This window comes from Pseudomonas palleroniana (genome assembly GCF_003031675.1).
GTDB lineage: Bacteria > Pseudomonadota > Gammaproteobacteria > Pseudomonadales > Pseudomonadaceae > Aquipseudomonas > Aquipseudomonas palleroniana.
The window spans coordinates 110,076-167,095 of sequence record NZ_PYWX01000061.1 but is presented as its reverse complement, the minus strand read 5'-3'; the positions used below and the strand labels follow the sequence as shown (position 1 = coordinate 167,095).

Below are 57,020 nucleotides of genomic sequence, written 5' to 3'. Positions count from 1 at the left end.
CTGGCCAATCCGTGTGCACGCAAGTGCTCGACCAGGCGCGCCTGTACCTGTTGCAGGTGCGGCAGGGCCAATTGATGGCGGGCAGCGGCTTCGCAGGCGTAGCCCAGCAGGTAGCTGATTTCGGTACGGCTGCGGTTGGCCACATCCTGATACATGGACGAGTAGTTGGCGGCGGTGGCCTGGATCACCCGTTCCACTTCACTGTGCAAATGCTCGGCAGCGGCCGGCTGGCCGCTGCATTCGAGTAACTCGGTCAGCTCGGCGCACAGGGTCGCCACTTCACATTGATGGTTTTGCAGGCCGCCGTTGCGGCACTGGTACAGCACGGTCAAAGGGTTGATCGCACAGTTGAGGGCCAGCTTGCGCCAGAGGCGCGTGAGAATCGCGGTGCTCCATTCGTGGGGGATGCCCGCGGCGTGCAGGTCATCCAGCCACAGCGGTGGCGTGGGGTGGGCGGCATCGCCCAGCCACGTGTAGCCATGGCCGGCAAATACCACGCGCCAGTCGCCGTCGCGGAATGCGCCTTCGGTACTGGAGGCAAAGATGCAGCGGGCCTGGGGCAGTTGGGCTGCGACGGCGTCCTGGCTGCCGAGGCCGTTTTGCAGCAGGACCAGTTCGGCGTCCGGTACCAATCGATGTTGCAACTGGGCTACTGCGCTTTGCGCGTCGTAGGCTTTGCACGCCACCAGCAGGCGATGAATCGGTTCCGGGCTGTCAGGCGTTTCGCCGGTTACCGGATAGGTGTGCGCTATGCCTTGTTCGACCAGCGTCAACCCCGGGCCCGCCCGATAGCTGGCCAGGCGTGCATCATCACGCAGGATCAGCCGTACGGGCAGGCCAGCGCGTGCCAGGCGCGCAGCCCAGAGGGTGCCCAGGCTGCCGGCGCCGAGAATGTGCCAGGTGGTCGACATCAGTTTTTACTCCGTAGGGCTGCTCGCAGTGAACGCGGCGAAAGAACCGCTATAATGCCCCGGCATTTTAGCTCGGGCGCGCTCCATCTCTACTGAGCCCGCCCCTTATATTGGAGAAATGACATGCCTTCGTTCGACGTGGTATCCGAACTGGACAAACACGAAGTCACCAACGCCGTCGAGAACGCCGTCAAGGAGCTGGACCGTCGCTATGACTTGAAAGGCAAGGGCAGCTTCGAATTCAAGGAAAAGGAACTGACCGTCAACCTGACCGCTGAAGCCGATTTCCAGCTGGAAGCGATGATCGAGATCCTCAAGCTGTCCCTGGTTAAACGCAAGATCGACGCGCAATGCCTTGAAATCAAGGATGCCTACGCTTCGGGCAAGCTGATGAAGCAGGAAGCCGTCCTCAAGGAAGGCATCGACAAAGAGCTGGCCAAGAAAATCGTCGCCCACATCAAGGATGCCAAGCTCAAAGTGCAGGCTGCCATCCAGGGTGAGCAGGTGCGGGTCACGGGCAAGAAACGTGATGACCTGCAAGAAGCGATCGCAGCGCTGCGCGCCAAGTCCTTCGACATGCCGCTGCAGTTCAATAACTTCCGCGACTGATGGCTTTGCGGGGAACCCGTCGGCGTTTTTGACGTCCCACGCCCCGGAACCTGCGCCTGCCATTGAGCCCCAAGGGGCTCATTTGCGTTTTCAGGCAGTTGATAAAGCCGCACACCGCCCAACAGGAGAAGCTACATGGATTTAAACGCAGAAGTGGATCAGTTGATCAAGACCTCGCAGTCGTGGGTCCCGATGATCATGGAATACGGCAGCCGGTTTTTACTGGCGGTGGTCACCCTGGCCATCGGCTGGTGGCTGATCAACGTCTTGACCCATCGGGTCGGGCGTTTGCTGGCGCTGCGCAATGCGGACCTGGCGCTACAGCATTTCATCACCAGCCTTGCGAACATCGCGCTCAAGGTCATGCTGGTGGTCAACGTGGCCTCGATGATCGGCGTGGCAACCACCTCGTTCGTGGCGGCGATTGGTGCCGCGACCCTGGCCATTGGCTTGGCATTGCAAGGCAGCCTGGCGAACTTTGCCGGTGGCGTGCTGATTCTGTTGTTCCGCCCGTTCCGCATTGGTGACTGGATCGAAGCCCAGGGCACCTCGGGTACCGTCGACAGTATCCAGATCTTCCACACCGTGTTGCGCACCGGCGACAACAAGACGGTGATCATCCCGAATGGCAGCCTGTCCAACGGCATCATCACCAACACCAACCGTCAGCCAACCCGCAAGGTGGTGTTTGATGTGGGTGTGGACTATGACGCTGATCTGCAGAAAGCCCGTGAAGTGCTGCTGGAACTGGCCAAGGACCCTCGCGTATTGGCCGACCCAGCGGCTGTAGCCGTGGTGTCGACCTTGGGCGACAGTTCTATCACCGTTTCGCTGCGCTGCTGGACCAAGACGGCGGATTATTGGGATGTGATGTTCATGCTCAATGAACTGGCGCGTGATCGTTTGAAAGCGGCAGGTATTGATATTCCGTTTCCGCAGCGGGTTATTCGTGTAATGCAGGAAAGTGCTACGAAGTAACTAAGTGTGATGCTGCAAAACTTGGCTGAACGGTCAGGTCAGGTGTGCGGTTTTTTATCTGGTTAGTTAGCTTGCTATTTTTCCAGTGAAATATAACTGCAATAAAAAAGCCGCTCCCTTGTGAACAGGGGAGCGGCTTTTTAGTTAAGGCGGATGCCTTAGGTCATCATTGTAATCAAGCGGCTAATTACAAGATGTTCAGCGGGTATTGCGCGATCAGACGCAGTTCGTCGATGGACGCCGAACCGTAGTACACGCCGTCAGACGAACGATAGGTCGCTTGACGTACGCGCAGGCTCAGGTCTTTGGCCGGGCCGCTCTGGATCACGTATTTGGCTTCGATGTCGCGTTCCCACTCTTTACCGTTCGACGTGGTGCCGGTGTTGGCGCCGCTACCGCTGACGTAACGAGTCATGAAGCTCAGGCCTGGCACGCCGAAGGTGGCCATGTTCAGGTCATAGCGAGCTTGCCAGGATTTCTCGTCTTCAGCGTTGAAGTCGGAGCGGGCGACGGAGTTGGCCAGGAAAATCGTGCCGCCACCGTCTACGCCATAGCCGTAGTCACCGTCACCGCTGACCTTCTGGTAGGCCAAGGTGAATGTGTGAGCCTGGTAGGTATACGCGCCTTGCAAGCTGTAGGCACGGTTATCCAGCTTGGTGGTGCCGTCTTTTTCTGCGCGTTGCAGGCCGGCACCGTCGCTTTTGGTGCTGTAGATGTTGAAGTCAACGGCTACCGACTGATCTTTGTCGAGCGCGTGAGTCCAGTTCACGTTGGCGTAGAGCTTCTTCCAGTAGTCTTCTACTTTCGAGTAGTAGAGGCTGGTGGTGAACTCAGGCGTCCAGGAGTACACGCCGCCGACGAAGTTGGCATCGCGCAGGCCGGTACCGGTGCCTGGCTCGGAGCTGGCGATACTGTCCTTGTAGGTGTGGTCCTGGGCAACGATCGAGGTGAAGTGACCGGCTTCCAGTTTCAGGCCCTTGATCTCGTTGCTGGTGATCGAGATACCTTGCGGCAGCTCTGGCAGCAGGCGGCTGTCGTCGGATGCGAATACCGGAGCGGTGGTGTATTGGTCGCCCACTTTCAGGACCGTATCGGAAATACGGAACTTGATGGCGGCGCCACCCTTGGAATAGTCGTCCTGCGCACGGCCGTCGGAGCCGTTAGGGAACAGGCCGGTACCGGCGCGGCCCTTGCCGCTGTCGAGTTTGAGGCCCAGCAAGCCGATGGCATCGAAACCGACCCCGATGGTGCCTTGGGTGTAGCCCGAGCTGAACAGTCCGTGGAAGCCAAGACCCGTTTCTTCACGGCGGCTCTGTGTGCCTGGCGCGTTGTTACGGAAGTCACGGCTGAAGTACAGAGTACGAGTCAGAATGCTGGCTGTACTGTCCTCGATAAAGCCCTTGGAATCGTCCTGGGCGGACGCCATTGCGAACTGCGAGGTGCCTGCTGAAACAGCCAGGGCGATCATGCTCCACTTCATCACGCGCATCGTGATTTGCTCCTTTGGTTTTAGGAAGAGTACTGCCGTCCCACCTGTATTTTTATCTGGGCGGCTCTTTCTTTTTTGTGTCGGCGCAAAGTTATATCACGCAGACGTTATTGACGATACTTACCCATCTATCCTTTCAGCTTCTTTACGAGGCTGTCGTAAATCGCTAGCTCCATGTCGCAAATTCACAGCCCGAGTGTAACTGGGCTGACAACTTCAATACTCTTTCAAACTACCCTTCGAAGTTTGAACTCATCCTTGGCGTGCATTGAAACGCTGCTGTTTTTTATCGCGAAACACCGGCTTCCAGGCGAGTGTCGTTGCCGACGATGTGGGTGTGAATGCAACAAGCGTGCACAAAGGGGTAACCGAATGTCATTTTTTCGTGAAAAACATTACGGCCCTGTAAAAACCGCATAAGCACGGGCTTTTTACGCCGTTTGGTTTGGGCTTGACGCACGTGCCGTTTACCCCTTTGGTGGTCCATGAATCCTGTGCCAGAGCAAAACGTTACCGGTTCACACTCCTTGGTGGGTAATCGGCGGATCTCTTTGAGGCACAAGTGGGTCATTTTGGTGCAACTGCTGGCGACCAGGATCAGCGTAGCTCAACTATTGGCCTGCATCGAAACAGGGCATGAATTTTCGTCGGTTGACTCAAGGCCCTGCGCATTCGCCGTGAAGCCGCCTGCAATCGAAGGTATGCTGGGCGCCTGAAATCGACCCGCGCAACGGAGTACTCACGTGTTCGCCTTGGATCAACGCCTGCAACAAGACACGAAGGTCATAGGGGATTTCCCGCTTTGCCGCCTGCTGCTGTCCAACGATGCCCATTACCCCTGGTTCATCCTGGTTCCGCGTATTGAAGGTATCAGTGAAGTGTTTCAACTGGATGTTGCCGATCAGCAAACCCTGTGGCAGGAAACCACCGCCCTGGCGCAGTTGCTCAATGAAGGGCTGGCGGCCGATAAGATGAACATTGGTGCATTGGGCAATGTGGTCAGCCAGTTGCACGTGCATGTGATCGTGCGTAAACACGGTGACGCCGCCTGGCCTGCACCGGTCTGGGGCAAGCATCCGGCGCAGCCTTACACTGAAGAGCAAGTGGCGGCTATCCGTAGTCGATTGCGCGAGCTATTGCCTGCCAGCTTCATTTTTACCCAGGATTGAACCATGGACCTGCAAGACCGCGTCACTGACCTGGAAAGCCGCCTGGCCTTCCAGGACGACACCATCGAAACCCTCAATGACATTCTGGTTACCCAGCAGCGGGCCGTCGAGCGCCTGCAACTGCAGATGACCGCGCTGCTCAAGCGCCAGGAAGAAATGGGTGGCCAGTTCGAGACGACCGAAGAAGAAGCGCCGCCGCCGCACTATTGATCAATCGACGCGAATAAAAAAACCGCGATCCAGCTTGGCTGGGTCGCGGTTTTTTTTGCTGCGCCGGCTGGGGTCAGCGACGCGGCAGTGCAGCGATGACATCTTCGGCTTGCAGGCCTTTGTCACGGTTCATGACAGAGAACTCCACGCGCTGGCCTTCGACCAGGACGCGATGGCCTTCGCCACGGATAGCCCGGAAGTGGACGAAAATATCGTCGCCCGAATCGCGGGAAATAAAGCCGAAGCCTTTGGACGTGTTGAACCACTTGACGGTACCGGTATCCCGGTTGGTCATGTCGTAGTTTTGCGACGCGGCCGCAGGGGACGAGCGGTAGAAGCTGATGGCCAGGTGAAGAACGATGGCGACCACAGCGATCACCAGGCTGAGCAGGATGGCCGGATGGCCGCCCACTTCAGGCATCGGTGCCAGGAGGGTGAGGGTTTGAACGACAACGGTCAGTACCAGCAGCGCGCTGACCAGGTTTTGCAGTTGATGACGCGTGCCTTTGTTCCAGTAAGGAATTACCGGTGCGAGCGCCAGGTTGAGAAGGCCGAACAAGGCCAGGTACAGGGCATCGTGTTGTTCCAGATAGGGCAGGCTTTCAGGCTGCAGGCTCGGGATAAACGACAGCAGCAACGCTGCAACGCCCGTTAGCAGGTGGACGATTTTCAACATTTTGATTAACTCACGTTAAGACGGAACACTAAGGAAGAGCTGACCGGCACGGTTCGCTTCTGAACAATGGGAGGCGTTGAGCACGTGCGCGGGTATCAGCCTATGGGATGTGCCGCAGAAATGAACGGCCGCCCCACGTCACCTATTTAACAGCAAAGGCTGTGCCTACTCAAATCAAGCATTTCGGGGTGTTGCGGCTGCTTGGGCATTTCTGCGTCAAACACTTGTCCTAGACAGGTGCGGGTTTTTTGAGCGGCATTTTCGGCATTTTCCTACTCCCTGAAGGCTTGCCGGTCGCGGGCCGACAAGCCGCACAGGGACGATTTGCCGCACTCCACCTCGGGAGGGCGGGCTGCACGCCGCCGGCACTCTTGCTAGAGTGGTCCTGCACCTGATCAATGAATGCTCGTCAATTGAAGGGGAAAAACATGGCAATCGATATTGGTATCAGTGAAGACGATCGTAAATCCATCGTCGACGGACTTTCACGGCTGCTGTCCGATACCTATGTGTTGTATCTGAAAACCCACAATTTCCATTGGAACGTCACCGGCCCCATGTTCCGTACGCTGCACTTGATGTTTGAAGAGCAGTACAACGAACTGGCGCTGGCGGTGGACTCCATTGCCGAGCGCATCCGTGCCCTGGGGTTCCCGGCACCGGGTGCTTATTCGATATACGCCCGTCTTTCTTCCATCAAGGAGGAGGAGGGTGTGCCGAGCGCCGAAGAGATGATCAAGCAACTGGTCGCCGGCCAGGAAGCGGTAACGCGCACCGCGCGGGGCATCTTCCCATTGCTCGACAAGGTCAGCGACGAGCCGACGGCGGACTTGTTGACCCAGCGCATGCAGGTCCACGAGAAAACCGCATGGATGTTGCGCTCCCTGCTTGAAAACCAGTAAGGGTTAATTCCCGGGTGGCGCCTTCCTGGCGCTGCCCGCTTGTTTCCGTGCACTTCCTGGCGTTGTCCTACGATTATCAACGCCGTGTCTTCTGGCTGCTCCTCGCGTCCTGCTGTTTTATAGGCCCACTGCCCAATGGGACAAGCCCATGGGCTGCTGTTTGGCAATGGAGTGTCAGGTGTATGTCACGCGGAATGGGTAAGGGAGTGATGGAGACCTGCGGTTTTCACAAGATAAAGGTCGACCCCTTCGCCAAGGGGTTCGACATGGGGCTGGCCAAGCCGCTGTCGCGGTCGGTGAGGCTCAATGGGTTTTCCACCTGCCTGCGGCTTGAACAGATCTATTGGAATATCCTCACGGAAATAGCCAGGATCAATGCCTGCTCGGTCAGTGCATTGTTGTCCTATGTCGATCGGGAAGTGCACTTGCGGTATGGGGGGGTGAAAAACTTCAGCGGGCTGGTCAGGGTGGTATGCGTGGTTCACCTGTTGAAAGGCCGCGTTGCCCTCATGCCCCCCGATTAGCCTGGCGGTAGCGAAGCCGGCCCACTGTCAAGGCGGGCCGGGCTTCGGGCAGAAAGGCGGCTGCGCTGTGCCGATTTACCAGATATAATCCCGCGCTTTGCCGCGCATGCCGGCTTTCTTCGTGCTCCATGGAGCAGTGAGCAGGCGTGGCGCCGTAACGATCTGATCGCCGAGACATCTCCATGCCCATGTACGACTATCAATGTGCTTCCTGTGGTCATCAGTTGGAAGCCATTCAAAAGATCAGCGCAGCACCGCTGGTCGATTGCCCTGCCTGCCAGGCGCCTGAGCTGAAGAAGATGTTGTCGATGCCGGGCTTTCGCCTGAGTGGCAGCGGCTGGTACGAAACCGACTTCAAGACCGGTTCGAAGAAGAACCTGGCGGGCGGCGACAAAGCAGACTGAGTTGAACTCTACGCGCAGGCTCCTGCATTATCCGTCCCCTGCTTTAATGTACGGTGACGAGGCGGGCCTCCACCGAATTTCGAATTACGAGAAGTGAAACCACTACCATGATGCGCAGCCACTATTGCGGCCAACTGAACGAGACCCTGGAAGGTCAGGAAATCACCCTTTGCGGATGGGTTCACCGTCGTCGCGACCACGGCGGGGTGATCTTCCTCGATATCCGTGATCGTGATGGTCTGGCCCAGGTGGTGTTCGACCCGGACCGCGCCGAGAGCTTCGCCGCCGCCGACCGTGTGCGCAGCGAATACGTTGTGAAGATCACCGGCAAGGTGCGCCTGCGTCCGGCTGGTGCCGTGAACAAGAACATGGCGTCCGGCGGTATTGAAGTGCTGGGCTATGAGCTGGAAGTGTTGAACGAGGCGGAAACCCCGCCGTTCCCACTCAACGAATACTCCGACGTGGGCGAAGAAACCCGCCTGCGCTACCGCTTCCTGGACCTGCGTCGCCCGGAAATGGCCGAGAAGCTGCGCCTGCGTTCGCGCATGACCACCAGCATCCGTCGCTTCCTCGACGAGAACGGCTTCCTCGACGTTGAAACACCGATCCTGACCCGTGCCACGCCGGAAGGCGCACGTGACTACCTGGTGCCTAGCCGTACCCACGCGGGCTCGTTCTTCGCCCTGCCGCAATCGCCGCAGTTGTTCAAGCAACTGCTGATGGTGGCCGGCTTCGACCGTTACTACCAGATCGCCAAATGCTTCCGCGACGAAGACCTGCGCGCCGACCGTCAGCCGGAATTCACCCAGATCGACATCGAGACCAGCTTCCTCGATGAAAAAGAGATCATGGGCCTGACCGAACAAATGATCCGCAACCTGTTCAAGGAAGTGCTGGGTCTGGAGTTCGGCGAGTTCCCGCACATGACCTTCGAAGAAGCCATGCGCCGCTACGGTTCCGACAAGCCAGACCTGCGTAACCCGCTGGAACTGGTGGACGTGGCCGATCAACTCAAAGAAGTTGATTTCAAGGTGTTCAGTGGCCCGGCCAACGATCCAAAATGCCGTATTGCCGCCCTGCGCGTGCCTGGCGGCGCGAGCATGCCGCGCAAGCAGATCGACGACTACACCAAGTTCGTCGGCATCTACGGTGCCAAGGGCCTTGCTTACATCAAGGTCAACGAGCGCGCCAACGGTGTTGATGGCCTGCAATCGCCGATCGTGAAAAACATTCCGCTGGAGAACCTGAACGCGATCCTCGATCGCGTCGGTGCCGTCGACGGCGACATCGTGTTCTTCGGGGCCGACAAGGCCAAGATCGTCAGCGAAGCCTTGGGCGCACTGCGTATCAAGCTCGGTCATGACCTGAACCTGCTGACCTGTGAGTGGGCCCCGATGTGGGTCGTTGACTTCCCGATGTTCGAAGAAAACGACGACGGCAGCTTCAGCGCCTTGCACCACCCGTTCACCGCGCCGAAGTGCTCGCCGGCCGAGCTGGAAGCCAACCCGGCGGGCGCTCTGTCCCGTGCCTACGACATGGTGCTCAACGGCACGGAGTTGGGCGGCGGTTCGATCCGTATCCACCGTAAAGAGATGCAGCAAGCGGTGTTCCGCCTGTTGGGCATCAACGAAGCGGAACAGGAAGAGAAGTTCGGCTTCCTGCTCGACGCCCTGAAGTACGGCGCGCCGCCCCATGGTGGCCTGGCGTTCGGTCTGGACCGTCTGGTGATGCTGATGACCGGCGCCCAGTCGATCCGTGAAGTGATTGCCTTCCCGAAAACCCAGAGTGCTGCGGACGTCATGACCCAGGCGCCGGGTGTGGTGGATGCCAAGGCACTGCGCGAGCTGCACATTCGCCTGCGTGAGACGCCGAAGGCTGAGTAAGGCCGCTGCGTGAAAGCGCACTGAGGTTTACGCAGTCTAAAAAGGCGCATCTTCGGATGCGCCTTTGCGTTACAAGGGCTGCACTTTAAAAAGAAAAGTCCGCCCTGGGGCGGGGTTGATAAGGTTTCTACAGAATTTCGGAGTTGTGTTATGGCTGGCCATTCCAAGTGGGCGAACATCAAGCACCGCAAAGAGCGTCAGGATGCCAAGAAGGGCAAGATCTTTACCAAGTGGATTCGTGAACTGACCGTCGCGGCCCGTCAGGGCGGTGGTGATCCGGGTTCCAACCCGCGCTTGCGCCTGGCGCTCGACAAGGCCCTCGGCGCGAACATGAGCCGTGACATCATTGACCGCGCCGTGGCCCGTGGCGCCGGCGCCGCCGACACCGATGACATGGTCGAGCTGAGCTACGAAGGCTACGGCCCAGGCGGTGTGGCGGTAATGGTCGAGTGCATGACCGACAACCGCAACCGCACCGCCGCGGCCGTGCGCCACGCATTCAGCAAGTGCGGCGGCAACCTCGGTACCGACGGTTCGGTGGCTTACCTGTTCGAGCGCAAGGGGCAGATCAGCTTCGCACCGGGAACGGATGAAGATGCGCTGATGGAGGCCGCGATGGAGGCGGACGCCGACGATGTGGTGACCAACGAAGATGGCTCCATCGACGTGTTCACCTCGTTCGCCAGTTTCTACGCCGTGCGTAACGCCCTGGACGCCGCTGGTTTCAAAGGCACCGACGCGGAAATCGTGATGCTGCCGACCACCAGCGCCGAGCTGGACCTGGACGGCGCGCAGAAAGTGCTGAAGATGCTGGATATGCTTGAAGACCTGGATGATGTACAGAACGTGTATTCCAACGCGGACATCCCGGAATCCGTCGCCGAACAGCTAGGCTGAAGGGCGATGTAGATCCATGTGGGAGGGGGCTTGCTCCCGATAGCGGTGGTTCAGTCGACTTATGGATAACTGACACCCCGCTATCGAGAGCAAGCCCCCTCCCGCATTGGCACGTTGATGTATCAACATTTGTTTTATTCAACCCGCAGGCGTTATGACTTTAATCCTAGGTATCGACCCCGGTTCACGCATCACCGGTTTTGGCGTGGTGCAGCAGACCCCGCGTGGCTGCGTGTATGTGGCCTCGGGTTGTATCCGCACCGGTGCGGGCGAGTTGGCCGAGCGCCTGCAGATCGTTTATCGCGGCGTGCGTGAGGTCATCCAGACCTATGGCCCGGTGACGATGGGCATCGAAAAAGTGTTCATGGCAAAAAATGCCGACTCAGCCCTGAAGCTCGGCCAGGCCCGTGGCGCCGCCATCGTCGCCGGTGCCGAGGAGGGTATGGAGATCGCCGAATACACCGCGACCCAGGTCAAGCAGGCCGTGGTCGGCACCGGCGCGGCCAATAAAGAGCAAGTACAGATGATGGTCATGCACATGCTCAAGCTCACCGCCAAACCGCAAATCGACGCCTCCGACGCCCTGGCCATTGCCATTTGCCATGCGCACACCCGTTCCAGTCTGCTGCCCCATGGCCTCGGCACCGCACGCAGTCGTGGCGGGCGGCTGCGTCTCTGATAGCATCAGCGCAATCGTTATTTCCGGTCAGGCTTTGATCTGACCCCAAGCTTTAAGGATCTGAACCGTGATTGGACGCTTGCGCGGCACCCTGGCTGAAAAACAGCCGCCGCACCTGATTCTGGACGTCAATGGGCTGGGGTATGAGCTGGAAGTGCCCATGACCACCCTCTATCGCCTGCCGTCGGTCGGCGAGCCGATTACGTTGCACACTCACCTGGTGGTTCGTGAGGACGCGCAATTACTCTATGGTTTCATCGGCAAGCGCGACCGCGACTTCTTCCGCGAGCTGATCCGCCTGAATGGCGTGGGGCCCAAACTTGCCTTGGCCTTGATGTCCAGCCTGGAGGTGGACGAGTTGGTACGTGCGGTTTCGGCCCAGGACACCTCGGCCTTGACCAAGGTGCCGGGTGTCGGTAAGAAAACTGCGGAACGCCTGCTGGTGGAACTCAAGGATCGTTTCAAAGCCTGGGAGGTCGTACCGAGCATGTTCGCGCTGGTGCCGAACCAGCCGGATATGCCGGCGGCCCAGATCGCCAGTGCAGAAAGCGATGCCGTCAATGCGCTGATTTCCCTGGGCTACAAGCCCCAGGAAGCGAGCAAGGCGGTGTCGGCCATCAAGGACAAGAACCTGAGCGCCGAAGACATGATCCGCCGAGCCCTGAAGGGAATGATTTAAGTGATTGAAGCTGATCGTCTGATCGCGGCCACCGGCCCGCGTGACCGTGAAGAAGTCCAGGACCGGGCTATTCGCCCCCTGAGCCTGGCCGAATACATCGGCCAGCCGACCGTGCGCGAGCAAATGGAGCTGTTCATCCAGGCTGCACGCGGGCGCACTGAGTCCCTGGACCACACGCTGATCTTCGGGCCACCGGGGCTGGGTAAAACCACGTTGGCCAATATCATCGCCCAGGAAATGGGCGTGTCGATCAAGTCGACCTCGGGGCCCGTGCTGGAGCGTCCGGGTGACTTGGCGGCCTTGCTGACCAATCTTGAACCCCACGACGTGCTGTTTATCGACGAAATCCATCGGTTGTCGCCGATTGTCGAGGAAGTGCTGTACCCGGCCATGGAAGATTTCCAGCTGGATATCATGATCGGCGAAGGCCCGGCCGCACGTTCGATCAAGCTCGACCTGCCGCCCTTTACCCTCGTGGGGGCGACCACGCGCGCCGGCATGCTGACCAACCCGTTGCGAGACCGTTTCGGCATTGTTCAACGTCTGGAGTTCTATAGCACTGCCGATCTGGCGACCATTGTCAGCCGTTCGGCGAGCATTCTCGGCTTGCCGCTGGACCCGGACGGTGCGTTTGAAATTGCCCGTCGGGCCCGGGGCACGCCACGGATTGCCAACCGCTTGCTGCGCCGGGTTCGCGACTTTGCCGAGGTGCGGGCCAAGGGGCATATCACCAAGGCCGTCGCGGACCTGGCCTTGAACCTGCTGGATGTGGATGAACATGGCTTCGATCACCAGGATCGGCGTCTACTCTTGACCCTGATCGAGAAGTTCGACGGTGGCCCGGTCGGTGTGGACAGCCTGGCGGCTGCGATCAGTGAAGAGCGTCATACCATCGAGGACGTACTCGAGCCGTACCTGATCCAACAGGGTTACATCATGCGTACGCCAAGAGGGCGAGTGGTGACGCGGCATGCCTATTTGCACTTTGGGCTAAACATTCCGTCACGATTGGGCGAGATGCCTGTAGTAGACGAATTTCTCGATGCAGTGGACGATTAAAAGCTTCACGCCAGACGATTTATCCGAGGTTTGTGCTGTCCTAGTGGCTGGTGTCGTCATTCAGTCAGTAGAAATGTTTCAGACAACGAAAAAACAGTTGCCCAGCCGGATTGGCAACCTGAGGAGTAAGCACTAGAGTATGCGCGCGCAAAACGGGGATCAGTCGTTCGTACATCGCTGTCGCGTTTATTACGAAGACACCGATGCCGGCGGCATCGTGTATTACGTCAATTACCTCAAGTTCATGGAGCGGGCCCGCACCGAGCGGCTACGAGAGCTGGGCTTTGCCCAATCCGAGCTGGCGGGAGAGGACCTGTTGTTTGTCGTGCATTCCAGCGAGGCGCGCTATCACGCGCCGGCGCGGTTGGACGATGAGCTGCTGGTAAGCGCTGAAGTAATCGAATTGAACCGTGTCAGCCTGCGTTTCAAGCAGCAGGTCAGGCGGGCTACGGATGCAACGCTGCTCTGTGAGGGGCAGTTCCTGGTGGCCTGTGTGCGCACCAATAGTTTGAAACCCCGGGCCATTCCCGAAGCTCTACGTGCGGCCTTTGCCGGCGTAAGCGGCGCGGGTAAACAATCAAAGCAGGAGATTTAGCGTGGAACCTACCGTCGTCGACCATTCCTCCATGTGGAGCCTGGTCAGCAATGCCAGTGTCGTGGTTCAACTGGTCATGCTGACCCTGGTAGCCGCATCGGTTACCTCTTGGGTCATGATTTTTCAGCGCAGCAACCTGCTGCGTGCCGGTCGACGTGCCCTGGAGAGCTTTGAAGAGCGCTTCTGGTCGGGTATCGACCTGTCCAAACTGTACCGCCAGGCCGGCAGCAACCCGGACCCGGACTCCGGCGTCGAGCAGATCTTCCGCGCCGGTTTCAAGGAGTTCTCCCGTCTGCGCCAGCAGCCAGGTGTTGACCCGGAAGCGGTGATGGAAGGCGTGGCCCGTGCCATGCGCGTCGCTATCTCCCGCGAAGAAGAGAAGCTGGAGCAAAGCCTGCCGTTCCTCGCCACCGTAGGTTCCGTCAGCCCGTACATCGGCCTGTTCGGTACCGTATGGGGGATCATGAACTCCTTCCGTGGCCTGGCCCAGGCGCAGCAAGCGACCCTGGCGACCGTGGCCCCGGGTATCGCCGAAGCCCTGGTCGCCACCGCGATCGGCCTGTTCGCTGCCATCCCCGCAGTAATCGCCTACAACCGTTTTGCCGCTCGCGGCGAAAACCTGATTGGCCGTTACTACACCTTCGCCGACGAGTTCCAGGCGATCCTGCACCGTAAAGTGCACACCAGCGAAGAATAAGCAGGTACTTCCCGATGGCTTTAATCACTCGAGCTCGAACCAAGCGCAAGCCGGTCGCCGAGATGAACGTGGTGCCTTACATCGACGTGATGCTGGTGCTGCTGGTGATCTTCATGGTGACCGCGCCGATGCTCAACCAGGGTGTGAAGGTTGACCTGCCCAAGGTTTCCAGCGAAGCCTTGCCCCAGGACAACAACACCCAGGTGCTGACCATTTCGATCAAGTCCGACAAGACCTATTACTGGAACCTTGGCAGCGAAGTCGACACGCAGAAGCAGCAGGACAAGGCGATGACCTTGCCGGCGATGACCGATGCGGTGACCAAGATCATTCGCGCAGGCAACGAAGGCGGCAAGCACACCCAGGTCTTCATCCGCGGTGACAAGGCGGTCGACTACGGCTCCGTCATGGGTGCCATGGGCGGGCTGCAGAAGGCCGGCGTCGGTAACGTTGGCTTGATTACCGAGGCGCCCTGATGCAGCAACAGCGAGAGCCGTCCGCCTCGGAAAGCTACTTCTGGCCTAGCGTCTGGGCAATCGCCCTGCACGTCCTGGTGTTTGGCATGCTGTTCGTCAGCTTTGCCATGACCCCGGACCTGCCGCCAGCCAAGCCGATCGTGCAGGCGACCCTGTATCAGCTGAAATCGAAAAGTCAGGCCACCACCCAGACCAATCAGAAGATTGCGGGTGAAGCCCAGAAGTCGGCTGCGCGCCAGACTGAAGTCGAGCAGATGGAACAGAAGAAGGTCGAGCAGGAAGCGGTGAAGGCTGCTGCGGAACAAAAGAAAGAAGAGGCGGCTCAAAAGGCCGAGGAATCGAAAAAGGCTGACGAAGCCAAGAAAGCGGACGAGGCGAAAAAGGCTGATGAAGCCAAGAAAGCCGAGAAAGCTGCCGAAGCGAAAAAGGCCGAAGAGAAACAATTGGCTGATATAGCCAAGAAGAAATCTGAAGAAGAAGCCAAAAAGGCTGCCGAAGAAGAGGCCAAGAAAAAGGCCGCTGAAGAGGCCAAGAAAAAGATAGTCGAAGACGCGAAGAAGAAAGCCGCCGAAGACGCCAAGAAAAAAGCTGAAGCAGACGAGGCGAAGAAGAAAGTCGCCGACGAAGCGAAGAAGAAAGCTGCCGCCGACGCCCAGAAGAAAAAGGCCCAGGAAGCAGCACGTAAATCCGCCGAAGAGAAAAAGGCCCAGGCCTTGGCAGATTTGCTTTCCGACACGCCTCAGCGTCAGCAAGCCCTGGCCGATGAACGTGGTGATGACGTCGCGGGCAGTTTCGACGACCTGATTCGGGCACGGGCAGCAGAAGGCTGGACACGTCCACCTTCGGCACGCAAAGGCATGACAGTAGTGCTGCAGATCGGCATGTTGCCGGACGGTACGGTGACTTCGGTCAGCGTGGCCAAGTCCAGTGGTGACGGTTCGTTCGACAGTTCAGCGGTTGCCGCAGTCAAGAATATTGGCCGGTTGACCGAGATGCAGGGAATGAAACCAAGCGACTTCGCTCCCTATCGTTCATTCAAGATGACATTCACACCTGAGGATCTAGCCTTGTGAGAAACCTTCTTCGAGGAATGCTTGTCGTTATTTGCTGTATGGCAGGGATAGCGGCGGCGGATGAAAAGAACATCCTGGTCACCAGCGGTAGCGATCGGGCCACTCCGATCGCGGTGGTACCGTTTGGCTGGCAGGGCGGCAGCGTATTGCCGGACGACATGGCCCAGATCGTCAGCGACGACCTGCGCAATTCCGGTTACTACGCACCGATTCCGAAAGGCAACATGATCAGCCAGCCGACCCAGGCCAGCGAAGTCATCTTCCGCGACTGGAAGGCCGTGGGCGCCCAGTACCTGATGGTCGGCAGCATCACGCCGGCCGGCGGTCGCCTGCAGATCCAGTACGCATTGTTCAACGTGGCCACTGAGCAGCAGGTCCTGACCGGCAGCGTTTCGGGCACCGCCGAACAACTGCGTGACATGGCTCACTACATCTCGGACCAGTCGTTTGAAAAGCTCACCGGTATCAAAGGTGCTTTCTCGACACGCCTGCTGTACGTAACCGCAGAGCGTTTCTCGGTAGACAACACCCGTTATACCTTGCAGCGTTCGGACTACGACGGTGCTCGCGCCGTGACCTTGCTGCAATCGCGTGAGCCAATCCTGTCGCCGCGTTTTGCGCCGGACGGCAAGCGTATTGCCTATGTGTCGTTTGAACAGAAACGTCCGCGTATCTTCGTCCAGCACATCGATACTGGCCGTCGTGAGCAGATCACCAACTTTGAAGGCCTCAACGGTGCCCCGGCCTGGTCGCCGGATGGTTCGCGCCTGGCGTTCGTACTGTCCAAGGACGGTAACCCGGACATCTACGTGATGAACATGGCTTCGCGCCAGATCAATCGCGTGACCGCAGGCCCTGGCATCAACACCGAACCGTTCTGGGGCAAGGATGGTTCGACCATCTACTTCACCTCCGACCGTGGCGGCAAGCCACAGGTCTATAAGGCGAACGTGAATGGCGGGGGTGCAGAGCGCGTTACTTTTATCGGTAACTACAACGCCAACCCTAAGCTTTCGGCCGATGAAAAGACGTTGGTGATGATTCACCGTCAGGATGGTTTCACTAATTTCCGGGTTGCGGCCCAGGATTTGCAGCGCGGAACCGTAAAAATCCTTACAGATACCAACCTTGATGAGTCAGCCACTGTTGCGCCCAACGGCACCATGGTAATCTACGCCACCCGCCAGCAGGGCCGGGGAGTCTTGATGCTCGTGTCCATTAATGGACGTGTAAGGCTCCCGCTTCCTACCGCACAAGGCGAAGTCAGAGAACCATCCTGGTCCCCTTACCTGAACTGACGCGGCGCTACAAAAAGATTTGCTTAACACACTGGGGTTCATTAGGAGTTTCACGATGGAAATGCTGAAGTTTGGTAAGTTTGCTGCTCTGGCTCTGGCTCTGTCCGTAGCCGTTGGTTGCTCGTCTAAAGGCGGCGACAATGCCGGTGAAGGCGCAGCTGTTGATCCAAACGCTGGTTACGGCGCTAACACTGGTGCAGTTGACGGCTCCCTGAGCGAAGAAGCTGCTCTGCGCGCCATCACCACTTTCTACTTCGAATACGACAGTTCTGACCTGAAGCCAGAAGCCATGCGCGCTCTGGACGTTCACGCCAAGGACCTGAAAGCTAACGGCGCTCGCGTTGTTCTGGAAGGTAACACTGACGAACGTGGTACTCGTGAGTACAACATGGCACTGGGCGAGCGTCGTGCGAAAGCCGTTCAGCGCTACCTGGTACTGCAAGGTGTTGCTCCAGGCCAACTGGAACTGGTTTCCTACGGTAAAGAGCGTCCAGTTGCTACTGGCCACGACGAGCAGTCCTGGGCTCAAAACCGTCGCGTCGAACTGCGTAAGTAATTCGTCATGCGAACGTGCCGTCGTGCTCTGACTGTATTGGCTCTCAGCCTCGCGCCGCTTGCGGTGTGGGCTGCGGTTCCTGTGGAAGATAGCAACTCTGGCTATAACAATAGCGGGAGCAGTTATCCGCCGGCAGGTTATGGCACGAACGGCGCCTATGCTGGGGGAGCGGCTACGTCCGCCCCCTCGGCACAGGGCGAACTGTTCAACCAGCTGCAACGCATGCAGGATCAAATTGCGCAGCAACAAGGCGCCATTGAAGTACTGCAAAACCAAGTGAACCAGCTGAAGCAAGAAGGCCTGGAGCGTTACCAGGATCTTGATCGACGCATTGGAGCCGGCGCTACACCAGCCGCTACTCCTGACAATTCTTCTACCGGTGGCGCGCCAAGCGCTGCCGCCGGTGGTGCAGCAGCAGGGGCCGCGGCTGCCAGCCAAGCCCCTGCCGCCAGCAGTGAACCGGGTGATCCGACGAAGGAAAAGCTGTATTACGATGCAGCCTTCGACCTGATCAAGGCCAAGGATTTCGATAAGGCCAGCCAGGCCTTTACCGCATTCCTGCGCAAATATCCGAACAGCCAATACGCGGGCAATGCCCAATACTGGCTGGGCGAGGTCAACCTGGCCAAGGGTGATTTACAAGCAGCGGGCCAGGCATTTGCCAAGGTCAGCCAACTGTACCCCAAGCATGCCAAGGTGCCGGATTCGCTGTACAAGCTGGCTGACGTAGAACGCCGCCTGGGTCATACCGACAAGGTCAAGGGCATTCTGCAACAGGTGGTTGCCCAGTATCCGGGCACTTCCGCCGCACAGCTGGCCCAACGGGATCTGCAACGCTTGTAATCCATGCAGCCGTTTAGAAGAAACCCGCGCCTGACGCGGGTTTTTTCGTTAGAATCCACGCCCTTTTATTGAAACACGCTTCCTGGGGTTGACGCGTTGTCGCGATCCCTTGAAGTGCCTGACGGAGGCGGACAGCCTGTTTAGCTGTTACGCCCGTGGCGACTATGCAAGACACATTACGCATTACCGAAGTCTTTTACTCTTTGCAGGGTGAAACGCGAACTGCTGGCCTGCCCACCGTATTTGTACGGCTGACCGGCTGCCCTTTGCGTTGCCAATACTGCGACAGCGCCTACGCCTTCAGTGGCGGCACGGTGCGCACCCTGGCCGACATCCTGGAGCAGGTTGCGGGTTTCAAGCCGCGCTACGTCTGTGTGACGGGTGGCGAGCCCCTGGCTCAACCCAATGCTATCCCTTTGCTCAAGCAGCTATGTGACGCCGGTTACGAGGTCTCGCTGGAGACCAGTGGCGCCCTGGATATCTCGGCCGTTGACCCGCGTGTAAGCCGTGTGGTCGATCTCAAGACCCCAGGCTCCAAGGAAGCGCACCGCAACCTGTACGCGAACATGGACCTGCTGACGCCTAACGATCAAGTCAAGTTCGTGATCTGCTCCCGTGAGGATTATGACTGGGCGACGTCCAAGCTGATTCAATACGGCCTGGAGCGTCGGGCGGGTGAGGTGCTGTTTTCGCCAAGCCACCATGACTTGAACGCCCGTGATCTGGCTGACTGGGTCGTGGCCGATAACCTGCCGGTGCGCCTGCAGTTGCAGTTGCATAAATACCTGTGGAACGACGAACCAGGTCGCTGACAGGGTTGGTCGCTCTGCTTAACAAAAAGGGCGCGGTCATCCTGCTACCGGCCTGATGATGCCGGCCATGCTTGTGGGAATAGAACGCCTGCCGACGGCGTGCGGAAGGCGTCAAAACGGCCGGAATTACGCACCCAACGCATTATTTCTGATTTATTTTAAATAAAGTGTTGAATAGTCCTTAAAAATCAGTATTATACGCGCCACCACACAGCGGGTCGTTAGCTCAGTTGGTAGAGCAGTTGGCTTTTAACCAATTGGTCGTAGGTTCGAATCCCACACGACCCACCATATTTGGCGGTTTAGAAAATCCGGAAGGCCCACGAAAGTGAGGATTTCCGGGTTTTTTTTTGCCTTGTGAATAAGCGCCGCCTGCAATGGGCGGCGCGCAGGGTTTCAGCCAAACCGCCCGGTAATATAGTCCTCCGTCTGCTTCATCCTGGGCTTGGTGAAGATTTCATCGGTATTGCCATACTCAATCAATTCCCCCATGAACATGAACGCGGTGTTGTCCGACACCCGCGCCGCTTGCTGCATGTTGTGGGTCACGATGATCACTGTGTATTGGGTCTTCAGTTCGGTGATCAGTTGCTCGATGCGCCCGGTGGAGATCGGGTCGAGTGCCGAAGTGGGCTCGTCCAGCAGCAATACCTGCGGGCGCAGCGCGATGGTGCGGGCGATGCACAACCGCTGTTGCTGGCCGCCGGAGAGGCTTTGTGCGCTTTGGTTGAGTTTGTCCTTCACTTCATCCCACAGGGCGCCGCCGCGCAGGGCCTGCTCGACGCGTTCATCCATTTCCCGCCGTGAGAGCTTTTCGTGGTGGCGTACGGCGTAGGCAATGTTGTCGTAGATCGACATCGGAAAGGGCACGGGTTTCTGGAACACCATGCCGACGTGACTGCGCAGGCGGTTCATCGAGTAGCCGGGGGCGAGGATGTTCTCGTTATTGAGCAACACTTCGCCACGGGCCTCCTGCTTGGGGTACATCGAGTAGATGCGGTTGAACACGCGCAACAGCGTGGATTTGCCGCAGCCCGAAGGACCGATAATGGCGGTGATGCGTTTTTCCAGGATATCCATGTCGATGGATTTCAGGGAGCGTTGCTGGTTGTAGAAAAACTCCAGCCCGCGGACTTGGATTTTGGTTTTTTCGGGTTCGATACGGGTGGTGTCCATCAGTGGGACCTATTGCGTAAAAGAATCAGGCGAGATATCAGGCTGAGTACCAGCACGAACAGCGTCAGGACCAGGGCGCCGGCCCAGGCGAGTGAGTGCCAGTCGTCGAATGGGCTCATGGCGTACTGGAAGATAACCACCGGGACGCTGGCGATCGGCTTGAGCAGGTTGCTGCTCCAGAACTGGTTGCCGAAGGCGGTGAATAGCAGGGGCGCGGTTTCCCCGGTGATCCGGGCCAGGGCGAGCAGGATGCCGGTGACGACACCGGCCTTGGCCGCTCGCAACACGATCTGCAGTGTCAACTTCCACTGCGGCACACCGAGCGCCAGGGCCGCTTCGCGCAGGGTCGAGGGTTGCAACTGAAGCATTTCATCGGTGGTGCGCACCACCACTGGAATCACCAGCAGTGCCAGGGCCAAGGCACCGGCGATCGCGGAAAACCCCAGTTGGTGATGGCTCAGTTGGTTCAGCGGCAGAATAACGGCGGTATAGACAAACAACCCCAGTACGATGGACGGGGCCGACAGCAGGATGTCGTTGATAAAGCGCACCGTGGTGCCCAGGCGCGAATGCCGTGCGAATTCCGCCAGCCAGATGCCCGCCATCAACCCGATGGGGGTGCCGATCAGCAAGGCAATCCCGGACATCAGTGCGCTGCCGTAAAACGCGTTGGCCAAGCCGCCTTCAGTACCGGGCGGTGGCGTCATCTGGGTAAACAGGCGCAGGTTGAGGGCCTGGAAGCCATTGATGACGGTGGTCAGCAGAATCCACGCCAGCCACAGCAAACCGAAGGCTGTCGCGCCGCAGCTGAGGAACATGGCCACAGCGTTTTTCAGTGCACGTCTGCGATACAGGCGTTCGTTGGTGTTCATAGGCCCTCCTTGCGTGACAGGCGCATCAGCAGCAAGCGCGCCGCCGCCAGCACGACGAAGGTCGCGATAAACAGCAGGAAGCCCAGGGCGATCAGCGCGGAACGGTGCAGGTCGGTGTAGGCCTCGCTGAATTCATTGGCGATCACCGACGCAATCGAACTGCTGGGCATCAACAGTGAGGCGGAAAACTGTTGCGCGTTGCCCAGTACGAAGGTGACGGCCATGGTCTCGCCAAGGGCGCGGCCCAGGCCGAGGAAGATGCCGCCGACCACTGCCGAGCGCGTATAGGGCAGGACGATGTCCCACACCACTTCCCAAGTGGTGCTGCCCAAGGCGTAGGCCGATTCTTTCAATTGCGTGGGCACGCTGCGAAACACTTCATGCATCACCGACGTGATAAACGGCATGATCATCACCGCCAGCACGATGCCGGCGGTCAGCATGCCGATCCCCAGTGGCGGGCCCTGGAACAGCGAGCCGACAAAGGGCAGGGCACCCAGGTAGTCGTTGATCAGCGGCGAGAGATGTTCGGCCATAAAGGGCCCAAACACGAACAGGCCCCACATGCCATAGATGATCGAAGGTATACCCGCCAGTAATTCGATGGCCGATGCCACCGGCATCTTCAGCCAGGGCGGCGCGACCTCTGTGAGAAAAATCGCAATGCCGAAACTCACCGGAACAGCGATCAGCAAAGCCAGGAACGAGGTGACCAGCGTGCCATAAATCGGCACCACGGCACCAAAGTGGTTATTGACGGCATCCCACTCGGTGCTGGTAAGGAAATCGAAACCGAAGGTCTTGAACGCCAAGCCTCCGCCCCAGAGCGTGGAGGCTGCAATGGCGCCCAGCAACACCAACACCAGCATGGCTGCGCCAAACATCGAGCGCTTGAACCACAGGTCGTGGCGTTGATCGCGGGCGGCGCGGCTGTCGCCCCGTGTGTCGCTCGCGTGAGTAGGCATAACCAGGGGTTGGACCGTGTCGTTCATATCAGATGTACTCACCGCCTTCCTCGATCACCGCAAGTGAACGAGGAAGGCGGTTGCAGGGCGAATCAGTGAGTGAAGTCAGACTTCCAGTAATCTTCGATTCGCGTCACCAGGGAGGACGGCAGTGCTACGTAATCCAGCGCTGCGGCCTGTTGCTGGCCTTTTTCCAGGGACCACTTGAAGAAGTTGAAGGCTGCCTGGCTTTGCTCGGCATTCTTGGGCTGCTTGTACATGATGATCCAGGTGGTGGCCGTGATCGGCCACGCGCCTTCGCCCGGTGCGTTGGTCATGATCAGGTTGAAGTCCTTGGCGCCGGCCCAGTCGGCGGTATCGGCTGCGGCCTGGAACGCCTTGGCGTCAGGTTCGACGAACTTGCCTGAAGCATTCTTCAGCGAGGCGTAGGCCATCTTGTTCTGCAGGGCGTAGGCGTATTCCACAAAGCCGATCGAGTTCTTGATCTGCTTCACGTAGGCCGAAACGCCTTCGTTGCCCTTGCCGCCAACGCCGACCGGCCAGGGTACGGTGGTGCCGAAACCCACTTTGGTTTTCCAGCTGTCGCTGACTTTGGCCAGGTAGTTGGTGAAGTTGTACGACGTGCCGGAGCCGTCGGAACGGTGCACGACGGTGATGTTTGCGCTTGGCAGTTTCACGCCGGGGTTAAGCGCTGCGATGGCCGGGTCGTTCCAGGCCTTGATATCACCGAGGAAAATTTTCGCCAGGGTATCGCCGTCGAGCTTCAGCTGCCCTGCCGTCAGGCCTTCGACGTTCATGACCGGGACAATACCGCCGATCACGCTGGGGAACTGGCCCAGGCCGGCGGTTTTGAGATCTTCGGCCGACAGCGGGGCGTCGGAAGCACCGAAGTCGACGGTCGCTGCCTTGATCTGGGCAATGCCGCCACCGGAGCCAATCGATTGATAGTTGATACGGTTGCTGGAGGTTTTGCTGTAGTCCTGGGACCACTTGGACAGCACCGGGTAGACGAAGCTTGAGCCGGCACCGGTCACGTCAGTGGCGTGGGCCACGCCGCTCAGGCACAGGGCGGTCAACAAAACAGACAGACTTTTTTTAGTCGGCAACATCACGACAACACCTCGCGGGAAGGGGTAAGTGGAAGGGTCCACCTGTCTAAGACGTGACGATTTAATTCCTGATATATGTCTGTTTAATGACCGATTGGCTTTATGAAGAAACATTTAGAAATGTTTGCTTCGGTGGAGCCAGGCTTGCCCATTTCCACCGAAGCAGTGCTACTTAGTTGATGCCCTGATCAATCCCGGCCTGCAACGCCTGGCTATCACTGTGCCCGCCGACCCGCAGCGGCCCCAGGTTGAATGCCTGATCCTTGCGCGTGGCGTCGTCCTGTTTCTGCGTCAGTTCGTCCTTGGCACCCAACAGCAGGTTGACCGGTGACTTCGACAGATTCAGCCCGAGATCGGCGCGATAGTCGCTACCTGCCAAGGTTGTCGCCGTGACCGTGGACCACCCCAGATCGACCATGCCGTTCTGCGCGCTGATCCGGCTGCCTGTGAGGCGAGTATCGCCATTCACCTGCAGGCTGACGCCGTGGGTACCGAGAATGCCCGATGCCTGAGCGACGCTGTCCTTGACCACATGGCTGACGTCCAGATTCAGCGTTGGGGTGTAGTTGGTGTTGCCGCTCTTATCACCGAACAGCACGTTTTGCGTGGTATCAGCCACCGAGCTGCCGGTGGTGTTCTTGCCGCTGACGGTGTAGCTGTCACTGGTTTTTGGCCAAACCTTGTCTTTGAAGCTGGACAGGCGAGTCCCCAACGCATCCTTCTTGTCGGCAAGGTAGGCCTTGGCTTGGTCCACGCGAGTGCCGAAGGCCCCGCGGGGCTCAGGGTTGACGTCGTAACTGCCGCTGCGGGTGAGTTTTTCAGCCAAACGTTCCTTGGCGTTGACCACACTGTCCTTGGCCGACGCCAGGTGGTCGACGCCTTTGTCGACTGCGTTCTCGAGCTTCTCCCGGTGCTTGTCGAACGCACCTTCGGCCTTGGCCTGCACCTTGTCCTTGAGCGGGCCGGTGGCCTTGGCCAGCTTGTTGACCACGCCGGGCTGGTTCTTCTCGACATCGAGCTTGGCGTCGACATTCACCTGGGTGCTGTTGACCTGGTCCTTGCGGCTCTCGACGATGAGGTCGCCGCCCACGTTGCCACTCACCTGATCGGCTTCGATACGTGCCCCTGCCAGGCGGGTATTACCGGCACTGTCGATGACCACGTTAGCCGCCTTGACCAGGCTGTTGTGTTGCGTGGTGCCTTGCAGGTGGTCTACGTCGACCTTGGCCCGCGCATTGATGCCGTGCTGGGTCTTGGGGGTGTCGTGCTCACCGGCATCGGCCAAGGTGGTTGTTCCGCCACTGCCGCCCGCGCCCAGGGCCACGCCCCAACTGTTGTGGGCCTGCGTGGATTGCGCCGACTCTTGCAGGATGCCGCCGTTTTGCGCAGTGAGATTGACGCTGGCCGCCGTCACCTGAGTGCCTTGCAAGTGGATGGCATCGGTTGCGTCGGCGCCACTGTGCAGGGCGACATTGCCGTTGCTGTGCAACTGCCCGACGCTCACGCCGCTATCATTTTCCGCCACCTTGCCCAGGTTGAAATTGGCGCTCAGGCTGCCGGTCGTGCTGCTGCTTTCGGCGCTGCTGGTCTTGCCGGCGCCGACGGTCAGGCCGCCGCCCAGGTTGTTGCCATGGCTCAGATGGGTGTGGGTGGCGGCTTGCAGGTCCAGCTTGCCGCCGGCACTGAGGCTGATGTCGCCGGTTTTATCGGTGCTGCTACCGATCCGGGTGCCTTGCAGGGTCATGTCGCCGGCGCTGCTGAGTTGGATCGGACCGCTGCCCTGAATCGTTGCAACCCGGGCCTGGCTGTCCTGCGTGTCCAGCTGTTTGTGGTCCAGTTGCACGCCGGCACCGAGGTTGACGTTGGTACCGCTGGTGCCTGGCGCCGTGCCGACCGTCAGCGAACCACTGCCGCGCAGGCTGTTGCTGGCTGTACGTTGGCTGTCGTTGGCCTGATTCAGCGCCAATTCACCGCCCGTCTTGAGGTTGACGCCCGCCTGGCCGCCATCGAATTGACTGCCTGCATACCGCGCGTCGCCCTTGGCCTCGATGTTAACGCCTTGAGTGGCGACGTAGCTGCCAACCACCGCTGTGCTGCGCGATTCGCGCACATCGCTGCTGCCGCCACTGCCGCTGCCTCGCACGTTCAGGTCTTCACCGGTGGTGGTATAGACCCGTACGCCAACCTTGGCGTCTACACCCTGCTCGCTATTGCTGTGGGTATCGGTCGCCGCCGTGGCGACATGCTCGTCAGCCTGGATCTTCAGCGCGCCCTGGGTGGTCTGGTATTGAGTACCTTCATCCTGCAATTTACCCGCGACGTTGACCTGCACCGCACCGCCACTGAACTGGCTGACCACCGCTGTGCTGTCCTGCTGTGTGCCGGTCTTGTGGGTATGGCCGACTTCCACATCCAGCCCGACGTTGGGTTGTTCGAGCGCATCCAGCAGGCCAGGCTGATGGAATTTGGCCTGGGCTACCCCTTCGACGGCTTTTTCGATTGGCCGGGTGAGGCCTCGGTATTCGAGATTGGCGCCGATGTCGGCTGTCCAGCCATTCTCCTTGTGGGTGCTGGTCTGGCTGTTGTGCGCCGCCTGGTTATCGACCTGGCCGGCGTTGACCTGCAACTCGGAACCGGCCTTGACCTGTGCGCCCTGGCTGGTGAGGGTGTTGCCGGCGTTGACGGTCAGTTTGCCCGTCGCCGTCAGGCTGCTGGTTTGCGCCGTGGTCGTGCTGCGGGTGTCATGGCTGCTTTGATGGCTGAACTGTGCGCCGTTACCGGCTCTGTCCAGGCCGCCGGTGTAGTAGACGCCACCGCCGAGGGTGGTCTTGTCCGTGTCGCTGTGGACGGTGTCGTCGGTCGCCAACAGTTCGACATTTTTACCGCTCAAGGTTGCATCGCCGTCGGTGGCCTTGAGGTCCGAACCCTTGATGCTCACATCGCCCCCGGCCGTCACGACCAGGCTGTCGCCGCTGAGGCTGGACGCCTGCTGCCGGGTGGTGTCGGTCTTGCGGGTTTGCTGCTGGTCTGCATAGTTCACGCCCGCCCGGTACTGGCGGGTGCCAGGGGCCGTTTCCTTGGCGTAAGCAGCAAAACCGCGCGTGTGCGTGTCGGTTGTGTCGTGGGCGGTATTTTCAGCCGACGCGATCTTGATATCACCCTTGGCATCGGCCTGCAGTTCAGCGGCGGCCGAGACTTTTGAGCCGCTGACTTCGATGTCCTTGGCGCTTTGCAGCTTCAGGTTGCTGTCCGAGCGCAGGTGGCTGGCGACGACCGTGCTGTCCTTGAGGTTCTTGCGGCTTTCATCTTTGGAGATACCGAAGAACTTGCTGTCGTTGCTGTAGCGATTGTCGTGGGAGGTGTTCTGTACGCCGTCGATCACCAGCGAGCCCTTGTCACTGATGACACTGGCCTGTTTGCCGCCCCGCGCCTGGCTGCCACTGATGCGGACGTCGTCCGCCTTGACGATCAACTTGCCGTCGGCATTCACCTGGCTCGCGGTGTTCAAGGTCTTGCCTTGGTTGCCATCGCCGTTCTGGCCGAAGAAGCTGCCGCCGACTAGGTCGCCGGAGTACGCATTGTCGCTGCTGCTCTGGGTGCGGCTGGCGCTGGTGATAGCCACGTGGCGGGCGGCCAATTGAATGTCGCCAGGGGTTTTCAGCTCGGCGCCTTGCAATTGCAGGGTCTGTTGGCTGTTCAGTTCCAGCGCCTTGCCGGCCTTGAGGTTGCTGGTGACGCTGCGTTGTTCGCGGGTGGACTTGTCCCAGTTGGCTGTCCACAGGTGCTTGCGATGTTTGCCTTGATCGGTGGTTTCGTGGGTTTCGGTGGCGGCATTCACCTGCAGGTCGGCGCCGCTGTTGACGCGCAAGTCCGCCCCTGCGTTCACATGGCTGGCGTTGATCTGGGTGGTGGCGCCGGACGACAGCGCAGCATCCTGCTGGGCGACGACGTTATTGCCGTGCTGGCGCGAGTCGTTGTCGGTGGTGGTGCGGTCGTAGGTTTCGTAGGTGAACAGGAAGTTGCTGTTGTCCCACTGCTCACGCTTTTGCTGGAGCTTGCGGCTTTCCAGGCTGCTGAGGGTCAGGTTGCGTCCGGCATCGAGTTTGACATTACGCCCGCCGACATCGGCGGCGGCCAGGCTCAAGTCCCGGGTCGCCTGCACGTCCACATCGCCCTGATGACTCTGCACGCCGGCACGGGTAGCGTCGAGGCTGTTGGCGTGGACCTGCCCGCTGATATCGAGGTCGCCGGCCGAGCTGATCTTCACACCGTCGCGGCCTTGCACTTGCACCCCACCCACCCGCACGCCCGCGCCTTCGGCGGTGCTGATGATATTGATGCGCCCGGCCTGCATCGCACCGAACAGGCTGGCGTCGATACGCTGGTCCTGGGCCTTGCCGGCCGGGTCCACCTGGCGGACTTGCCCACTGGCGAAGTCGACCTGGTTGCGGCCGACCGTCAGGTTCAATTGGTCACGGGCGCTGAGGCGACCGTCGCTGTCAATGCGCGGCGCGATCAGGTTGATCGAGCCTTCGCGGTTTTGCAGGCCCTGGCCGTGCACCGTCAGTTGGCCGTGGGCGTCGCGGGTGCTCAGGGCTTGCAGTTTGCCGTCGTTGAGTTCTGGGTGGCCCACCACCAGGTTGGCATTCGGGGTGTTGATGAAACTGCCGCCATTCACGGAAATACCGTTCGGGTTGGCCAGCACGTAATCGGCGGCGTGGCCGAAAATTTCCTGGGCGCCGTTGAGGTTCGAGGCGTTGCGGCTGATCACTTCATTGAGGATCACGCTGGCCGCCCGGCCCTGGAACTGCGGGTTGGCCGCCAACTGCCCGGCGAGCTGGGATTGGCCGGCCTGCAAGGCATTGTTCAACACCAGGCCCTGGCGGTCGACGTTGTAGTCCAGGAACTGGTTATGCGACAGGCCGCCGGCATTCGGTGCGACGATGTTGACGATCGGCACGCCGCCCTGGTTTTGCAGTTGCGGTGTACCGCCGGGCCCTTCGGCGACGATCACGCCACCGGCCAGTACCAGTTGGGGTAGCAGGAACAGGCTGGCGATGGCCCAGCGCAGTTTGCCCTGGGGTGAGAGGTGAAACGCGGGGGTGTCATTGGGCATATAAAATTTCGCTCTGTGTTGGCTGATCCGCAACGTGCGTTGTTCGTTGCAACGTCACTGTGGTGGTCAGGTACAGCGGTTGTTTCAGGCTGATCCGGGTTAAATCTGCAGGCTGAGGCGTGTCAGCCAGACTTCGGGCTCCTGGCCGAAACCTGCGGGTGTGTTGAGGCTGCGTTGGTAATCGAAGTCGAGCTGTACGTTCTTCCAGCTCAGGTTGAGCCCGGCACTGGCACCGCTCAGGCGTTGGCCCGGGGCACCGTGTTCGCGCTTGACCCAGCCGTTGTCGAGGCCAAGTCGCGGGGTGATCTTCACTGGAAGGTTGTTGTTGAGCGGCAGGCTCAGGGTGTTGCGCCACAGCGCGCCGATGGCGCCGGACGCACTGTTTTCGCGATAGCCACGTACCGCCGAATCGTCGGTGCCCAGCAGTTGTTCAATAGCGGGCAACGCGTCGGGGCTGTATTGCGCGGACAACTGGCTATGCCACTGCCACGGTTGCCCGCCCCATTGGCCGTTGCGCCATTGGGTCAGGTTGGCGCGGTACTTGTGAAATTGCGCCTTGGGCAGATTCTTCTGTGTTGAGTCAGCGTCACGATCAGCGCCGAACCAGGTCAGGCCCTGGGCGTAATTGACGTCGAGGTTCCACACGGCGCTGTTGAGCCAGAACAGGTTCACCCCGGCCTGGGCCACGGTCAGCGTGGGGCTCTGAATCTCCAGATGGGCTTTTTGCAGGTAGCTGTCCACGTCCTTGTAGGCCAATTGCAGGTTGGCGCTGAGTTGATGGCCTTGGTCGCGCCACAACACCCGGTCGCTGCGCAGGCTGACCTGATCGGTGCGGCCGCCGTTGTAGAGCGTCGTGCGGCCGACGGTATAGGGCGAGCGGTATTCGACATGGCTGGCGAACAGGCTGTAGGTCCAGTACCCGTAGGGGATCGAATAAAACAGACTGTGACTGCGGCTGTAGCGCGGGCCATGGTTGAGGGTGTCGCTGAAGCTCAGGTTGAGCGAGTCGTTGAGCTCCAGCGGGCTGTCCAGGTTCAGGTTGACGGCGTTGCGATCGCGCCCGGTGCCGGCGCTGCCGAGGTTATCCAGCCCAAGCCCCAGCGCCCAGCGCGAGGCGCTGCTGCGTGGGCGCAGGAGGATGCGCGAGGCGCCGGGCGCGCTGCCTGGTGCGATGTCGGCGGTGAGGTCGACCGAGCGCAGGCGGTTGAGTTGGTCCAGGCCCTGTTCCAGGTCGCGCAGGTTCAGCGGCTTGCCCAGCATGCCGGGGAATGCTCCGCCCAGCGACACCGGCAGGCTCTGGTCGGCCAGTTCGATGGCTTCGAGGTAGCCTTCTTCGACGTGAATCGCCAGCGGCTGGCCGGCGGTCGGCTTACTGACCAGGTACGGACGACTGGCGATGTAGCCGGCGTCGACATACAGGCGGGTAATCTCGGCCAACAGGCGGTTGATCTGGGCGACGCCCATGCAGGGGGCCACGTAGGGTTCGATGCGTTTGTTCAACTGCGCCTTGCTGAACAAGGTGACACCAGCCAGGCGCGTGCCGCTCAGGGGCCAGCAACGCTCATCTTTGGCGGCCGCAGGCAAGGCCGGCGTGGCCACGGCGGGAGCGAAACTGCCGCGTTGCAGTTGGCGCTGGCGCTGCTCCAGTTGTAATTGCTGCAGATCGCGCTGTTGTTGTTGCTGCAAACGCAGGGCTTCCAGATCGGGCTGCGGCCCATCGGCGGCACCTGCCGGTAGCGCGCACAGGCAGAGCAGGGCGATGCCCAGTTTCTGGATACCCCACAGGCGTTCGGTTGAGGGCTGACTCGGCACTCGACTTCCTTAACGTAATCACACAAACGATGCCCCTGAGCCAAATCGTGAAGCCGGGGGACTTGCCATACTTGAGCCATCATTAAACGAATTGTTACATGGGTTGTAGGATTTATTGCAAAAAACGTGAGGAATGCCGCGTTATTTAGTAAAAAATCGCACAGTTTTGGTGCGCTCAGGCTGGGTTTATGCCTTTTTGGTCCTTGTTCTCGGGTGAGTCTGGCGGGAAGTAGCTTGCGGGGTGGTTTTGATTGTTGCGTTGAATCATCTTAATCGCCGCGTTTATCGGCAGTGTGCTGACCCACTGCTTGCCGCTTCTGAGCAGGGCTACGGCAATCAGCCAGTTTGGACATGGCTCTTTTGCGTCAATGTTGCCGCCCGCGCTGTCAATTTCGGAGGTTCGTCCAGGCGCGATTACCTGACGCTGCTTGAGCATGCGGCCCGGGCCGGCAAAAAATCCCAGGAAATCCCGGCCAGTCTGCAAGACTCGATTCTGCTGCAGGATGGCCCCGCCGTTATTGCCCGACAGGCGCGCCTTTAGAAAGCCAGATTAGGCTTTTGAATCCATTGGATATTCTGTAGCCTTGCGCAGCTTCACCCGTGCTTGATGAATACAATCACTTCGTCCGGCGGTGCCCGAAGGGCTCCAGAGCCGGTGGTACACTCGACTTTCGCGCAACTGCGCCTGCAGGTCTTGCGAACATGACGCAAATTTCCGAACGCCTACTGGTTCAAGCCCACCTCGACGCCAAGCAGCCCAAGGCCCTTAGCGCCGATGAAGAGGCGAGCCTGCGAACCGCCATCGCCGCTGAGCTTAAAGCTCAAGACGCGGTGCTGGTTGCCCACTTCTATTGTGATCCGGTGATTCAGGCCTTGGCCGAAGAAACCGGTGGCTGCGTTTCCGACTCCCTGGAAATGGCCCGCTTCGGCGCCGCTCACCCGGCCAAGACCGTACTGGTCGCCGGTGTGCGTTTCATGGGTGAGACCGCGAAAATCCTCACCCCTGAAAAGCGCATTCTCATGCCGACCCTGGAAGCCACGTGCTCCCTGGACCTGGGCTGCCCGGTGGATGAGTTTTCGGCGTTCTGCGATCAGCATCCCGAGCGCACCGTGGTGGTGTATGCCAACACCTCGGCGGCGGTCAAGGCCCGGGCGGACTGGGTCGTGACTTCAAGTTGCGCGCTGGAAATCGTCGAAAGCCTGATGGACAACGGCGAGACGATCATCTGGGGGCCGGACAAGCACCTGGGCACCTACATCCAGCGCCAGACCGGGGCCGACATGCTGCTGTGGGACGGTGCCTGCATCGTCCACGAAGAGTTCAAGTCCAAGCAATTGGAGGACATGAAGGCGTTGTACCCGGATGCCGCCATCCTGGTGCACCCGGAGTCGCCGACGTCGGTGATCGAGCTGGCCGACGCCGTGGGATCGACCAGCCAACTGATTGCCGCTGCCCAGCGTTTGCCGAACAAGACCTTTATCGTCGCCACCGACCGCGGCATCTTCTACAAGATGCAGCAGCTGTGCCCGGACAAGGTCTTTGTCGAAGCGCCTACCGCCGGCAACGGTGCCGCGTGCCGTAGTTGCGCACACTGCCCATGGATGGCGATGAACACGCTGGAACGCACGCTGCAATGCCTGCGTGAGGGCAGCAATGAGATCTTCGTCGAGCCTTCGGTGATCCCGCAGGCCGTGCGGCCGCTCAAGCGCATGCTGGATTTCACCCAGGCAGCGCGTCTCAAACTGGCCGGTAACGCCTGACTTGAGTCGGGTCAAACTGTGGGAGGGGACTTGCCCCTCCCACAGTTGATAGGTGTCCCTGGGATTATTTCTTTTGCTTCGGGATTCGCACCAACTGCGTATCCGAATAGATGTCATGCCAGCTGCGTTTACGCTTGTCGAACAGCGACCAGACAAACCCCAGCCCCACGCACAACCACGAAGCAATCGCGACCACAAAGCGCAGCAGCGCCTGCCACAGGCTGATGCGTGAGCCGTCGGCGTTCTGTACGCGCACGCCCCACACCTGCATGCCCAGGGTTTGCCCCGAATGGGTCCAGAACTTGGCGAAGAACCCAAACAGCACAAAGAACAGAAGGGTCGACAGCAACGGGTCACCGTCCAGTGCCCCGGACTCGGTGAGGGTGCGCATCCTGGCTTCGCCGATAAAGGCGATCCACACCAGCTTGTAGATAAACGCCGTAACGATCAGCAAGGCGGTGCACAGCAGGAAGTCATAGAAGATTGCTGCCAGTCGACGGCCCAGGCCAACGGCGGGGAATTCGCCTTGGGGACTCAGCAGGGGTTTGGACATGGCAGGGCTCTCAAGATAAAAAAGCCATTCTACGAACAAACGCGCATAAAAAAGCCCCTGATGTCACCATCAGGGGCTTTTTGTCGCAGGAAGGATCAGCCTTCTGCTTGTACTTCATCAGCCTGCATGCCTTTCTGGCCCTGCACGGCTTTGAAGGTGACTTTCTGGCCTTCTTTCAGGCTCTTGAAGCCGTTCCCCTGGATAGCGCGGAAATGCACGAACAGATCCGGACCGCTTTCTGGAGTGATAAAACCAAACCCTTTTTCGTCGTTAAACCACTTGACGGTGCCGCTCTGACGATCTGACATTTTCTTCTTTCCTTTGACGCTAAAAATTAATGACAGCCCCTTTCACATGAAAGAGTACTGGGCTGAGTTGCAGGAAAGTAAGAGACGTCGAACGGGTTGTAGCAAACTTTGGCTACTGCCCAGGTCCAGGTTCAAAGCGACCCATGCAAACACAGTAACCAAACTCTACGCCAACTAAGACAGAAAATACAAGCCCCGCCAAAAGCCCAGGTTTTGCTTGGCTTCATGACACTTTGGTCAACAGTACCCGGTTGGCTTATGCGATAGAAAGGATCACTTGTTATAGGTTTACTTCTAGTGCATTGACTATCGTCAATGCACTGTTTTATGGCGGTTGCGTTACAGTTTAGTGCACGTTAACGCAACCGCGTTACTTATAGGAACAGTCACTCAGCCACGATAGTAACGTTGTGGCACAAATGGCATTTTACTTACACGAAGTGGCACCTTTTTCCCACGCACCAACGCAGAGACTTCGGTGTCCAGTGCGGTGTGTGTGCTGTCCAGGTAACCCATGGCCAGTGGGCCGCCCAAACTTGGACCAAAGCCACCGCTGCACACGCTGCCGATCACGGTGCCGTGGGCGTCGACGATTTCCGCACCTTCACGCACCGGTGTGCGCTCCTGGGGCAGCAGGCCAACGCGCTTGCGGCTCACGCCGGTTTGCTGCTGGGTGAAGATGCGATCTGCGCCGGGGAACCCACCGGCACGTGCGCCGTCGGCCCGACGAGCCTTGGAGATCGCCCACAGCAGGCTCGCTTCGATCGGCGTGGTGTCAGTGTTCATGTCATGGCCATACAGGCACAGGCCGGCTTCCAGGCGCAGCGAGTCGCGGGCACCCAGGCCGATGGGCTGTATTTCGGTTTCGGCCAGCAGGCTGCGGGCCAGGCTTTCAGCGTTGGCGGCCGGCACCGAGATTTCGAAGCCGTCTTCACCGGTGTAGCCGGAGCGACTGACATAGCAGTCCACGCCCAGCAGGCGCAGGCTGGCGAACTGCATGAAAGTCATCTGGGTGACCTGCGGCGCCAGGCGCGCCAACACCTTCACTGCCGCCGGGCCTTGCAGGGCCAGCAGGGCGCGTTCTTCGAACAGCGGCTCGATGCTGCACTGCTCGCCGATATGCTTGCGCAGGTGCGCCAGGTCCTGGTCCTTGCAGGCGGCGTTGACCACCAGGAACAGTTCGTCGTTACCCAGGTTGGCCACCATCAGGTCGTCGAGGATGCCGCCTTGCTCATTGGTGAACATCGCGTAGCGTTGCATGCCGACCGGCAGGTCGATGATGTCGACCGGTACCAGGGTTTCCAAGGCTTTGGCGGCATTGGCGCCGGTGAGGCGGATCTGGCCCATGTGGGACACATCGAACAACCCGGCCTGTTCACGGGTGTGCAGGTGCTCCTTCATCACGCCCAACGGGTACTGTACCGGCATGTCGTAGCCGGCGAAGGGCACCATGCGTGCGCCGAGTTCGATGTGCAGCGCATGCAGTGGGGTTTTCAACAGGGTTTCGGTGGACATATTCAGCTCCTGAAAAACGTGCCGGCGCGCCGTGGGGCGTCAGCACTCGATAATGTTGACGGCTAAACCGCCACGGGCGGTTTCCTTGTATTTGCTTTTCATGTCGGCGCCGGTCTGGCGCATGGTGCGGATCACCTTGTCGAGGGACACAAAGTGCTGCCCATCGCCACGCAAGGCCATGCGCACGGCATTGATCGCCTTGACCGAGCCCATCGCGTTGCGCTCGATACAGGGCACCTGCACCAGCCCGCCAATCGGGTCGCAGGTCAGGCCGAGGTTGTGCTCCATCCCGATCTCGGCGGCGTTTTCTACCTGGGATACCGTGCCGCCCAATACCTCGCACAACGCACCGGCCGCCATGGAACAGGCCACGCCGACCTCGCCCTGGCAACCGACTTCGGCGCCTGAGATCGAGGCGTTTTCCTTGTACAAAATGCCGATGGCGGCGGCGGTGAGCAGAAAGCGCACCACGCCATCTTCATTCGCGCCCGGAATAAAGCGCATGTAGTAATGCAGCACCGCCGGCACGATCCCGGCTGCACCATTGGTGGGCGCCGTGACCACGCGCCCGCCGTTGGCGTTTTCTTCGTTGACCGCCAAGGCGTAGAGGTTGACCCAGTCGAGCACCGACAGTGGGTCGCGCAGCGAGGACTCCGGGTTCTTGCACAACTGCCGGTGCAGGGCGGCCGCACGGCGCTTGACCTTCAAGCCACCGGGCAAAATCCCTTCGTTGCGACAACCGGCGTCCACGCAGTCCTGCATCACCTGCCAGATCTTCAGCAGGCCGACGCGGGTTTGCACTTCGGGCCGCCAGGCACTTTCGTTGGTCAACATCACCTGGCTGATGGACAACCCATAGGTGGTGCAATGGCCCAGCAACTCCTTGGCGTTCTTGAACGGGAAGGTCAGGGCCGTGGCGTCTTCGACAATCCGGTCGGCGCCGGCCGCGTCTTCATCCACCACGAAACCACCACCGACCGAGTAGTACTCGCGGCTGCGGATCTGGATGCCGGCGGCGTCGAAGGCGCGAAAGATCATGCCGTTGGGGTGGTAGGCGAGGGGTTTGCGAATCATCGCCAAGTGTTCTTTCTCGTTGAACACAATGCTGTGTTCACCGAGCAGATTCAGGCGGCCATCTTGGCGCATGTGGGCCAGGCGGGCAGCCACGGTGTCGGTATTCACGGTATCTGGGTGTTCGCCTTCCAGGCCCAGCAGCACGGCCTTGTCGCTGCCGTGGCCTTTGCCGGTGGCGCCGAGGGAGCCATAGAGTTCCACCTTGACGCAGGCGGTGGCACTCAGCAGGTTGTCACGCTTGAGCCCCTCGACAAAGCGAGCGGCGGCGCGCATCGGGCCGACGGTGTGGGAACTGGAGGGGCCGATGCCAATCTTGAACAGGTCGAACACGCTGAGGGACATGGTTGTTCTCCGGTTTCTTATTATTTGGCTGGGTCAGTGTGGGAGGGGGCTTGCTCCCGATTGCAGTGGTTCAGCCAGCATATCTGTAGCTGACCCATCGCTATCGGGAGCAAGCCCCCTCCCACAGGGGACCGAGTTGACCTTTCGGTTATGCGTAGCTCTCGATCGAAGGGCACGCACACACCAGGTTACGGTCGCCAAACACGTTGTCCACACGACCCACCGGTGGCCAGTACTTGCCTTCGATCAACGACGCCACCGGGTACACCGCTTGTTCACGGCTGTACGGATGCGACCATTCACCCACCAGTTCCGCCGCGGTGTGCGGCGCGTTCTTGAGCGGGTTGTCGTCCTTGTCGAGGGTGCCGTTTTCAACCGCGCGAATTTCTTCACGGATGGCGATCATCGCGTTGCAGAAGCGATCCAGTTCTTCCTTGGATTCACTTTCGGTCGGCTCGATCATCAAGGTCCCGGCGACCGGGAACGACATGGTCGGCGCGTGGAAGCCGAAGTCGATCAGGCGCTTGGCCACGTCGTCCACGCTGATGCCGCTGCTGTCTTTCAGCGGGCGCAGATCCAGGATGCATTCATGCGCGACCAGGCCGTTGCTGCCGGTGTACAGCACGGGGTAGTGCTCTTCCAGGCGACGGGAAATGTAGTTGGCGTTGAGGATCGCCAACTGCGAAGCGCGCTTGAGGCCCGCGCCGCCCATCATGCTGATGTACATCCAAGTGATCGGCAAAATGCTCGCGCTGCCGAACGGCGCCGCGCACACCGCACCTTCCTTGCGTTCCATGGCCGCATGGCCCGGCAGGAATGGCGTCAGGTGGGATTTCACGCCAATCGGGCCGACGCCCGGGCCGCCACCGCCATGGGGGATGCAGAAGGTTTTATGCAGGTTCAGGTGGGACACGTCGCCGCCGAACTTGCCCGGCGCGCACAGCCCGACCATGGCATTCATGTTGGCGCCGTCGATGTACACCTGGCCGCCGTTGTCATGAATGATGCCGCAGATTTCGCGGATGCCTTCCTCGAACACGCCGTGGGTAGACGGGTAGGTGATCATCAGCGCGGCGAGGTGGTCGCGATGCTCGATGGCCTTGGCCCGCAGGTCTTCGATATCCACGTTGCCACGCGCGTCGCACGCGGTGACGACCACGCGCATGCCGGCCATGTTGGCGGTCGCGGGGTTGGTGCCGTGGGCCGACGAGGGGATCAGGCAGATGTCGCGGCGCTCTTCGCCACGGCTTTGGTGATAGGCACGGATGGCCAGCAGGCCAGCGTATTCACCCTGGGAACCGGCGTTCGGTTGCAGCGAAATCGCGTCGTAGCCGGTGGCCGCGCAGAGCATGGCTTCCAGCTCGGACGTCAGTTGCTGGTAGCCGGCGCTTTGTTCGGCCGGGGCGAAGGGGTGCAAGGCACCGAATTCGGCCCAGGTCACCGGGATCATTTCGCTGGCGGCATTGAGCTTCATGGTGCACGAGCCCAGCGGGATCATGGTGCGATCCAGTGCCAGGTCCTTGTCGGCCAGCTTGCGCAGGTAGCGCATCAGCTCGGTTTCCGAGTGATAGCGGTTGAACACCGGGTGGCTGAGGATCGGCGACTGGCGCAGCAGGGCGGCCGGCAGGCTGCTTTCAACGCTGGCGTTGAAGTCCGGCAAGGCTTTGCCGTCGGCGAAGATCGCCCACAGGGTTTCGATATCGGCCTGGGTGGTGGTTTCATCCACCGAGACTCCCAGACGCTCGGCATCCACCACACGCAGGTTGATGCGCTGGGCGCGGGCCTTGTCGTGCAGGGCTGCGGTGTTGGCGCCGGTGTTGAGGGTCAGGGTGTCGAAGAAATTCGCTTGTTCGACCTGTTGGCCCAGGGCGGTCAGGCCCTTGGCCAGGATCGCGGTCAACTGGTGGACGCGCTGCGCGATCTGGGTCAGGCCTTTTGGACCGTGGTACACGGCGTACATGCTGGCGATGTTGGCCAGCAGCACTTGGGCGGTGCAGATGTTGCTGGTGGCCTTTTCGCGGCGGATGTGTTGCTCGCGGGTTTGCATGGCCAGGCGCAGGGCCGGCTTGCCGAAACGGTCCACGGACACGCCGACCAGACGCCCCGGCATATCGCGCTTGAACGCATCCTTGGTGGAGAAGTACGCCGCGTGCGGGCCACCAAAGCCCAGTGGGACGCCGAAGCGCTGTGCGCTGCCGATCGCCACGTCTGCGCCGAACTCACCCGGTGGGGTCAGCAGCGTCAGGGCCAGCAGGTCAGCCGCCACGGCCACCAGGGCGTTGGCGGTGTGGAAGCGCTCGGTCAGCTCACGGTAGTCGAACACGTCACCGTTACTGGCCGGGTATTGCAGCAGGGCGCCGAAGAACGGGCTGACGTCGGTCAGTTCGCGCTCATCGCCCACCACCACGTCAATGCCCAGCGGCTCGGCACGCGTACGCAGCACGTCGAGGGTTTGTGGATGGCTGTGCACCGAGGCAAAGAAGGCATTGCTGCCCTTGTTCTTGCTCAGGCGCTTGCAGAAGGTCATGGCTTCGGCGGCAGCGGTGGCTTCGTCGAGTAGGGAGGCGTTGGCGATCGGCAGGCCGGTGAGGTCGCTGATCAAGGTCTGGAAGTTCAGCAGCGCTTCCAGGCGGCCTTGGGAAATTTCCGGCTGGTAGGGGGTGTAGGCGGTGTACCAGGCCGGATTTTCCAGCAGGTTGCGCAGGATCGGCGAGGGGGTGTGGCAGTTGTAGTAACCCTGGCCGATGTAGGTCTTGAACAGCTGGTTCTTGCCGGCGATGGCCTTGATCTTGGCCAGGGCCTCGGCCTCGCTCAGGCCATCTTCCAGGCCGAGCACGCTGGTGCCCTTGATGCTTTCCGGGATCACGCTGGCGCTCAGGGCTTCCAGGGAATCGAAACCCAGGCTGGCGAGCATTTGCTGCTCATCCGCCTGGCGCGGGCCGATGTGGCGGGCAATGAATTCGTTGGCGGTGCTGAGATTGATCGTCATGGCGGGCTCCTCAAGCGTCAGCGTTGGCTTTGATCAGGCGGTCGTACGCATCCTGATCCAACAGCTTAGCCAGTGCACCGGCATCAGCCGGTTTGAAGCGGAAGAACCAGCCTTCGCCCATCGGGTCTTCGTTGACCAGTTCCGGGCTGTCGCTCAAGGCTTCGTTCACTGCCAGCACTTCGCCGGTCAGCGGCATGTACACACCGCTGGCGGCTTTTACCGATTCCACTGTGGACGCTTCGGCACCCTTGTCGTAGCTCTGCAACTCCGGCAGTTGCACGAAAACCACGTCACCCAGCGCATTCTGCGCAAAAGCGGTGATACCCACGGTGACGCTGCCGTCAGCTTCGGCGCGCAGCCATTCGTGATCTTCAGTGAAACGCAACTCGCTCATGGAAACTCCTCAGGGCCAGATTCGTCTGGTGGACGGGATTGGAATAATGGGGAGTTGCTTAGCAATATTGCGGCCAATCTTATAAAACCGTTATAAATCAGTCAGTTAATAAAAATGGTTATAGGGTTATGCATTTTGGCTGTAGCGATTTCGCTACAGCGCGACCTGCGAAAAAAAGCCTATGCGGATCAAAGCCTTGCATGGAGCGCAAAAAACAGGGTTGTAGCGATATCGTTACGCTGTAGCGCTTTCAGTACAGCCGATGTCGTTCCTGGACCTAATTTGCAGTGCGCTCACCTGTGGGAGGGGGCTTGCACCCGATGGCGGCAAATCAGACACCTCATGTGTTGGCTGACACACCGCCATCGGGAGCAAGCCCCCTCCCACAATTGGATTGCTGTTCAGTCAGGGTTTGTTGGGGATGCCGTATTTACGCAGGCGATGGGCGATGGCCGTGTGGGAGGTTTGCAGGCGGCTCGCCAGTTGGCGGGTCGAGGGGTAGCTGGTGTAGAGCGTCTCCAGCAGGTTGCGCTCGAAGTCTTCCACGGCCTGTTCCAGGCTGTCGACTTCGCCGTCGCTCTGGCGTGCTACCGACGTGCCGGCGATGTCCAGGTCGCCGATGTCCACCAGGCTGCTTTCGCAGATGGCGGCGGCGCGGAAGATCACGTTTTGCAGTTGGCGCACATTGCCCGGCCAGCGGTTGCCGAGCAACGCCGGGTAGGTGCCGGGCGCCAGGCGGCACACCGGGCGCTGGATCTGCGCGCAAGCCTGCTGCATGAAGTAGCGGGCGAGCAGCAGGATGTCCTGGCCGCGTTCGCGCAATGGCGGCACTTCGACGTTGAGCACATTGAGTCGATAAAACAGGTCTTCGCGAAAGGTGCCTTCGCTGACCATCTTCTCCAAGTCACGGTGGGTGGCGCTGAGGATGCGCACGTTGACCCGCACTTCACGGTCGCCGCCCACACGACGGAAACTGCCATCGTTGAGAAACCGCAGCAACTTGGCCTGCAAATACGGCGACATCTCGCCGATCTCATCCAGGAACACTGTGCCCTGGTTGGCCAGTTCCATCAGCCCCGGCTTGCCGCCGCGCTGGGCACCGGTGAAGGCGCCCGGGGCGTAGCCGAACAACTCACTCTCGGCGAGGTTCTCCGGCAGTGCCGCACAGTTCAAGGCCAAGAACGGCGCACTGTGCCGCGCACTGCTCGCATGGCAGGCCCGCGCCACCAACTCTTTGCCGGTGCCGGTTTCGCCCTGGATCAACAGCGGTGCATCCAGAGCGGCCACCCGCTGCGCGCGCGCCTTGAGAGTGCGGATCACCGGGGACTCGCCCAGCAGTGCATCAAAACCTTCGGCATGGTCGTGGTGCAAGGCCGACAGCTGTTCACCGATGCGGTTGGGTGGGTAGAGGGTCAGCAGGGCGCCGGCGTCGGTGATCGGCGTGGCGTCCAGCAGCAGGGTCTGGCCGTTGACGCTGATCTCGCGCAGGGGCAAACGAAAGCCCTGTTCCAGCAAGGTCTCCAGCAGTGCCGGGTCGTTGAACAGCTCGCTGATGCTTTCCCCGGCGGGTTCGCGACCATACAAGGCGATCAGTGCGGGGTTGGCCAGCAGGATCTTGCCGGCACTGTCCAGGGCCAATACCGGGTCGGTCATGGCGGCCAGCAGGGCGTCGAGCTGCAGGTGGCGACGCTGGCCGGGGAGGATGTCGACCACCGTCACCGCTTGCACCCCCTGCACGCTGAACAGCGCATCGCGCAGCTCCTCCAGCACCTCGGCGCTGAGAGTCGGTGCGTCGATGTAGACGTTGGGCGGCACCATTTCCACCGCATCCAGGTTGAGATTGCGCCCACCGAGCAGGGCCAGGACTTCCTGGGTAATGCCGACGCGGTCGATGAAGCTGACGTGGATACGCATGGGGTGGTGTTGGGTTCTGTGATGCGGAAGGTGGCCAGTATGCCTTGCAGACGATCGAGTTCAAACTGCGGGCGATCTGTAGTGAGCGGGCTTGCCCCGCGCTGGGTGGCGTAGCCGCCCTGAACCCAGGCACCTCGGTCTTTCTGAAGCACCGTGGAGTCCTTGTTGGGGCGGCTGCGCCACCCGGCGCGGGGCAAGCCCGCTCACTACAAGAGCTTGGTCGTGGCGGTCAGGCCAGGTGCTCTGGCTTGACCGGATCGCCGGACTTCACATCTAGCTGATGCCGTACATCCTCGAACATCAAGTCGTATTGCTTGTGCATCGAGCCATTGAGTACGGCGATCTTCGGCATCCCGTACTTCTGCGCAATGTTCATCGCATGGCGCGCAAAGTCGAAAGCCTGGTCCTTGGGCAGGTAGAACTCTTCCTTGAGTTCCTTGCCCTGCACCGAACCGTGCAGCTTGAACAGCATTCCTTTGCCTTCCTTTGGATCCTGGCTGACTTCATAGTCGATGCACAGGTTGTAGCTGTAGTCATCCTTGTTGAGTGCGTGACGTTCAACGTGCAAGTGACCGGGTTCAAAGGTAGCCATAGGCGTCTCTCCTCTACTTCACAGATAGGTGATGCCAGGTTTTGCCGTGCTGATGCGTGTACCGGCGTGGCCCTGGACAATGGCTTCGATGTCCGAGAGTGAACCGATGACCGCGGTTTTGCCAGTTCGGCGGGCGAACTCGCAGGCCGCCTGGACCTTGGGGCCCATGGAGCCGGCGGCGAAGCCGAGTTTTTCGATGTCGTCCGGATGGGCCTGGGCGATCGCTTTCTGGGTCGGCTTGCCGTAGTCGATAAAGGCGGCGTTGACGTCGGTGGCGATCACCAGCAAATCGGCGTCCAGTTGCGAGGCCAGCAGCGAGGAACACAGGTCTTTGTCGATCACTGCCTCAATGCCGCGCAGCTTGCCGTCTTCGCCGTACATCGTCGGGATACCGCCGCCGCCGGCGCAGATCACGATGCTACTTTTTTCCAGTAGCCATTTGATCGGGCGGATTTCGAAGATACGTTTGGGGCGTGGGCTGGCGACCACACGACGATACTTGTCGCCGTCCGGAGCAATGGCCCAGCCTTTTTCGCCCGCCAGTTTTTCAGCTTCGGCCTTGGAGTACACCGGGCCGATGGGTTTGCTCGGGTTCTGGAAGGCCGGGTCCTTGGCGTCGACTTCCACCTGGGTGAGCAGGGTGGCGAACGGCACTTCGAAGTCCAGCAGGTTGCCCAGTTCCTGTTCGATGATGTAGCCGATCATGCCTTCGGTCTCGGCACCCAACACGTCCAGCGGGTACGGCGAAACCTGGGTGTAGGCCGCCGCCTGCAACGACAGCAGGCCGACCTGCGGGCCATTGCCGTGGGCGATCACCAGCTCGTTGCCGGGGTGGATCTTGGCGATCTGTTCGGTGGCGATTCGGATATTGGCGCGTTGATTGTCCGCCGTCATGGGTTCGCCACGGCGGAGCAGGGCGTTACCGCCCAGTGCAACGACGATACGCATACAAAAGTCCCTCTGTAATTCTGCGTTGTGAACACAGTGTGGGAGGGGGCTTGCTCCCGATAGCGGTGTGTCATTCAGCAAATCTGTTAACTGACCCACCGCCATCGGGAGCAACCCCCCTCCCACAGTTTTATCCGTGTTCCTTCAATGGTTTACAAATCAGCCAGGGTCGAGACCAGGATCGCCTTGATGGTGTGCATGCGGTTCTCCGCCTGTTCGAAGGCGATGCAGGCCGGCGATTCGAACACGTCATCGGTCACTTCAATGCCGTTGGCCAGGTGCGGGTACTGCTCGGCGATCTGCTTGCCGACCTTGGTATCGCTGTTATGGAACGCCGGCAGGCAGTGCATGAACTTGGTGCGCGGGTTGCCGGTGGCTTTCATCAATTCGCTGTTGACCTGGTACGGCAGCAATTGCTCGATACGCTCTGCCCAGGCTTCCACGGGCTCGCCCATGGATACCCATACGTCGGTGTGGATGAAGTCCACGCCTTTGACCGCAGCTTTCGGGTCATCGGTGAGGGTGATGCGTGCGCCGCTTTCTTGCGCGTATTGCTTGCAGCGGCCCACCAGGTCGTCGTGAGGCCACAAAGCCTTGGGCGCGCAGATGCGTACGTCCATACCCAGCTTGGCGCCCACCAGCAACAGCGAGTTGCCCATATTGTTGCGTGCGTCACCCAGGTAGGCGTAGCTGATCTCGTGGATGGGCTTGTCAGCGTGTTCACGCATGGTCAGCACGTCAGCGATCATCTGGGTGGGGTGGTATTCATCGGTCAGGCCGTTGAACACCGGCACGCCGGCGAACTTGGCCAGCTCCTCGACGATTTCCTGCTTGAAACCGCGGTATTCGATGGCGTCATACATGCGCCCGAGCACGCGGGCGGTGTCCTTCATGCTCTCTTTGTGGCCGATCTGCGAGGAGTTCGGGTCGATGTAGGTGACATTGGCGCCCTGGTCATAGGCTGCCACTTCGAAAGCGCAGCGGGTGCGTGTCGAGGTTTTTTCGAAGATCAGCGCAATGTTGTTGCCCTTCAAGTGCTGCTGTTCGGTGCCGGTGTACTTGGCGCGCTTGAGGTCGCGGGACAGGTCCAGCAGGTAGCGCAGCTCGCGCGGGGTGTGGTGTTCCAGGCTGAGCAGGTTACGGTTGTGGATGTTGAACGCCATGATGATTCTCCTTGGATTCGGTAATCGGCCCGGTCGGCTTCGGGTGGACGCCGCCGGGAAGATGGTCGTTTAGTAGTCGATAGGGTCGCGGATGATCGGGCAGGTCATGCAGTGGCCGCCGCCACGGCCACGGCCCAGTTCACCGGCGCTGATGGTGATGACTTCCACACCGGCCTTGCGCAGCAGGGTGTTGGTGGAGGTGTTGCGGTCGTAGCCGATCACGACGCCCGGCTCCAGGGCGACGACGTTGTTGCCGTCGTCCCACTGCTCGCGTTCGGCGGCGAAGCTGTTGCCGCCGGTTTCCACCACGCGCAGGGCCTTGAGGCCAAGGGCGGCGGCGACGGTGTCGAGGAAGTTGGTTTTCTCCCGGTGAATATCGATACCGTGGGGCTTGCTCTCGTCAGGGCGCAGGGTGAAGGGCACGATCTGGTTGACCACTTCGGGGAAGATGGTGACCAGGTCGCGGTCGCAGAAGCTGAACACGGTGTCCAGGTGCATCGCCGCACGGGATTTCGGCAGGCCGGCAACGATCACTTTCTCCACCGCCTTGTTCTTGAACAGGTTGCGCGCCAGTTGGCCGATCGCCTGGTGGGACGAACGCTCGCCCATGCCGATCAACACCACGCCGTTGCCGATAGGCATCACGTCGCCGCCTTCCAGGGTGGAGGCACCGTGCTCCTGGTCGGGGTCGCCGTACCAGATCTGGAAGTCCGCGTTGGTGAATTCAGGGTGGAATTTGTAGATGGCGGTGGTCAGCAGCGTCTCTTGGCGTCGCGCCGGCCAGTACATGGGGTTCAGCGTCACACCGCCGTAGATCCAGCAGGTGGTGTCGCGGGTGAACTGGGTGTTGGGCAGCGGCGGCAGGATGAAGCTCGAATGCCCGAGGAAGTCGCGGAACATCTCGAGGGTCCTGCCACCGAAGCTGCTCGGCAGGTCATCGGCCGACACGCCGCCAATCAGGAATTCGCTGATCTTGCGCGGCTCAAGGCTGCGCAGCCACGAGCCGACTTCATCGACCAGGCCCAGGCCCACGGTATTGGCGGTGATCTTGCGTTCCAGGATCCAATCCAGGGCTTCAGGGATCGCGACGATATCGGTGAGCAGGTTGTGCATTTCCAGCACATCAACGTCCCGCTCGCGCATTTTGGTGACGAAATCAAAATGGTCGCGCTTGGCCTGGGCGACCCACAGTACGTCATCGAACAGCAGTTCATCGCAGTTGTTGGGGGTCAGCCGCTGGTGGGCCAAGCCTGGGGAGCACACCATGACTTTGCGCAGTTTGCCGGCTTCGGAATGTACGCCGTACTTCACTTTTTCGGTGGTCATTACAGATCCTCCAGTAGAAACACTTCTTTTGGATAAAGCGCTATAGGGTCAGGAAGCCGTCGTAGAGGCCGTAGGCCGCCAGCAGGGCGCCTATGACCACAGCGGCGAAAATCAGCTTCTCGACGTTGGTGAAAATCGGTTTGCCCAGTTCATGCTTGGCCTTGGCGAACAGGATCGCGCCGGGGGCGTAGAGCAGGGCGGAGAGCAACAGGTATTTGGTGCCGCCGGCGTAGAGCAGCCAGATCGCGTAGATCAGGGCGATGGCGCCGATGCACAGGTCTTTCCTGCGTTCGCGCAGGGCGTTTTCGTAGGTCTCGCCGCGCACCGCCAGCAACAGGGCGTAGGCCGCCGACCACAGGTAAGGCACCAGGATCATCGAGGTGGCGAGGTAGATCAGCGACAGGTAGGTGCTGGCGGAAAACAGCGTGATCACCAGGAACAGCTGCACCATCGCGTTGGTCAACCACAGCGCGTTGACCGGCACGTGGTTGGCGTTTTCGCGGCGCAAAAACTCCGGCATGGTGTGGTCCTTGGCTGCGGCGAACATGATCTCCGCACACAGCAGCACCCACGACAGCAGTGCTCCCAGCAGCGAGATGATCAAGCCGACGCTGATCAGTATCGCGCCCCAGTGGCCCACCACATGTTCCAGCACGGCGGCCATCGACGGGTTCTGCAGCTTGGCCAGTTCCGGCTGGGTCATGATCCCCAGGGACAGCACGTTCACCAGCATCAAGAACAGCAGCACGGTGATAAAGCCGATCACGGTGGCCTTGCCCACGTCACTGCGCTTTTGCGCACGGGACGAGAAGATGCTCGCGCCTTCGATGCCGATGAACACCCACACGGTGACCAGCATCATGTTGCGCACCTGGTTCGCCACGCTGCCCAGGTCGGGGTTTTTCACGCCCCAGATATCAGCGGTGAAGATGTCCAGCTTGAACGCGAACAGGGCGATCAACACGAACAGCAGCAGCGGCACCACCTTGGCGACGGTAGTCACCAGGTTGATGAACGCCGCTTCCTTGATGCCACGCAGCACCAGGAAATGCACGGCCCACAGCAGCACCGAGGCGCCGATCACGGCTGCCGGCGTGTTGCCCTCGCCGAAGATCGGGAAGAAGTAACCGAGGGTGCTGAACAGCAAGACGAAGTAGCCGACGTTGCCCAGCCAGGCGCTGATCCAATAGCCCCACGCCGATGAGAAGCCCATGTAGTCGCCGAACCCGGCTTTGGCGTAGGCATACACCCCGCCGTCGAGGTCGGGCTTGCGGTTGGCCAGGGTCTGAAACACAAATGCGAGGGTCAGCATGCCGATGGCGGTGATGAACCAGCCAATCAATACGGCGCCGACGTCGGCGCTGGCGGCCATGTTTTGCGGCAAAGAAAAGATCCCGCCGCCAATCATCGAACCCACGACAAGTGCAACCAGTGCACCCAGCCTAAGTTTTCCGGGAGTTTCAGACATTGCATGACTCCAATGCAGGAGAAGAGAGACCACAGAATAATTCTGTGCGCTAATCAAACAGCTGACTCAGATCACTTCATTGGCACATTCCATTGTGAATTAATGACTTAGGATGGCGATTCGCGGGCGATAAAAATCCTCGGAGAAACGCTTTCTAGAGCGCTCTCTTCTTTGTGGTTAATCAGTGGGCAGCGGTATGGATGTTTTAAACTAGTCTGTATTCTCGATTGTGCAAACTTTTGACAGAAAGATGGCGATAGGCCATAGATTGCAGTATTTAAATTCTAAATAAACCCGAATCGGATTAATTGAAATGCCGCTACGTTATGAATAAGTAAGTTTTATCGCGGTTTCTAATAAACGTTGCGCTCGCCGAGTCAATGAGCGAAGTGCACAGTTTTCAGCTCAAGTTGTTGTTCATCAGGAGTGTTCATGTCCCAATCGCCGCAGAAACTGCGACTCAGTGCCCTGATTGCCTTGGTGGTGGGATCGATGATTGGCGGCGGGATCTTTTCTCTGCCGCAAAACATGGCTGCCCGCGCCGAGGTGGGTGCCGTATTGATTGGTTGGGCCATCACCGCCGTCGGCATGCTGACCCTCGCGTTCGTGTTCCAGACCCTGGCCAATCGCAAGCCCGAGCTGGATTCCGGAGTGTATGCCTATGCCAAGGCCGGGTTTGGCGACTACATGGGTTTCTCATCGGCGTGGGGCTATTGGATCAGTGCCTGGATGGGCAACGTCGGCTACTTCGTCTTGCTGTTCAGCACCCTCGGCTACTTTTTTCCGGTGTTCGGCCAGGGGAATACGCCGGTCGCCATCGGCTGTGCGTCGCTGTTGCTGTGGGCGGTGCATTTTCTGGTACTGCGCGGGATCAAGGAGGCGGCGTTCATCAACCAGATCACTACCGTGGCGAAGATCGTGCCGCTGCTGATGTTTATCGTGATCGCCGCCGTGGCGTTCAAGGCCGATATCTTCACCCGGGATATCTGGGGCCTGGGCAACCCGAAGATCGGCAGCGTGGTCGACCAGGTGCGCCACATGATGCTGGTCACCGTGTTTGTGTTTATCGGCATCGAGGGGGCCAGCGTGTATTCGGCGCGGGCCGAGAAACGCGTGGATGTGGGGCGCGCCACGGTGATCGGCTTTCTTGGCGTGCTGGCGCTGCTGGTGCTGGTGAATGTGTTGTCCCTGGGCATCATGAGCCGGCCGGAGTTGGCGCAATTGCAAAACCCGTCCCTGGCCGGCGTGCTGGAACATATCGTTGGCCCATGGGGCGCGATGCTGATCAGCCTCGGCCTGGCGGTGTCATTGCTGGGAGCCTTGCTCTCGTGGGCGTTGCTCTGCGCCGAGATCCTCTACTCCACGGCGCAGGACAAGACCATGCCGGCCTTCCTGAAAAAGGAAAACGCCAACCAGGTGCCGGTCAACGCCTTGTGGCTGACCAACGTGATGATCCAGGCTTTTCTGGTGGTGACGCTGTTTTCCCAAAGCACCTACACCACCCTGATCTACCTCGCGTCTTCGATGATTCTGGTGCCCTATCTCTGGTCGGCGGCCTATGCCGTGTTGCTGAGTGGGCGCGGCGAAACCTATGAAGGCGCCCAGCGCCGACGCCGGCAGGATTTACTGGTCGGGCTGATCGCCCTCGGTTATGCCCTCTGGCTGCTCTACGCCGCGGGCCTGAAATACCTGTTGTTGTCAGCACTGCTTTACGCACCGGGGGTGATTCTGTTCGCCCAGGCCAAGCGCGAACAGGGCCGCCCCTTGTTCACGCTGATGGAAAAAGGCATTTTCAGCGGCGTGATCGCCGGCGCAGGCCTGGCGGCGTATGGCTTGTACCGCGGGGTGTTGTCGTTGTGAGACTGGTGTATCAGCCGCCCTATGATTGGGCGGCGATGGTGGATTTTCTGACGATGCGCGCACTTACCGGCCTGGAAACCCTGGTCGACGGCGTGTATCGGCGCAGCATCAGTGTGAATGGGCAGTTGGGTTGGATCTGTGTGGCGCCGGGTTCGGGCGATTGGCTGGAGGTTGAGGTGGCGTTTCCCGACGCGCAGGCCCTGCCCGAGATCGAGCGACGCTTGAGGGCAATGTTTGATCTGGATGCACAGCCCGAGTTGATTGGCGCGCAATTGGCTGCCGATCCGCTGATGGCCGCATTGGTCGCCGCTCGCCCGGGGCTTCGGGTTCCAGGCACTTGGGATGGGCTGGAGCTGGCGATTCGCGCGGTGCTGGGGCAGCAGATCACAGTGGTTGCGGCTATCCGCCTGGCAGGCAAGTTGGTGGCGCACTATGGGCAGCCGCTGCAAACACCGCACCCGGGCATCACCCATGCGTTCCCCACGGCCCAGGTCCTCGCCGCAGCGGACCTGGCGAGCCTGGGCATGCCCAAGGCGCGGGGACGGACCTTGTCGGGAGTGGCCCAGGCGTGGCTGGACGATCCGCAAGTATTCGAGCCCAAGGCCACTCTCAAGGAAGGCGTGGCGCGGCTGGTGGCCTTGCCGGGCATCGGCGACTGGACCGCGCAGTACATCGCCATGCGTCAGATGCGCGAGCCGGATGCGTTTGCCTCCGGCGATATCGGCTTGATCAATGCGTTGGCAGCGTTAGAGGGCAGGCCGGTTTCGGCGCGACAATTGTTGGCCCGCGCCGAGGCATGGCGGCCTTTGAGGGCCTATGCGGCGCAGCATTTGTGGACGTCGCTGAACCGGGGGGATTGATTGTGGCAGTACTGGCCTCATCGTGAGCAAGCCCCCTCCCACACTTGATTTGCAATGCGGTCGAGTGTGGGAGGGGGCTTGCTCCCGATAGCAGTCTTAAGGTCACCACTGCGGTCGATGCGAACCCAGTTTCCCAGCCGGCAACTCCCACTGCAATGGCGTCCCGCTGATGCTCAACGGCGCCAGCAACCGGTGCGCCGGGCCCCAGGCCGTCGGTTCCACCACCAAGCCTTGATCATCCGGCCCTTCAGCGCGTAGCGCCGGTTGCGCGGGCACTGGCCCGGCGTCCACCAGCAACTTCGCCGTGCGTGCCAATGACAACCGCGCCGAACCGCCACGCCCGGTTTTCAAGCGCTCACTCAAGGCTTGAATCGCACCGGCCGCCAGCAGATACCCGGTAGCGTGATCCAGCGCCTGTACCGGTAGCGGCACCGGTCTGTCCGCCTGTTGCCAGGCCATGCCGGCTTCGGCAATCCCGCTGCTCATCTGCACCAGGCTGTCGAAACCCCGCCGATTGCGCCACGGCCCGCTCCAGCCGTAAGCGTTGAGACTCGCGTCGATCAGGCCGGGGGCGAGTCGTTGCAGTTCCTCGGCGTTGTAGCCCAGGTGCTCCAGGGCGTCGGCGCGATAGCCGTGGAACAGGATGTCCGCGTCTTTGAGCAGCGTCTCGAAGATCTGCCGGCCTTCGGCGCTTTTCAGGTCCAGACGGGCGCAGCGTTTACCCAGGGTCATCTCCGGCACCACGCCGGGTTCGTTCCAGCTGGGTGAATCGATACGCAGCACATCGGCGCCGAGGCCAGCCAGGAAGCGGCTGGCCACGGGGCCGGCCAAAACCCGGGTGAGGTCCAGCACCTTGATCCCCGCCAGTGGGCGCGCGACGGAGCCGAGCCAGGGTTGTTCAGTCACCGTGTCGAAGGTACGTCGCTGTACCAACGCCTCGGCATTCACCGCCAACCCTTGGGGGTGGGTTTGCCAGGCCTGCCAGCTACGCATCTGCGCGGCGCAACCGCCCGCATCGACGATCGCCTGCTCCAGGTTTGCAGCGTTCCAGGTTGCCACTTTGCCGGCCATGTCGGTTCGGTCGGTGACTTTGCCCAGTATGCTCTCGGCGGCCGCGCGGTGATGGGGCGCGTTGGTGTGTAAACGAATCCAGCCGTCGGCACTGGCATAGTCACCGGCTACCGGGTCCCACAGCGGCGGTACCTGCCAGCCAACCGGGCGAATCGACGACGAGAACCAGAAGGATGCCAGGCGCTGGTCCACCGTGACCGCAGGCAAGCGTCCGGTCTGTTGCTGGACCAGTTGCGCGACGGCCTGGCCGGCGGCGCCGATGCTGGCAACGGCCAGTTCGGTGACGGCGAAGGTCGAGGGCAGGGCACCGGCCGAGGTTCTGGCCAGTGGGGTCGGCGGTAAATCGAGTGCGGCTTGGATGGGTGTCAGCAAGTCAATCATCAAAGGCCCTCCGTAAGAGAAGGGCCACTATAGAAGATCATCACACCGGCGTGACAACCCCAGGTTTCAACGGCAGGTCGATACTGGCGATAAAACCGCCGTCGGGATGGTTGCTCAGGAGCAGGCTGCCGCCATGGCGTTCGGCGGCGCGGCGCGCAATGGCCAGGCCAAGACCGTGGCCCTGGGCGGTCTGGCCGGGGGCGCGGTAAAACGGTTCGCCCAGCTGGCTCAGGTGCTCGGCTTCGACGCCGGGGCCATGGTCACGCACGCTGATCAGAATGCGCTCACCCTGGCGTTGGGCTTGCAACTCGATAGGCTGCCCCGGTGGGTTGAAGCGTTGGGCATTGCGCAACAGGTTATCCACCGCCCGTTCGATCATGGTCGGCCAGCCTTTGAGGTGCAGGTCGGCGTCGGCGTTCAGCGCGACTACCTGCTCCGGTGCACCGAGCTGGGCGTCCTTTTGCAGGGTTTTGAGCAGCGGGACCAGGTCCATTTCTTCGGCACTGGCGTTGTCGGCATCGACGCGGGCAAGCACCAGGATTTCGCTGATCAGTGCTTCCAGGCGATCGCATTCGCGGGTCAGGCGCGGCCACAGGCGCTCGCGCTCTTCGGGGCTGGCGCGTTCGGCCAGGGCCAGGGCGATGCGCAGGCGGGCCAACGGTGAACGCAGTTCGTGGGACACATCGCGCAGCAACTGGCGTTGGCTGCCGATCAGGCTTTGCAGGCGTGCTCCCATGCGGTTGAAGTCGTTGGCCAGTACGCCGAACTCATCGCGGCGGTTGGCCAGTTTCGCCAGGCTGTTCTGCTGGTAGGTGGTCTGGCCAAGATCGTGCACAGCCCCGCGCAGACGGCTGAGCGGGCGGGTGATGGACAACGTCACCAGCAGGCTGAACAGGGTCAGCACCACCAGGGCAATCGCCAAGGCGCTCAGCGGCCACATCAGGCTGCCCCGATGCCAGGCGTCCAGTTCCGGGTGGGGGATGCGGTAGATCAGCAGGTAAGTGTCACCGGTTTTTTCGCTGGTGTACTCGGCGGTCAGGCGCCGCCACGGCAGGTGGCCGTCCTTGCTGTCGTTCTGTTTGGCTTCGAAAGCGGCGGCGCGGCGCGGGAAGGTGCCGCGCACCACTGGATCGCCGCTTTCGTTCAGCACCTGCACGTCGATGTGGTACTGGCGTTTGCGCTGCTGCAGCAAGTCCTGCGCGGCGTCCTCGCCTTGGGCTTCATAGAGCTGGGTCCATTCCTGCGCCAGATTGCGCAGGCCGGGGTGGCGGCTGAGAATCCAGGCATCTTGATTAAGCATGTGCCCAAGCAGGATCGATAACCCGGCAACCAAGGCGATGGCCAGCCAGAAACTTGCCAGGATCCGCCAGAACAATGAGCGCACAGGAAACCCTCAAACAGGAAAAGCCCAGCGGGTGCGCCGCTGGGCTGGGGGAAGTAAAGCTAGAGCATTATTGCGCTTTTTGCGGCTGTTGGGCTTTCCAGGCTTGGAATTCCTTCCATTCGGCACGGCGCTCGGCTTGTTTCTTGACGATCTCGTCGAATTTCTTCTGCTGATCGGGTTTCAGCACGGCGCGGATGTCGGCCTGGGTTTTCAGCTTGCCCGCCTCGATTTCATCCTGCATGGCTTTCTGGTCGGCGGCCGGGAGTTTGTCCAGGTACTTTTTGACCAGGTCTTTGCGAGCGTGCCATTGCTCACCCATCAACTTGCCGATTTGCTGGCGTTGTTCCTTGCTCAGGTCCAGCTCGCGGAATGGGCCGCCTCTGCCGCGTGGACCGTGTTCACCGCCGTGGCCCGGGCCACCCATCATGTGACCTTCAGGGCCGCCCATCGGGCCTGGGCCTTCCGGCATGGCGGCCATGGCAACGGTCGGCAGGGCAGCGGCGAACATCAGAGCGATAAGGGTCTTGCGCATGGTGATTCTCCTGTCTCTATTCCGGTGAGTCCGGATGTGGGTAGATTAAGGAGATCAAGGTCAGGCGCCGTCAGGAGAGGGTAAAGGTTTGGTAAGGGAGAGGCGCAGCTGCAAGTTGTCAGCTGCAAGCGGCAAGTCAGCGCTTTTCACTTGCCGCTTGCAGCTTGCCACTTAGAACTGCCTTAAAGGCTGTAGTAATAACCGCGGCTACGCAATGCCACGATCCGTGGCCGACCGTCCGGGTGCGGGCCGATCTTCTTGCGCAGGTTGCTGACGTGCATGTCCAGGCTGCGGTCGTAGAGCGTCAGCTTGCGCCCCAGTGCGATCTGCGCCAGTTCCTGCTTGTCCAGCGGTTCGCCGGGCTGGCGCAGCAAGGCTTCCAGCAGACGGCTTTCGGAGACGGTGAGAGAGAATTCCTGTTCATCGATGCTGACCACGCCGCGCACCGGGCTGAAGCAAAGGTCACCCAGTTCCATCTGCGTGGATACGGCCGCAGGGTGGCTGCGGCGCAGTACGGCGCGCAAGCGGGCGGTGAGTTCCCGAGGGTCGCAGGGTTTGGCCAGGTAATCGTCGGCGCCCAGTTCCAGGCCGAGGATACGGTCCAGCGGTTCGCCACGGGCCGAAAGCATCAGTACCGGTAGCTCCGGATGGTCGGTGCGCAATTGCTTGAGCAATTCCAGGCCGCTGCCGTCGGGCAGCATCACGTCAAGCACCACAGCCGCCGGGGCGGCGTCGGCCAAGGCTTTGCGGGCGCTCAAGCCATCGTGGCAGGCGCGTACGTGAAAGCCTTCCTGGCTCAGCCAACTGCTCAACAGCTCACAGAGCTCCTGGTCATCATCTATCAGTAACAGCTCGCTCATGACTTACTCAATTTAGCCATTGTCGACGGCGACGGTGCCCACCGCTGGCGAAGATCCCGCACAGCAAGGCGATCAGCGCGACGGCCGCACCCGTGACGAACCACTGTTGTTGTTCGGTCAGCCAGCGCGTCAAGGCGCCACCCTGTGTTTCTTTGAGTTGCTGGGCCAGGCGTTGGTTCTCCTGGCGCAAGCGATTCAGTTGGGCGCTTTCGCGGGCGGCATCCGCGCTTTGCAGTTGTTTGCTCAGTTCTTCCCGTTGTCGTTCGCTTTCTTGCAAACGTTGCTGCAACTCGGTGATCTGGCTGCCGGCACTCAAGGACAGGGGCGTGGAACTGCCGGTGCTCGAGGTTTCTTCAGCGTGGGCCGTAGCCCCGATCGTTAACACTGCCAACAGACACAACTGACGTAAGCGCATCGGAACTCCTGATTCCACACGAATATTCAGAACGTTGTCGGCAGGTTACCGGGAATAATGAGCCATTAGGAGTACGCCGAACCGATTAGGTTCGACGCTCCTTGCATTACGGCAGGACTTGCTTGAACGGCTTGATCAGCACATCGGCGTAGACGCCGGCCGCGACATACGGATCGGCCTTCGCCCACGCCTGGGCATCGGCCAGGGACGCAAACTCGGCGACGATCAGGCTGCCAATGAAGCCGGCCGCGCCCGGGTCGTTGCTGTCGACCGCAGGGTGCGGGCCTGCCAGCACCAGGCGGCCTTCGGCTTGCAGCACATGCAGGCGCTCCAGGTGGGCTGGGCGCACACTCAGGCGTTTTTCCAGGGAGTTGGCGACGTCGGTGGCAATGATTGCGTAGAGCATGTCAGTCCTCGGTTTTCGGCGTGGTAGGGTCGGTGTCATGCAGGTGACGGGACAGGTAGATACCCTGGCCGACCAGGAACAGCACGGTCATGGCCAGGCTGCCGAACACCTTGAAGTCCACCCAATAGTCCTGGAAGGTAAAGGCTACGAACAGGTTGGCGGCGCCGCAGAACAGGAAAAACACGATCCAGGCCACGTTCAGGCGTGTCCAGACCGGCTCCGGCAGGGTCAGTGCATGGCCCATGATCCGCTTGATCAACAGGCGGTCGCCGACGAAGTGGCTGCCGATGAACGCCAGGGCGAACAGCCAGTTCACCGCCGGGGCTTTCCACTTGAGGAAGGTTTCGCTGTGGAAGGCCAGGGTCAGGCTGCCGAAGACCAGGCAGGCGACCAGGGTCAGCCATTGGCTTTTTTCCAGTTTGCGCTGGGAAATGAAGATCGCGCCGTAGACCACGACGGAGCTGATGATCAGCACGGCAGTGGCGCTGTAGATGCCTCCGACGGTCAGCTCGTGGCCCGCTAGATCGATGACCCTGGGGTCGAGTTTGTAAACGATGAAAAACAGCAACAGCGGGATGAAGTCGATGAATTGTTTCACAGTAAGAGCCAGAAGCTGGATGTGGCGGCATAATAACAAACATCCTTGGTAGCGAAAGCGCCAGCTGACTTGAGGTTACACAGTCCCGTGAATGTTGATTTGCACTGCCACAGCACAGCCTCCGACGGCGCCCTGGCGCCCGCGGCACTGGTTGCGCGAGCGTTTGAAAAAGGCGTGCGAGTCTTGTCATTGACCGACCATGACACCCTCGAGGGTCTGGATGAAGCCCGCGCAGCCGCCCATGCCCTGGGCATGCAACTGGTCAACGGCGTGGAATTGTCCTGCACCTGGGGCGGCGCCACTATTCATGTGCTGGGCTACGGTTTCGACCAGGCAGCCCCGCCATTGGTGAAAGCCATCGCCCAATTGCACGACGGCCGCTGGCTGCGGTCCGAAGAAATAAGCCGCAAACTCAGCCTCAAAGGCATGCCCAATGCCCTCGACGGTGCCCGCGCCATCCAGCAGGAGCTGGGTGACAGCGGCAACGCGCCGGCCCGGCCGCATTTTGCCGACTGGATGGTGCGTGAAGGGTTTGTCAAAGACCGTGCCGAGGCCTTCCGCAAATGGCTGGGCGCCGGCAAGCTGGGCGATGTGAAGCTGCATTGGCCGACCCTGGAAGACACCGTCGAGACATTGCGCGCCTCCGGTGCCTGGGTCAGCCTGGCGCACCCCTGGCATTACGATTTCACCCGCAGCAAGCGCCGCAAGCTGATTGGCGACTATATTGGAGCGGGTGGCCACGCAATCGAAGTGGTCAATGGGCATCAGCCCGCCGAACAAGTCGGCAGCCTGGCGATCCTTGCCCGCGAATTTGGTCTGCTGGTCAGCGCCGGCAGTGATTTTCATGGCCCAGGCGGCTGGTCCGAGATCGGCGAGTATCGCCAAGTCCCGGAAGACCTGCCGCTCCTGTGGGGGCGATTCAAGCATGACCCCATTACTGCCACCGTCTGAACAGGTAGAACACGTGAGCCAATTCTTCCAGATTCATCCGGAAAACCCGCAAGCGCGCCTGATAAAACAGGCCGTGGAGATCATTCGCGCCGGCGGTGTGGTGATCTACCCCACGGACTCGTCCTACGCCATCGGTTGCCAGATCGGTGATAAAAGTGCGGTCGAGCGGGTCAGACGCCTGCGGGATCTGGACAAGAACCACAACTTTGCACTGATCTGCAGCGACCTGTCCCAACTGGGGCTATTCGCCAAGGTCGACACCGGCACTTTCCGCCTGCTCAAGGCACACACGCCGGGGCCCTACACCTTTATCCTCAACGCCACCCGCGAAGTGCCGCGCCTGTTGCTGCACCCGAAAAAACGCACCATCGGCCTGCGGGTGCCGGAGCATCCGATTGCCCTGGCGCTGTTGGCTGAGCTGGGCGAGCCATTGATGAGTGTGTCGCTGATCCTGCCGGGTGAAGAAGAGCCCTTGTATGACCCCTACGAGATGCGCCGTTTGCTGGAAAAACATGTCGACCTGATCATCGACGGCGGCTACGGCGGCAACAAGGCCTCCACCGTGATCAACCTGGCCGACGGCGAGCCCGAAGTGGTCCGCGTGGGCTGTGGCGACCCGGCGCCGTTCATGGTCGAGGCCTGAATGTCGGTCGTGGAAACCGTTGACCCCCAGGCGGGCGCCCAGCAGGAACTGCCGTTCGCCATGGTGTATGGCCAGGCGGTCATGGAAATGCCGCTGGACCTGTACATCCCGCCGGACGCCCTGGAAGTCTTTCTTGAAGCCTTCGAAGGCCCGCTCGACTTGCTGCTGTACCTGATCCGCAAGCAGAACATCAACATCCTCGATATTCCGGTGGCGGAAATCACCCGCCAATACATGGGCTAT

Annotated in this window: 55 protein-coding genes and 1 tRNA gene (2 of these 56 cut by a window edge); 27 read left to right on the top strand and 29 right to left on the bottom strand. The window is 60.4% G+C overall.

Annotated features, from left to right (window positions below):
• Window positions 1–911: the 5' portion of a putative 2-dehydropantoate 2-reductase gene (locus C9383_RS20730; protein ID WP_090368851.1), read on the bottom strand. The gene continues 7 nt to the left of window position 1, outside the view; only the first 911 of its 918 coding nucleotides appear in the window; the start codon lies at window positions 909–911; its stop codon lies beyond the left edge, outside the window.
• Window positions 912–1,034: 123 nt separating this feature from the next.
• Between C9383_RS20730 and C9383_RS20725 the strand changes: the two genes are divergently transcribed.
• Entirely contained in the window at window positions 1,035–1,520 is a 486-nt protein-coding gene (locus tag C9383_RS20725; RefSeq protein WP_060754199.1) for a YajQ family cyclic di-GMP-binding protein, read from the top strand.
• A 135-nt stretch (window positions 1,521–1,655) separates the two neighbouring features.
• Window positions 1,656–2,498, top strand: coding sequence for a mechanosensitive ion channel family protein (locus C9383_RS20720; protein ID WP_060754198.1), 843 nt, complete (start codon window positions 1,656–1,658; stop codon window positions 2,496–2,498).
• 187 nt (window positions 2,499–2,685) lie between these two features.
• Here the strand turns inward: C9383_RS20720 and C9383_RS20715 are convergent, their stop codons facing one another.
• Entirely contained in the window at window positions 2,686–3,987 is a 1,302-nt protein-coding gene (locus C9383_RS20715) for an OprD family porin (protein WP_090368853.1), read from the bottom strand.
• Between the two features lie 743 nt (window positions 3,988–4,730).
• Here C9383_RS20715 and C9383_RS20710 point away from each other — a divergent pair.
• Both C9383_RS20710 and C9383_RS20705 read left to right on the top strand, forming a co-directional pair.
• A complete protein-coding gene (locus C9383_RS20710) occupies window positions 4,731–5,156 on the top strand; it encodes an HIT domain-containing protein (RefSeq protein WP_090368855.1) in 426 nt (141 codons plus the stop codon).
• A 3-nt stretch (window positions 5,157–5,159) separates the two neighbouring features.
• Window positions 5,160–5,366 carry a SlyX family protein gene (locus tag C9383_RS20705; RefSeq protein ID WP_090368857.1) on the top strand — a complete coding sequence of 69 codons (207 nt, stop codon included), beginning with the start codon at window positions 5,160–5,162 and terminating at the stop codon, window positions 5,364–5,366.
• Between the two features lie 73 nt (window positions 5,367–5,439).
• Here C9383_RS20705 and C9383_RS28545 read toward each other — a convergent pair whose 3' ends face one another.
• Window positions 5,440–6,042 carry a cold-shock protein gene (locus tag C9383_RS28545; protein WP_090368859.1) on the bottom strand — a complete coding sequence of 201 codons (603 nt, stop codon included), beginning with the start codon at window positions 6,040–6,042 and terminating at the stop codon, window positions 5,440–5,442.
• 428 nt (window positions 6,043–6,470) lie between these two features.
• On the opposite strand from C9383_RS28545, the gene C9383_RS20695 reads away from it, so the two are divergent.
• The 17 genes from C9383_RS20695 (at window position 6,471) to C9383_RS20615 (ending at window position 19,710) form a co-directional block, all read left to right on the top strand.
• Window positions 6,471–6,944 (top strand): Dps family protein, encoded by a 474-nt coding sequence (locus tag C9383_RS20695; RefSeq protein WP_090368861.1) that lies wholly within the window; start codon window positions 6,471–6,473, stop codon window positions 6,942–6,944.
• A 182-nt stretch (window positions 6,945–7,126) separates the two neighbouring features.
• Window positions 7,127–7,468, top strand: a complete 342-nt coding sequence (locus C9383_RS20690; protein ID WP_060754193.1) for a ribbon-helix-helix domain-containing protein — start codon at window positions 7,127–7,129, stop codon at window positions 7,466–7,468.
• Between the two features lie 182 nt (window positions 7,469–7,650).
• On the top strand, window positions 7,651–7,872 hold the full coding sequence (locus C9383_RS20685; RefSeq protein ID WP_010208103.1) for an FmdB family zinc ribbon protein: 222 nt from the start codon (window positions 7,651–7,653) through the stop codon (window positions 7,870–7,872).
• A gap of 107 nt (window positions 7,873–7,979) precedes the next feature.
• Window positions 7,980–9,755 carry an aspartate--tRNA ligase gene (aspS, locus tag C9383_RS20680; protein ID WP_060754192.1) on the top strand — a complete coding sequence of 592 codons (1,776 nt, stop codon included), beginning with the start codon at window positions 7,980–7,982 and terminating at the stop codon, window positions 9,753–9,755.
• 150 nt (window positions 9,756–9,905) lie between these two features.
• Entirely contained in the window at window positions 9,906–10,652 is a 747-nt protein-coding gene (locus C9383_RS20675; RefSeq protein WP_060754191.1) for a YebC/PmpR family DNA-binding transcriptional regulator, read from the top strand.
• Between the two features lie 154 nt (window positions 10,653–10,806).
• Window positions 10,807–11,331: a crossover junction endodeoxyribonuclease RuvC gene (ruvC, locus tag C9383_RS20670; RefSeq protein ID WP_025854762.1), complete on the top strand. Its 525-nt coding sequence runs from the start codon at window positions 10,807–10,809 to the stop codon at window positions 11,329–11,331.
• Window positions 11,332–11,398: 67 nt separating this feature from the next.
• Window positions 11,399–12,010 (top strand): Holliday junction branch migration protein RuvA, encoded by a 612-nt coding sequence (gene ruvA, locus C9383_RS20665; RefSeq protein WP_034128582.1) that lies wholly within the window; start codon window positions 11,399–11,401, stop codon window positions 12,008–12,010.
• Window positions 12,011–13,069: a Holliday junction branch migration DNA helicase RuvB gene (gene ruvB, locus C9383_RS20660; protein ID WP_090368863.1), complete on the top strand. Its 1,059-nt coding sequence runs from the start codon at window positions 12,011–12,013 to the stop codon at window positions 13,067–13,069.
• A gap of 139 nt (window positions 13,070–13,208) precedes the next feature.
• Complete coding sequence (gene ybgC, locus C9383_RS20655; RefSeq protein WP_060754189.1) at window positions 13,209–13,664, top strand: tol-pal system-associated acyl-CoA thioesterase; 456 nt, start codon at window positions 13,209–13,211, stop codon at window positions 13,662–13,664.
• A gap of 1 nt (window position 13,665) precedes the next feature.
• Window positions 13,666–14,361, top strand: a complete 696-nt coding sequence (gene tolQ / locus C9383_RS20650) for a protein TolQ (RefSeq protein ID WP_060754188.1) — start codon at window positions 13,666–13,668, stop codon at window positions 14,359–14,361.
• A gap of 23 nt (window positions 14,362–14,384) precedes the next feature.
• On the top strand, window positions 14,385–14,837 hold the full coding sequence (gene tolR / locus C9383_RS20645) for a protein TolR (protein WP_161549410.1): 453 nt from the start codon (window positions 14,385–14,387) through the stop codon (window positions 14,835–14,837).
• Window positions 14,837–15,910, top strand: coding sequence for a cell envelope integrity protein TolA (tolA, locus tag C9383_RS20640; protein ID WP_090368866.1), 1,074 nt, complete (start codon window positions 14,837–14,839; stop codon window positions 15,908–15,910). Before tolR ends, tolA begins: the two co-directional genes overlap by 1 nt.
• A gap of 17 nt (window positions 15,911–15,927) precedes the next feature.
• A complete protein-coding gene (tolB, locus tag C9383_RS20635) occupies window positions 15,928–17,208 on the top strand; it encodes a Tol-Pal system beta propeller repeat protein TolB (protein ID WP_060754185.1) in 1,281 nt (426 codons plus the stop codon).
• 55 nt (window positions 17,209–17,263) lie between these two features.
• Entirely contained in the window at window positions 17,264–17,764 is a 501-nt protein-coding gene (pal, locus tag C9383_RS20630; protein ID WP_003209827.1) for a peptidoglycan-associated lipoprotein Pal, read from the top strand.
• Window positions 17,765–17,770: 6 nt separating this feature from the next.
• Window positions 17,771–18,607: a tol-pal system protein YbgF gene (gene ybgF, locus C9383_RS20625; protein ID WP_090368868.1), complete on the top strand. Its 837-nt coding sequence runs from the start codon at window positions 17,771–17,773 to the stop codon at window positions 18,605–18,607.
• 164 nt (window positions 18,608–18,771) lie between these two features.
• Window positions 18,772–19,419 (top strand): 7-carboxy-7-deazaguanine synthase QueE, encoded by a 648-nt coding sequence (gene queE, locus C9383_RS20620; protein WP_090368870.1) that lies wholly within the window; start codon window positions 18,772–18,774, stop codon window positions 19,417–19,419.
• 215 nt (window positions 19,420–19,634) lie between these two features.
• Window positions 19,635–19,710: transfer RNA gene (locus C9383_RS20615), tRNA-Lys, on the top strand.
• 105 nt (window positions 19,711–19,815) lie between these two features.
• Here C9383_RS20615 and pstB read toward each other — a convergent pair.
• The 7 genes from pstB to C9383_RS20580 all read right to left on the bottom strand — a co-directional run bounded on the left by pstB (window position 19,816) and on the right by C9383_RS20580 (window position 30,953).
• Window positions 19,816–20,595, bottom strand: a complete 780-nt coding sequence (gene pstB, locus C9383_RS20610; protein WP_090368872.1) for a phosphate ABC transporter ATP-binding protein PstB — start codon at window positions 20,593–20,595, stop codon at window positions 19,816–19,818.
• Window positions 20,595–21,467, bottom strand: coding sequence for a phosphate ABC transporter permease PstA (gene pstA, locus C9383_RS20605; RefSeq protein WP_090368874.1), 873 nt, complete (start codon window positions 21,465–21,467; stop codon window positions 20,595–20,597). Before pstA ends, pstB begins: the two co-directional genes overlap by 1 nt.
• Window positions 21,464–22,459 (bottom strand): phosphate ABC transporter permease subunit PstC, encoded by a 996-nt coding sequence (pstC, locus tag C9383_RS20600; protein WP_090368877.1) that lies wholly within the window; start codon window positions 22,457–22,459, stop codon window positions 21,464–21,466. Before pstC ends, pstA begins: the two co-directional genes overlap by 4 nt.
• A 65-nt stretch (window positions 22,460–22,524) precedes the next feature.
• Entirely contained in the window at window positions 22,525–23,541 is a 1,017-nt protein-coding gene (gene pstS, locus C9383_RS20595) for a phosphate ABC transporter substrate-binding protein PstS (protein ID WP_081086997.1), read from the bottom strand.
• Between the two features lie 172 nt (window positions 23,542–23,713).
• Window positions 23,714–28,657: a hemagglutinin repeat-containing protein gene (locus tag C9383_RS20590; protein WP_090368879.1), complete on the bottom strand. Its 4,944-nt coding sequence runs from the start codon at window positions 28,655–28,657 to the stop codon at window positions 23,714–23,716.
• Window positions 28,658–28,756: 99 nt separating this feature from the next.
• The gene (locus tag C9383_RS20585; RefSeq protein WP_413037833.1) at window positions 28,757–30,469 is read right to left on the bottom strand and encodes a ShlB/FhaC/HecB family hemolysin secretion/activation protein; all 1,713 of its coding nucleotides are present in this window, start codon (window positions 30,467–30,469) and stop codon (window positions 28,757–28,759) included.
• Between the two features lie 175 nt (window positions 30,470–30,644).
• Window positions 30,645–30,953 (bottom strand): hypothetical protein, encoded by a 309-nt coding sequence (locus C9383_RS20580; RefSeq protein WP_090368882.1) that lies wholly within the window; start codon window positions 30,951–30,953, stop codon window positions 30,645–30,647.
• Between the two features lie 218 nt (window positions 30,954–31,171).
• On the opposite strand from C9383_RS20580, the gene nadA reads away from it, so the two are divergent.
• Window positions 31,172–32,230 (top strand): quinolinate synthase NadA, encoded by a 1,059-nt coding sequence (gene nadA, locus C9383_RS20575; protein ID WP_060754176.1) that lies wholly within the window; start codon window positions 31,172–31,174, stop codon window positions 32,228–32,230.
• Window positions 32,231–32,294: 64 nt separating this feature from the next.
• Here nadA and C9383_RS20570 read toward each other — a convergent pair whose 3' ends face one another.
• The 12 genes from C9383_RS20570 to arcD (C9383_RS20515) all read right to left on the bottom strand — a co-directional run bounded on the left by C9383_RS20570 (window position 32,295) and on the right by arcD (C9383_RS20515) (window position 46,816).
• Complete coding sequence (locus C9383_RS20570; RefSeq protein ID WP_090368884.1) at window positions 32,295–32,783, bottom strand: RDD family protein; 489 nt, start codon at window positions 32,781–32,783, stop codon at window positions 32,295–32,297.
• A gap of 95 nt (window positions 32,784–32,878) precedes the next feature.
• A complete protein-coding gene (locus C9383_RS20565; protein WP_034109143.1) occupies window positions 32,879–33,091 on the bottom strand; it encodes a cold-shock protein in 213 nt (70 codons plus the stop codon).
• A 390-nt stretch (window positions 33,092–33,481) separates the two neighbouring features.
• Window positions 33,482–34,606: a glycine cleavage system aminomethyltransferase GcvT gene (gene gcvT / locus C9383_RS20560; RefSeq protein ID WP_090368886.1), complete on the bottom strand. Its 1,125-nt coding sequence runs from the start codon at window positions 34,604–34,606 to the stop codon at window positions 33,482–33,484.
• Between the two features lie 39 nt (window positions 34,607–34,645).
• On the bottom strand, window positions 34,646–36,022 hold the full coding sequence (locus C9383_RS20555; protein ID WP_090368888.1) for an L-serine ammonia-lyase: 1,377 nt from the start codon (window positions 36,020–36,022) through the stop codon (window positions 34,646–34,648).
• 148 nt (window positions 36,023–36,170) lie between these two features.
• Window positions 36,171–39,011, bottom strand: a complete 2,841-nt coding sequence (gcvP, locus tag C9383_RS20550; protein ID WP_090368889.1) for an aminomethyl-transferring glycine dehydrogenase — start codon at window positions 39,009–39,011, stop codon at window positions 36,171–36,173.
• A gap of 10 nt (window positions 39,012–39,021) precedes the next feature.
• Window positions 39,022–39,405 carry a glycine cleavage system protein GcvH gene (gene gcvH, locus C9383_RS20545; RefSeq protein ID WP_090368891.1) on the bottom strand — a complete coding sequence of 128 codons (384 nt, stop codon included), beginning with the start codon at window positions 39,403–39,405 and terminating at the stop codon, window positions 39,022–39,024.
• A gap of 405 nt (window positions 39,406–39,810) precedes the next feature.
• A complete protein-coding gene (locus tag C9383_RS20540) occupies window positions 39,811–41,319 on the bottom strand; it encodes a sigma-54-dependent transcriptional regulator (protein WP_060754170.1) in 1,509 nt (502 codons plus the stop codon).
• A 229-nt stretch (window positions 41,320–41,548) separates the two neighbouring features.
• Entirely contained in the window at window positions 41,549–41,911 is a 363-nt protein-coding gene (locus tag C9383_RS20535; RefSeq protein WP_090368893.1) for a DUF5064 family protein, read from the bottom strand.
• A gap of 18 nt (window positions 41,912–41,929) precedes the next feature.
• Window positions 41,930–42,859: a carbamate kinase gene (arcC, locus tag C9383_RS20530; RefSeq protein WP_090368895.1), complete on the bottom strand. Its 930-nt coding sequence runs from the start codon at window positions 42,857–42,859 to the stop codon at window positions 41,930–41,932.
• A gap of 152 nt (window positions 42,860–43,011) precedes the next feature.
• The gene (locus C9383_RS20525) at window positions 43,012–44,022 is read right to left on the bottom strand and encodes an ornithine carbamoyltransferase (protein ID WP_060754167.1); all 1,011 of its coding nucleotides are present in this window, start codon (window positions 44,020–44,022) and stop codon (window positions 43,012–43,014) included.
• 69 nt (window positions 44,023–44,091) lie between these two features.
• Entirely contained in the window at window positions 44,092–45,348 is a 1,257-nt protein-coding gene (gene arcA, locus C9383_RS20520; RefSeq protein WP_060754166.1) for an arginine deiminase, read from the bottom strand.
• A gap of 40 nt (window positions 45,349–45,388) precedes the next feature.
• Complete coding sequence (arcD, locus tag C9383_RS20515; protein WP_090368897.1) at window positions 45,389–46,816, bottom strand: arginine-ornithine antiporter; 1,428 nt, start codon at window positions 46,814–46,816, stop codon at window positions 45,389–45,391.
• Window positions 46,817–47,248: 432 nt separating this feature from the next.
• Between arcD (C9383_RS20515) and arcD (C9383_RS20510) the strand changes: the two genes are divergently transcribed.
• Both arcD (C9383_RS20510) and C9383_RS20505 read left to right on the top strand, forming a co-directional pair.
• Window positions 47,249–48,676: an arginine-ornithine antiporter gene (gene arcD, locus C9383_RS20510; protein WP_090368899.1), complete on the top strand. Its 1,428-nt coding sequence runs from the start codon at window positions 47,249–47,251 to the stop codon at window positions 48,674–48,676.
• On the top strand, window positions 48,673–49,536 hold the full coding sequence (locus C9383_RS20505) for a DNA-3-methyladenine glycosylase family protein (protein ID WP_090368901.1): 864 nt from the start codon (window positions 48,673–48,675) through the stop codon (window positions 49,534–49,536). Before arcD (C9383_RS20510) ends, C9383_RS20505 begins: the two co-directional genes overlap by 4 nt.
• Before the next feature lie 102 nt (window positions 49,537–49,638).
• On the opposite strand, the gene C9383_RS20500 is transcribed toward C9383_RS20505, so the two are convergent.
• The 7 genes from C9383_RS20500 to C9383_RS20470 all read right to left on the bottom strand — a co-directional run bounded on the left by C9383_RS20500 (window position 49,639) and on the right by C9383_RS20470 (window position 55,183).
• Entirely contained in the window at window positions 49,639–50,988 is a 1,350-nt protein-coding gene (locus C9383_RS20500) for a CoA transferase (protein ID WP_090368904.1), read from the bottom strand.
• 40 nt (window positions 50,989–51,028) lie between these two features.
• Window positions 51,029–52,372: a sensor histidine kinase gene (locus tag C9383_RS20495; RefSeq protein ID WP_090368906.1), complete on the bottom strand. Its 1,344-nt coding sequence runs from the start codon at window positions 52,370–52,372 to the stop codon at window positions 51,029–51,031.
• Between the two features lie 67 nt (window positions 52,373–52,439).
• Window positions 52,440–52,904 (bottom strand): LTXXQ domain protein, encoded by a 465-nt coding sequence (locus C9383_RS20490; RefSeq protein WP_090368908.1) that lies wholly within the window; start codon window positions 52,902–52,904, stop codon window positions 52,440–52,442.
• Window positions 52,905–53,086: 182 nt separating this feature from the next.
• On the bottom strand, window positions 53,087–53,764 hold the full coding sequence (locus C9383_RS20485; protein ID WP_090368910.1) for a response regulator transcription factor: 678 nt from the start codon (window positions 53,762–53,764) through the stop codon (window positions 53,087–53,089).
• Between the two features lie 7 nt (window positions 53,765–53,771).
• Window positions 53,772–54,179 (bottom strand): SH3 domain-containing protein, encoded by a 408-nt coding sequence (locus tag C9383_RS20480; RefSeq protein ID WP_060754158.1) that lies wholly within the window; start codon window positions 54,177–54,179, stop codon window positions 53,772–53,774.
• A 106-nt stretch (window positions 54,180–54,285) separates the two neighbouring features.
• A complete protein-coding gene (locus C9383_RS20475; protein ID WP_090368912.1) occupies window positions 54,286–54,585 on the bottom strand; it encodes a YciI family protein in 300 nt (99 codons plus the stop codon).
• A 1-nt stretch (window position 54,586) separates the two neighbouring features.
• A complete protein-coding gene (locus tag C9383_RS20470; RefSeq protein ID WP_060754156.1) occupies window positions 54,587–55,183 on the bottom strand; it encodes a septation protein A in 597 nt (198 codons plus the stop codon).
• An 87-nt stretch (window positions 55,184–55,270) separates the two neighbouring features.
• Here C9383_RS20470 and C9383_RS20465 point away from each other — a divergent pair, with 87 nt between their 5' ends.
• The 3 genes in view from C9383_RS20465 to C9383_RS20455 are tightly spaced (at most 13 nt apart) and all read left to right on the top strand, a layout consistent with a single transcriptional unit that may run on beyond the window.
• Window positions 55,271–56,134 (top strand): PHP domain-containing protein, encoded by an 864-nt coding sequence (locus C9383_RS20465; RefSeq protein WP_060754155.1) that lies wholly within the window; start codon window positions 55,271–55,273, stop codon window positions 56,132–56,134.
• A gap of 13 nt (window positions 56,135–56,147) precedes the next feature.
• Complete coding sequence (locus C9383_RS20460) at window positions 56,148–56,777, top strand: L-threonylcarbamoyladenylate synthase (protein ID WP_060754154.1); 630 nt, start codon at window positions 56,148–56,150, stop codon at window positions 56,775–56,777.
• Window positions 56,778–57,020, top strand: partial view of a segregation and condensation protein A gene (locus tag C9383_RS20455; RefSeq protein ID WP_060754153.1) — the 5' portion only. Its footprint extends 576 nt past the window's final position; only the first 243 of its 819 coding nucleotides appear in the window; it begins with the start codon at window positions 56,778–56,780; its stop codon lies beyond the right edge, outside the window.

Excerpts from the sequence above, each read along its gene's own strand:
- C9383_RS20485 (WP_090368910.1), bottom strand. The coding sequence starts at position 53,764 with ATGAGCGAGCTGTTACTGATAGATGATGACCAGGAGCTCTGTGAGCTG.
- C9383_RS20555 (WP_090368888.1), bottom strand. The coding sequence starts at position 36,022 with ATGTCCCTCAGCGTGTTCGACCTGTTCAAGATTGGCATCGGCCCCTCC.
- C9383_RS20720 (WP_060754198.1), top strand. The coding sequence starts at position 1,656 with ATGGATTTAAACGCAGAAGTGGATCAGTTGATCAAGACCTCGCAGTCG.
- arcD (WP_090368899.1), top strand. The coding sequence starts at position 47,249 with ATGTCCCAATCGCCGCAGAAACTGCGACTCAGTGCCCTGATTGCCTTG.
- C9383_RS20525 (WP_060754167.1), bottom strand. The coding sequence starts at position 44,022 with ATGGCGTTCAACATCCACAACCGTAACCTGCTCAGCCTGGAACACCAC.
- C9383_RS20675 (WP_060754191.1), top strand. The coding sequence starts at position 9,906 with ATGGCTGGCCATTCCAAGTGGGCGAACATCAAGCACCGCAAAGAGCGT.
- arcC (WP_090368895.1), bottom strand. The coding sequence starts at position 42,859 with ATGCGTATCGTCGTTGCACTGGGCGGTAACGCCCTGCTCCGCCGTGGC.
- nadA (WP_060754176.1), top strand. The coding sequence starts at position 31,172 with ATGACGCAAATTTCCGAACGCCTACTGGTTCAAGCCCACCTCGACGCC.
- C9383_RS20565 (WP_034109143.1), bottom strand. The coding sequence starts at position 33,091 with ATGTCAGATCGTCAGAGCGGCACCGTCAAGTGGTTTAACGACGAAAAA.
- pstS (WP_081086997.1), bottom strand. The coding sequence starts at position 23,541 with ATGTTGCCGACTAAAAAAAGTCTGTCTGTTTTGTTGACCGCCCTGTGC.
- C9383_RS20490 (WP_090368908.1), bottom strand. The coding sequence starts at position 52,904 with ATGCGCAAGACCCTTATCGCTCTGATGTTCGCCGCTGCCCTGCCGACC.
- C9383_RS20535 (WP_090368893.1), bottom strand. The coding sequence starts at position 41,911 with ATGGCTACCTTTGAACCCGGTCACTTGCACGTTGAACGTCACGCACTC.
- pal (WP_003209827.1), top strand. The coding sequence starts at position 17,264 with ATGGAAATGCTGAAGTTTGGTAAGTTTGCTGCTCTGGCTCTGGCTCTG.
- ruvC (WP_025854762.1), top strand. The coding sequence starts at position 10,807 with ATGACTTTAATCCTAGGTATCGACCCCGGTTCACGCATCACCGGTTTT.
- pstC (WP_090368877.1), bottom strand. The coding sequence starts at position 22,459 with ATGAACGACACGGTCCAACCCCTGGTTATGCCTACTCACGCGAGCGAC.
- ybgF (WP_090368868.1), top strand. The coding sequence starts at position 17,771 with ATGCGAACGTGCCGTCGTGCTCTGACTGTATTGGCTCTCAGCCTCGCG.
- C9383_RS20725 (WP_060754199.1), top strand. The coding sequence starts at position 1,035 with ATGCCTTCGTTCGACGTGGTATCCGAACTGGACAAACACGAAGTCACC.
- C9383_RS20475 (WP_090368912.1), bottom strand. The coding sequence starts at position 54,585 with ATGCTCTACGCAATCATTGCCACCGACGTCGCCAACTCCCTGGAAAAA.
- C9383_RS20705 (WP_090368857.1), top strand. The coding sequence starts at position 5,160 with ATGGACCTGCAAGACCGCGTCACTGACCTGGAAAGCCGCCTGGCCTTC.
- gcvH (WP_090368891.1), bottom strand. The coding sequence starts at position 39,405 with ATGAGCGAGTTGCGTTTCACTGAAGATCACGAATGGCTGCGCGCCGAA.
- pstB (WP_090368872.1), bottom strand. The coding sequence starts at position 20,595 with ATGGACACCACCCGTATCGAACCCGAAAAAACCAAAATCCAAGTCCGC.
- pstA (WP_090368874.1), bottom strand. The coding sequence starts at position 21,467 with ATGAACACCAACGAACGCCTGTATCGCAGACGTGCACTGAAAAACGCT.
- tolA (WP_090368866.1), top strand. The coding sequence starts at position 14,837 with ATGCAGCAACAGCGAGAGCCGTCCGCCTCGGAAAGCTACTTCTGGCCT.
- aspS (WP_060754192.1), top strand. The coding sequence starts at position 7,980 with ATGATGCGCAGCCACTATTGCGGCCAACTGAACGAGACCCTGGAAGGT.
- C9383_RS20590 (WP_090368879.1), bottom strand. The coding sequence starts at position 28,657 with ATGCCCAATGACACCCCCGCGTTTCACCTCTCACCCCAGGGCAAACTG.
- C9383_RS20480 (WP_060754158.1), bottom strand. The coding sequence starts at position 54,179 with ATGCGCTTACGTCAGTTGTGTCTGTTGGCAGTGTTAACGATCGGGGCT.
- arcD (WP_090368897.1), bottom strand. The coding sequence starts at position 46,816 with ATGTCTGAAACTCCCGGAAAACTTAGGCTGGGTGCACTGGTTGCACTT.
- gcvT (WP_090368886.1), bottom strand. The coding sequence starts at position 34,606 with ATGTCCACCGAAACCCTGTTGAAAACCCCACTGCATGCGCTGCACATC.
- C9383_RS20695 (WP_090368861.1), top strand. The coding sequence starts at position 6,471 with ATGGCAATCGATATTGGTATCAGTGAAGACGATCGTAAATCCATCGTC.
- ybgC (WP_060754189.1), top strand. The coding sequence starts at position 13,209 with ATGCGCGCGCAAAACGGGGATCAGTCGTTCGTACATCGCTGTCGCGTT.
- C9383_RS20540 (WP_060754170.1), bottom strand. The coding sequence starts at position 41,319 with ATGCGTATCCACGTCAGCTTCATCGACCGCGTCGGCATTACCCAGGAA.
- C9383_RS20690 (WP_060754193.1), top strand. The coding sequence starts at position 7,127 with ATGTCACGCGGAATGGGTAAGGGAGTGATGGAGACCTGCGGTTTTCAC.
- C9383_RS20715 (WP_090368853.1), bottom strand. The coding sequence starts at position 3,987 with ATGCGCGTGATGAAGTGGAGCATGATCGCCCTGGCTGTTTCAGCAGGC.
- C9383_RS20500 (WP_090368904.1), bottom strand. The coding sequence starts at position 50,988 with ATGATTGACTTGCTGACACCCATCCAAGCCGCACTCGATTTACCGCCG.
- C9383_RS28545 (WP_090368859.1), bottom strand. The coding sequence starts at position 6,042 with ATGTTGAAAATCGTCCACCTGCTAACGGGCGTTGCAGCGTTGCTGCTG.
- C9383_RS20685 (WP_010208103.1), top strand. The coding sequence starts at position 7,651 with ATGCCCATGTACGACTATCAATGTGCTTCCTGTGGTCATCAGTTGGAA.
- gcvP (WP_090368889.1), bottom strand. The coding sequence starts at position 39,011 with ATGACGATCAATCTCAGCACCGCCAACGAATTCATTGCCCGCCACATC.
- C9383_RS20570 (WP_090368884.1), bottom strand. The coding sequence starts at position 32,783 with ATGTCCAAACCCCTGCTGAGTCCCCAAGGCGAATTCCCCGCCGTTGGC.
- queE (WP_090368870.1), top strand. The coding sequence starts at position 18,772 with ATGCAAGACACATTACGCATTACCGAAGTCTTTTACTCTTTGCAGGGT.
- tolB (WP_060754185.1), top strand. The coding sequence starts at position 15,928 with ATGCTTGTCGTTATTTGCTGTATGGCAGGGATAGCGGCGGCGGATGAA.
- arcA (WP_060754166.1), bottom strand. The coding sequence starts at position 45,348 with ATGACCACCGAAAAAGTGAAGTACGGCGTACATTCCGAAGCCGGCAAA.